The organism is Streptomyces sp. NPDC019531, assembly GCF_044903305.1.
Lineage (GTDB): Bacteria > Actinomycetota > Actinomycetes > Streptomycetales > Streptomycetaceae > Streptomyces.
Window position 1 is genome coordinate 1 of the sequence record NZ_JBJDQL010000046.1, and the last position, 40866, is coordinate 40866.

Sequence of the window (40866 nt, forward strand, 5' to 3'; positions counted from 1 at the left end):
CGGAACCGGAACAGGATCGTGGTCCGCTTGGCCAGCGAGGACCGGCCCCAGGTCACGAAGGCGTCCTTGGCGGCCTGGACCGCCGCGTCCACCTCGTCGACCGACGCGAAGGGGACCTTCGTGGTGACCGCGCCGGTCGCCGGGTCGGTGACCGGCCCGTAGTTGCCTGACGCGCCTTCGACGGTCTTGCCGCCGATCCAGTGGTTGACGATCTTCGTCATGACCGAGTGCTCCTTCACAGATGGCGGCGTCGGGTAGAGACGTGCCGTTCGTACAGCTCACGTGCCTTCACCGCGGACGGTCGGGTCGCGGTTTCGGCCACAGGTACATCCCACCAGGCCTGCGCGGGCGGCGGGCCCGACACAGTGTCGGCCGTTTCGGTCTCGACGTAGACACATGTGGGGATGTCGGCGGCACGGGCCTCGGCGAGCGCGGCCCGCAGATCCCGTACGGTCTTCGCGCGCAGCACGCGCATGCCCAGGCTGGCCGCGTTCGCGGCGAGGTCCACGGGCAGCGGCGCCCCCGTGTATGAACCGTCGGCAGGGGCACGGTGGCGGTACGCCGTGCCGAACCGCTCGCCGCCGACCGACTCGGACAGGCCGCCGATGGAGGCGTAGCCGTGGTTCTGCACAAGGAGCATCTTGATCGCGACGCCCTCCTGCACGGCCGTGACGATCTCCGTCGGCATCATCAGGTAGGTGCCGTCGCCGACCAGCGCCCATACGTTGCGGTCGGGGGCGGCCAGCTTCACGCCGATCGCGGCCGGTATCTCGTAGCCCATGCAGGAGTAGCCGTACTCCAGGTGGTACTGGTCCCGGGAGCGCGCCCGCCACAGCTTGTGCAGGTCGCCGGGGAGAGAGCCGGCCGCGTTGATGATCACGTCGGACTCGTCGACGAGGGCGTCAAGGGCGCCGAGGACCTGCGGCTGCGTCGGGCGTACGTCGATCTCGTCGGCCTCGTAGCAGGCGTCGACGCGCTGCTCCCAGCGCTCCTTGTCGAGCGTGTACTCGCTGACGTAGGAGTCCGCGACCCGGTGCTCATGCACGGCCAGGGCCTCGGTCAGCTCCGTCAGGCCGCTGCGGGCGTCCGCGACGAGCGGCATCCCGGCGAGCTTGTGGCCGTCGTACGGGGCGATGTTGAGGTTGAGGAAGCGGACGTTCTCTCCGGTGAAGAGCGTCCCGGAAGCCGTGGTGAAGTCGGTGTAGCGGGTGCCCACGCCGATCACCAGGTCGGCCAGGCGGGCGAGTTCGTCCGCGGTGGCGGTGCCGGTGTGGCCGATGCCTCCGACGTCCTGGGGGTGGTCGTAACGCAGGGAACCCTTGCCGGCCTGGGTGGAGGCGACCGGGATGCCGGTGGCCGCGGCGAACTCGGCGAGGGCCTCCTCGGCGCGGCTGTGGTGGACACCGCCGCCCGCGACGATCAGCGGGCGCTCGGCCGCCCTGATCGCCCTCACCGCGTCGGCGAGTTCGGTCGGGTCGGCACCAGGCCGCCGTACGACCCAGGTGCGCTCGGCGAAGAACTCCTCGGGCCAGTCGTAGGCCTCGGCCTGGACGTCCTGTGGGAGAGCGAGGGTTACGGCGCCGGTCTCGACCGGGTCCGTCAGCACGCGCATCGCCTGCAGGGCCGCCGGGATCAGCGCCTCGGGGCGCATGACGCGGTCGAAGTACCTGGACACCGGGCGCAGGCAGTCGTTGACGCTGATGTCTCCGGCGTACGGCACCTCGAGCTGCTGGAGGACCGGGTCGGCGACGCGGGTGGCGAAGGTGTCGCCCGGGAGGAGCAGGACCGGGAGGTGGTTGACCGTGGCGAGCGCGGCACCCGTGACCAGGTTGGTCGCGCCCGGGCCGATCGACGTCGTCACGGCGTGCGTGGACAGACGGTTGGACTGCCGGGCGTAGCCGACGGCCGCGTGCACCATGGACTGCTCGTTGCGGCCCTGGTGGTACGGCATGTCGTCGGCGTACTCGATCAGCGCCTGGCCGAGGCCGGCGACGTTGCCGTGACCGAAGATGCCCCAGGTCGCGCCGATCAGCCGCTGCCGTACGCCGTCGCGCTCCGTGTACTGGGCGGACAGGAAGCGGACGAGCGCCTGCGCGACCGTGAGCCTCGTCGTCGAGGTCTGCGGAGTCATCGGTAACCCCCTGCGCCTTCCACATGGTCCGGATGGAAGCAGATCCGCCACTCCCGGCCCTCACCCGGGCCCGCCATGACGTTCAGGTAGTACATGGCGTGGCCGGGCTGGGCGACGGACGGGCCGTGCCATCCGTCGGGGACGAGGACGATGTCGCCGGAGCGGACCTCGGCGAGGACGTCGGATCCGCCCTCACGGGAGGGGGATACGCGCTGATAGCCGAATCCGTTCGGGCCGTCGATCTCGTAGTAGTAGATCTCCTCCAGCTCCGACTCCTCGCCGGGCCGGGTCTCGTCGTGCTTGTGCGGCGGATACGAGGACCAGTTGCCGCCGGGCGTGATCACCTCGACCGCGATGAGCTTGTCGCAGTCGAAGGCGTCGGCCGAGGCGAAGTTGCGGATGTGGCGCAGCCGGTTGCCGCTGCCACGCTCCTCGATGGGGACCTCCGGCGCGGGGCCGTAGCGGGCGGGGAGTCGTCGCTCGCACTTCGCTCCTGCCAGGGCGAAGCGGCCTCCCGCACCGGAGGCGATCTTTGCCTGGGCGTCCCGGGGCACGTACGCGAAGTCGGTGGCTGACGCGAACACGCTTTCCCGGCCCAGGAGTTGGAACTCTTCGGTTCCTATTTGTACGGTACATCCGCCTTGCAGCGGGAGCACGATCCACTCGCTGTCACCGGCGGTGAAGGTGTGCGTACCGCCCGGCTCCAACTCGACGATCCGCAGGGCGCTGTAGTCCCAGCCGGCTCCCTTGGGGTCGATGTCGACGGTGTACTGGGCGTTGGACGCCGTCCCCTTCGGGAGATACAACTCGGTGCCCCTGGGGGCGTGCGGCTCGATGTTCGTCATGCGACGGCCCTCACAGCAGTCCTACGGCGGTGTCCACGGCGGCGGACACATCGCCGTCCGCCGGGTACAGCAGCGAACGGCCGACCACCAGGCCGCGCACGGTGGGCAGTTGAAGGGCACCCCGCCATTTCTCGTACGCACCGTCCTGGTCATCCCCGACCTCGCCGCCGAGCAGTACGGCGGGCAGCGTGGAGGTCTCCATGACCTCCGCCATGTCGTCGGGGTTGTCGGTGACCGGGACCTTCAGCCAGGTGTAGGCCGAAGTCCCGCCGAGTCCGGACGCGATGGCGATGGACTTGGTGACCGCCTCGGCGGACAGGTCGTTCCTGACCTTGCCCTCGGTGGTGCGGCTGCTGATGAACGGCTCGACGAAGACGGGGAGTCGGCGGGCCGCCATGTCGTCGACGGCACGGGCCGTGGACTCCATCGTGGTGAGGGAGCCCGGGTCGTCGTAGTCGATACGCAGGAGCAGCTTGCCGGCGTCGAAGCCGAGGCGCTCGATGTCCTCGGGGCGGTGGCCGGTGAAGCGGTCGTCGAGTTCGAAGCTGGCGCCCTGCAGGCCGCCGCGGTTCATCGAGCCCATGACGACCTTGCCGTCGAGAGCCCCGAGGAGGAGCAGGTCGTCCAGGATGTCGGCGGTGGCGAGGACACCGTCGACGCCGGGGCGGGACAGCGCAAGGCAGAGGCGTTCGAGCAGGTCCGCGCGGTTGGCCATGGCGAACTTGCGGTTGCCGACACCGAGGGCACCGCGGGCCGGGTGGTCCGCGGCGACGATCATCAGTCGGCCGCTGTCGCCGAGCAGGGGCCGGCGGGGGCGGCGGGCAGCCGCCTCCGCGATGGCCTCGGGGCGCTGGGTGCGCAGCCGGACGAGTTCGGACACGTCGACGGTCACAGGACGGCTCCCGCGGTGAGGGCGGCGGCCACTTCGTCGGGTGTGGGCATGGCGGACGAGCACTCCAGTCGGGAGGCGACGATGGCACCGGCCGCGTTGGCGTGCCGCATGATCTTCTCCAGGTCCCAGCCCTCGAGCAGGCCGTGGCAGAGGGAGCCGCCGAAGGCGTCACCGGCGCCGAGGCCGTTGAGGACGTTGACAGGGAGGGGCGGAACCTCGGCGGAGTTTCCGTGTCGGTCGACCGCCAGGACTCCCTTGGGGCCCTGCTTCACCACGGCGATCTCGACGCCGACGTCCAGGAGGGCCTGGGCGGCTTTCCGGGGCTCGCGTACGCCCGTCGCGACCTCCACCTCGTCGAGGTTGCCGACGGCGACGGTGGTGTGGCGGAGGGCTTCCTGGTAGAAGGGGCGGGCTTCGGCCGGGTCCTTCCAGAACATGGGGCGCCAGTCGAGGTCGAACACCGTCGTGCCGGATTTGGCCCGGTGGGCGAGGGCCGCCAGCGTCGCCGTACGGCTCGGCTCCTCGCTCAGGCCGGTGCCGGTGACCCAGAAGATGCGGGTCTCGCGGATGGCGTCGAGGTCGAGCTCGTGGGCGTCGAGCTCCAGGTCGGGGGCCTTGGGCTGCCGGTAGAAGTAGAGCGGGAAGTCGTCCGGCGGGAAGACCTCGCAGAAGGTGACCGGAGTCGGCAGGCCGGGGACCGGGGTGACATAGCGGTCGTCGACACCGAAGCCGCGCAGGGCCTCGTGGAGGTAGGTACCGAAGGGGTCGTCGCCGGTACGGGTGATCACCGCGGTCTGCCGTCCCAGGCGGGCCGCGGCCACCGCGACGTTAGTCGCCGAGCCGCCTAGGAACTTGCCGAAGGTCTCCACCTGCGGCAGTGGGACGCCCGTCTGGAGCGGATAGAGATCCACTCCGATCCGTCCCATGGTGATCAGGTCGTACGCCATCGAGTTCCCTTCGTATCGGCTCTCCACGGCTTTCTAGTCCCGCATACCGAGTCCTGTCAATCCTTTGTCCAGACATTCGGACCATACCTTGACAGCGCTTACTGCTCGCACGGAAGCTGACCGGCATGACGTCGTTGTCACCTCAGTCCTCACTGTCCCGCATCCGCATCGGATCGGCTCCCGACTCATGGGGCGTGTGGTTCCCCGACGATCCCCAGCAGGTCTCCTGACAGCGCTTCCTCGACGAGGTCGCGGGCTCCGGGTACCAGTGGATCGAGCTGGGCCCGTACTCTGGAGAACCGGTTCCGGGAGCAGATCGGGCCAGGACCCAAGGCTGCGGCACGGGTGCTGCGGCTGCAACGCGCGCGGCGGCTGCTCGCGGCGGACACGGGCAGGCGGAGACGGCGGCGGGCTGCGGGTTCTACGACCAGGTGCATCTGAGCGGCGAGTTCAAGGCGATGAGCCTTGTCCTCGCATCCGGAGCATCCGGACGAAGTGCGGATTTCTCCGAGACCGGCGGACTCGGCTGAATGCACGACGTGCGCGCGGCCTACGGCGGCTGAACCGAGGCAGCGGGATCGGATGGGGCGGCGTATTGGGCCGGGCCCGCCGTGCGTCTCGGGCGCCCGCCTCGGGCGGCCCTGTCAACGCGCCGCGCCCTCGCGCCCGCGTGCGTCTTTGCGGCACCTCTGTCACAAACACCCCCTTCGTGTCACATCTGTCGCGTATACGCGGGCGCTGCGTCACACCCCGTGCACAGGCCCTGACCTGTGCTCACTCTGTGTCGTTGACGGGGCACAGGCTTTGTGATCGCCAGTGCAGCACCCGGTACCCCCGACGGCCGATCCCGGCCGGCGCCGCGGTGCGCGCGAGGAGGTACGCCACATGACCGACCGAAGGCTCTGGTCGTACAAGGAGATCGCGGCGCACATCCGTGTGCAGCCGGACACCGTGCGGTCGTACCGCAAACACGGACTGCTGCCGCCGCCCGACCATGTGGAGGGCGGCAGGCGCTTCTGGTACGCGGACACCGTCCGGGCGTGGGTCGCGTCCCGGCCCGGCAACCGCGGCAGAAGAGAGGACTGACCTCCGAAGAACGGGACCTCGGGTGCCTGCGCCAGCGTGCGGGCACCCTTTCTCCCGCGTCAGTGGATGCCGTCGGTGGATCGGGCGGCCCGGTGCCGGGTGGGGCGATCGTGGGGGCGGCCACGGCAGGCTCCGGTCCGGAGCGGGCATCGTCCAGCAGGCCCGGCCCACCCGGCGAAAATCCCGAGCCAGGCGGAGGCGGTCCCTGACACAGTCGCCCCATGAGCGACTTCTCCGTCAAGCCCGTCCTCACCGGCGAGAAGACCGTGCTGCGGCCGTTCAGGGAGGCGGACGCGGAGGTGATCTGGGAGATCATCCGGGATCCCGAGGTCGTCCGCTTCACCGGCGAGCCCTCCGCCGAGCTCACACCGGAGCGCGTGCGGTCCTGGTACGGCTCCCGCGCCGACCAGCCCGACCGGCTGGACCTCGCCGTCACCGACCGTGCCACCGGCGAACTGGTCGGCGAGGTCGTCCTGTACGAGTGGGATCCGGTCGCCCGCAGCTGCACCTTCCGTACCCTGATCGGCCCGCGCGGTCGCGGCCGGGGTCTCGGCACCGAGGCCACCCGGCTCATCGTCGGCCATGGCTTCGAGCGACTCGGGCTGCACCGGATCCAGTTGGAGGCCTACGCCTTCAACCACCGTGCCCTGCGGGTGTACGAGAAGGTCGGGTTCTCGGTGGAGGGGATCCGACGGGAGGTCGAGTTCAGGGACGGCGAGTGGGTGGACGAGGTACTCATGGCGATCCTCGACCATCAGTGGGGTGCCCTCAGCTCCACGGCTCGACAACCGTGACCCCCGCCCCCGGCGCCGGCCCCATCGCCGCCAGCGCGGCGGGCGTCGCGTCCAGGCCGATCCTGTTCGTCACCAGCAGATCGGGCCGCAGCACGCCCGCCCGGACGAGTTCCAGCATCGGAGGGTAGGTGTGCGCCGCCATGCCGTGGCTGCCCAGGATCTCCAGCTCCAGGCCTATCGCGCGGGCCATCGGGACGGGTGTCGTGCCGTCCGGCGAGGGCAGCAGGCCGACCTGGACATGACGACCACGGCGGCGCAGGGAGTTCACCGAGGCCGCGCAGGTGACCGGTGAGCCGAGGGCGTCCAGGGAAAGATGGGCACCGCCGCCGGTCAGGTCGCGGATCGCCGCCGCCGTGTCCCCGACCTGCGAGGCGTCCACGCAGTTCGCCGCCCCGAACTTCCGTGCCAGGTCCTGTGCCTGTGGGGACACGTCCACCGCCACCACGCGCGCTCCCGACACCGCCGCGATCATCACCGCCGACAGGCCCACTCCGCCGCAGCCGTGTACCGCCACCCACTCCCCCGCCGCGACCCGACCCTGCTGCACCACCGCCCGGAACGCCGTGGCGAACCGGCAGCCGAGAGAGGCGGCGGTGGCGAAGGACAGCTCCTCCGGGACCGCGACGAGGTTCACGTCGGCGTGGTCCAGCGCTACGTACTGGGCGAACGAGCCCCAATGCGTGAAGCCGGGTTGTGTCTGGCGCTCGCAGATCTGGTGGTCGCCCGCGGCGCAGGCTCCGCAGGTTCCGCAGGCGCAGACGAAGGGGACGGTGACTCTGTCTCCGGGGCGCCAGTCTCTTACTCCGGCGCCGACTGCTTCGACGATGCCGGCGAGTTCGTGGCCCGGTACGTGGGGCAGGGTGATGTCCGGGTCGTGGCCCTGCCAGCCGTGCCAGTCGCTTCGGCAGAGGCCGGTGGCTTCCACCCGTACGACGACTCCGCCGGTCGGGGGTTCGGGGTTGGGCACCTCGCGTACTTCAGCGGGTTCGCCGTACCTCTCGAAGATCACCGCTCGCATCCGCGCTCCCATCGCCGTTTTCGTCTGGGTCCATCGTGGCTGTCGCGTTGGGTCCATCGCGGCTGTCGCGCCCACGCGGCGGAGCCGCATATCGACACTGCCCCGCGCCCCTAGGGGGTTGCTCTCCTCCCTCACTTGGATTAATACCCCCTAGGGGTATAGTGTGGGAAGTGTGGACTCCATCGTGGGTCCCCTCAGCCCCACATGCCTCCACGAGGAGAAACGACATGAGCAGCCAGACCGACACCCAGCGTTCCGTCACCGCCGTGTACAAGGTGAGCGGGATGAGCTGCGGACACTGTGAGGGCTCCGTGTCCGCCGAGATCTCCGAGATCGCCGGTGTCAGCTCGGTGAAGGCCGTGGCCTCGACCGGCGAGATCACCGTCGTGTCGGACGCGGCGCTCGACGACGAGGCGGTGCGCTCCGCAGTGGATGAGGCCGGGTTCGAGCTCGTCGGCCGAGTCTGAGAGGAGCGCAACGGAAAATGCCAGAATAGGCCGTCTTGTGTATGCGGGCCCGCCGTGGCTTGTCGCGCCCACGCGGCGGAGCCGCATATCGATTCTGGAGTTTGGAACATGGCCGGCACCACCGCCCCGATAGCGGCCGCCTCCGAAGTCGAGTTGGTCGTCGGTGGGATGACCTGTGCCTCGTGTGCCGCTCGGGTCGAGAAGAAGCTCAACCGAATGGACGGCGTGAGCGCCACGGTGAACTACGCCACTGAGAAGGCGAAGGTCACCTACACCGAGGGCGTCCACGTCGCCGATCTGATCGCGACCGTGGTGAAGACCGGGTACACGGCCGAGGAGCGCCGGCCCGCGAAGGAAGAGACTCCCGCCCAGGATCCCGAGCTCGCCTTCCTCCGGCAGCGACTCACCGTCTCCGCCCTGCTCGCCGTCCCCGTGATCCTGCTCTCGATGATCCCGGCCCTCCAGTTCGACAACTGGCAGTGGCTCGCACTCACGCTCGCCGCGCCCGTCGTCGTCTGGGGCGGGCTCCCCTTCCACCGGGCCGCCTTCACCAACCTCCGGCACGGCGCCGCCACCATGGACACCCTGGTCTCGCTCGGCACGCTGGCCGCGTTCGGCTGGTCGCTGTGGGCGCTGTTCTTCGGTGACGCGGGCATGCCGGGCATGAAGGACCGGTTCGAGTTCACCGTCTCCCGGATGGACGGCGCCTCGACGATCTACCTCGAAGTGGCGTCCGGGGTCGTCGCGTTCATTCTCCTCGGCCGCTATCTGGAGGCCCGGGCCAAGCGACGCGCGGGGTCCTCGCTCAGGGCGCTGATGGAACTGGGCGCGAAGGACGTGTCCGTGCTGCGGGACGGGCGCGAGGTGCGGATCCCGGTGGCGCGGCTGGCCGTCGGGGACCGGTTCGTCGTACGCCCCGGGGAGAAGATCGCGACCGACGGCACGGTCGTCGAGGGCGCGTCCGCGGTGGACGCGTCCATGCTGACCGGCGAGTCGGTGCCGGTGGACGTGACCGTCGGCGATGCGGTCACCGGCGCCACCGTCAACGCCGGTGGCCGGCTCGTCGTCGAGGCCACCAGGATCGGCGCCGACACCCAGCTCGCGCGGATGGCGAGGCTCGTTCAGGACGCGCAGAACGGCAAGGCGGAGGTGCAGCGACTGGCCGACCGGATCTCAGCGGTCTTCGTCCCGGTCGTCGTCCTCATCGCGATCGGCACGTTCGGCGCCCGGCTCGGCGCCACCGGCGAGACCGTCGCCGCGTTCACCGCGGCCGTCGCCGTCCTGATCATCGCCTGCCCGTGCGCCCTGGGCCTGGCCACGCCGACCGCGCTGATGGTGGGCACCGGGCGCGGGGCGCAGCTCGGCATCCTCATCAAGGGCCCCGAGGTCCTGGAGTCCACGCGCCGCGTCGACACCGTCGTCCTCGACAAGACCGGCACGGTCACCACCGGCCGGATGACCCTCCAGAAGGTGTACGTCGCCGAGGGCGCCGACGAGAACCAGGTGCTGCGGCTCGCGGGCGCCCTGGAGCACGCCTCCGAGCACCCTGTCGCCCGGGCGGTCGCGGCGGGTGCCGAGGAGCGGGTCGGACCGCTGCCGGGGGCCGAGCGGTTCGAAAACGTCGCCGGGCGGGGCGTACGCGGGCGGGTGGAGGGCCACGAGGTGGCCGTGGGGCGGCTCTTCGACGAGCTGCCCGGGGAGCTGGCCCGCGCCAGGGAAGAGGCCGAACGGGACGGTCGTACGGCTGTCGTGGTCGGCTGGGACGGAATGGCACGCGGGGTCCTCGCCGTCGCGGACGCGGTCAAGGACACCAGCGCCGAGGCGGTGCGCGAACTGCGGGCGCTGGGACTCACGCCGGTGCTGCTGACCGGGGACAACCGGGCGGTGGCCGAGGCGGTGGCCCACCAGGTGGGCATCGACCAGGTGGTCGCCGAGGTGCTGCCCGAGGACAAGGTCGATGTCGTACGGCGACTGCAGGGCGAGGGGCGGACGGTCGCCATGGTCGGCGACGGGGTCAACGACGCGGCCGCGCTGGCCGCCGCCGATCTGGGCCTGGCGATGGGTACCGGGACCGACGCGGCGATCGAGGCGGGGGATCTGACGCTGGTGCGCGGGGATCTGCGGGTGGCCGCGGACGCGATCCGGCTGTCCCGCAGGACGCTGTCCACGATCAAGGGGAACCTCGTGTGGGCCTTCGGATACAACGTGGCGGCGCTGCCGCTGGCCGCCGCGGGACTGCTGAACCCGATGATCGCGGGGGCGGCGATGGCGTTCTCCTCGGTGTTCGTGGTGACCAACAGCCTGCGACTGCGTGCCTTCCGTTGAGGATTCCTTTGACGGACCCCCCTGGAGTCCGGGGCCACGCTCACATAAGCTCTTCACAAGACTCGCGCATCGCCCTTACGCTTGGGTCTCGTTCGCCATATCCGGGCCCTTGCGTATCTAACGGACATTTGCAAGAGACGCAGATCACAGTGATATGAACGTAACCATCGAAGGGGTTCGAAGGTCTAAGTTGGCGATGTCAGGCAACGTCTTGGGGGGCGTTGGCTGGCATCTGGGGATGTCTTGGGGGACCTCCTCAGAGCTGCGTTGCCGGGGCACGCGCATAGGGAAGCTTTGAGCGGCCCTCCCGACCGTGCGTTGTCCCGGCAGACCGCACACAGGAGTAGTACGGCGAGTTTTGCTCGTTCTGCTCAAACAGCAGTACAAGCAGTACAGGAAAGACAGCGATTCAGGCGCTGGTCTCTCAGACGCCCGGCCGGATCCCGTGGGGGGAATCCGCACCGGGACATGGGAAGGCGCCCTGGACGCCGGCCCGTGGGGGGACCGTCGCCAGGGCGCCTTTCGCTTCGCGGATTCAGCCGGGGGGTTCGGGGGCTTGCCGGTTGACTGCGGGTGCAGGCCGGTGGGGGCGGGTCGCGCAGTTCCCCGCGCCCCTGGGTCGGCTCAGTCACCCGGCACCGAGAAGCCCCCTCCCCTCAGCGCTCCTCTACCGGCACGAAGTCGCGCTCGACGACGCCCGTGTAGATCTGGCGCGGGCGGCCGATGCGGGAGCCGGGCTCCTTGATCATCTCGTGCCACTGGGCGATCCAGCCCGGGAGGCGGCCGAGGGCGAACAGAACCGTGAACATCTCGGTCGGGAAGCCCATGGCGCGGTAGATCAGGCCCGTGTAGAAGTCGACGTTCGGGTAGAGGCTGCGCGAGACGAAGTAGTCGTCGGAGAGCGCGTGCTCCTCCAGCTTGAGCGCGATGTCCAGCAGCTCGTCGGACTTGCCGAGGGCCGAGAGGACGTCGTGCGCCGCCGCCTTGATGATCTTCGCGCGCGGGTCGAAGTTCTTGTAGACCCGGTGGCCGAAGCCCATCAGACGGACGCCGTCCTCCTTGTTCTTCACCTTGCGGATGAAGGAGTCGACGTCACCGCCGGAGGCCTGGATGCCCTCCAGCATCTCCAGCACGGACTGGTTGGCACCGCCGTGCAGCGGGCCCCACAGGGCGTTGATGCCGGCGGAGATCGACGCGAACATGTTCGCCTGCGACGAGCCGACGAGGCGGACCGTGGAGGTCGAACAGTTCTGCTCGTGGTCGGCGTGCAGGATGAGCAGCTTGTCCAGGGCGGAGACCACGACCGGGTCGAGGTCGTACTCCTGCGCGGGGACCGAGAAGGTCATGCGGAGGAAGTTCTCGACGTAACCGAGGTCGTTGCGCGGGTAGACGAACGGGTGGCCGATCGACTTCTTGTACGCGTACGCCGCGATCGTCGGAAGCTTGGCGAGCAGACGGATCGTCGAGAGGTTGCGCTGCCTCTCGTCGAAGGGGTTGTGGCTGTCCTGGTAGAACGTGGACAGCGCGGAGACCACCGACGACAGCATGGCCATCGGGTGGGCGTCGCGCGGGAAGCCACGGTAGAAGTTCTTGACGTCCTCGTGCAGCAGGGTGTGCTGCGTGATCTCGTTCTTGAACGTGGCCAGTTCGTCGACGGTCGGAAGCTCGCCGTTGATCAGGAGGTAGGCGACCTCCAGGAAAGTGGAGCGCTCGGCCAGCTGCTCGATCGGGTAGCCCCGGTACCGGAGGATGCCGCCCTCGCCGTCAAGGTAGGTGACGGCGGATTTATAGGCCGCGGTGTTGCCGTAGCCGCTGTCCAGGGTGACCAGACCGGTCTGGGCGCGGAGCTTCCCGATGTCGAAGCCCTTGTCGCCGACGGTGCTGTCGATCACCGGGTAGGTGTACTCGCCATCGCCGTACCGCACTACTACAGAGTTGTCGCTCACGTCATCCCTCACCGACGTTGTGCCTCTTCTTCGAGGTTGCCCTGACTGTCTCTACCATCCCCCATTTGGCGCAGGAGAGTGCACTCGGGGTCGGCCGTTGGGCGTATCGGCGGCACTGAGTGCCGCCAACTTGCTCATCCTGCCCCTCCCCTGCCCCCTTCCGGAAGAGCTCTGTGACCCACATGACTCATTTGATCGATCATTTTTTGTGAAGGGCCCGGCATGACGCGCTTCACAGGCCGCCGAGCCGGAAGTCCAGTGCCGTGCAGCGGCGCCCCGCGGACACCGTGCGCACCGCCTGACCGATCGCCTTGCGTGAACCGACGAGCACCACCAGCTTCTTGGCCCGGGTGACCGCGGTGTAGAGCAGATTCCGCTGGAGCATCATCCACGCGCTGGTGGTGACCGGGATCACCACGGCGGGATACTCGCTCCCCTGCGAACGGTGGATGGTCACCGCGTACGCGTGAGCCAGTTCGTCCAGTTCGTCGAACTCGTACGGCACCTCCTCGTCCTCGTCCGTGAGCACGGTGAGGCGCTGGTCGACCGGATCGAGCGAGGTGACCACGCCCACGGTGCCGTTGAAGACACCGTTGGTGCCCTTCTCGTAATTGTTGCGAATCTGGGTGACCTTGTCGCCGACCCGGAAGACCCGGCCACCGAACCGCTTCTCCGCGAGGTCGGGGCGGCCCGGGGTGATGGCCTGCTGGAGCAGACCATTGAGGTTTCCGGCGCCCGCGGGACCTCTGTGCATGGGCGCGAGCACCTGGATGTCCCGGCGCGGGTCGAGCCCGAACTTGGCCGGAATCCGACGGGCCGCCACATCCACGGTGAGCCGGCCGACCTCCTCCGTGTCGTCCTCGACGAAGAGGAAGAAGTCCTTCATGCCGTCGGTGACGGGATGCTGCCCGGCGTTGATCCGGTGCGCGTTGGTGACGACACCGGACTGCTGGGCCTGCCGGAAGACTCGGGTGAGCCGCACCGCCGGGACCGGGCCGCCGACGGCGAGGAGATCGCGCAGGACCTCTCCGGCACCGACGCTGGGCAGCTGGTCGACATCGCCGACGAACAGCAGATGAGCCCCTGGAGGCACCGCCTTCACCAGCTTGTTGGCGAGCAGCAGGTCCAGCATCGAGGCCTCGTCGACCACCACCAGGTCGGCGTCGAGCGGGCGGTCCTTGTCGTAGGCCGCGTCGCCGCCGGGCTTGAGCTCCAGGAGACGGTGGACGGTGGAGGCCTCGGCGCCGGTGAGTTCGGCGAGGCGCTTGGCGGCCCGGCCGGTCGGGGCGGCGAGGACCACCTTGGCCTTCTTGGCGCGGGCCAGCTCCACGATCGAGCGGACCGTGAACGACTTTCCGCAGCCGGGGCCGCCGGTGAGCACGGCGACCTTCTTGGTCAGCGCGAGCCTGACGGCGGCCTCCTGCTCGGGGGCGAGCTCCACGCCCGTACGGGACTTCAGCCAGCCCAGCGCCTTGTCCCAGGCCACGTCATGGAACGCCGGCATCCGGTCCTGGTCGGTGCGCAGGAGCCGCAACAGCTGGGCGGACAGGGAGAGTTCGGCGCGGTGGAAGGGCACCAGGTAGACGGCGGTGACCTCGTGGCCGTCGGGCCCGGGCAGCTTCTCGCGTACGACCCCGGGCTCGCCGGAGTCCTCGTCGGGCAGGGCGAGTTCGGCGAGGCACTCGATGACAAGCCCCGTGTCGACCTGCAACAGCTTCACCGCGTCCGCGATCAGCTGCTCCTCCGGCAGGAAGCAGTGTCCTTGGTCGGTGGACTGCGAAAGGGCGTACTGGAGGCCCGCCTTGACCCGCTCCGGGCTGTCGTGCGGGATGCCGACGGACTGGGCGATCCTGTCAGCGGTGAGGAAGCCGATGCCCCAGACGTCGGAGGCGAGCCGGTAGGGCTGGTTCTTCACGACCGAGATCGAGGCGTCGCCGTACTTCTTGTAGATCCGCACGGCGATCGACGTGGACACCTCGACGCTCTGGAGGAAGAGCATGACCTCCTTGATCGCCTTCTGCTCCTCCCAGGCGTCGGCGATCTTCTTGGTGCGCTTGGGGCCGAGTCCCGGCACCTCGATGAGCCGCTTCGGCTCCTCCTCGATGATCGTCAGGGTGTCCATGCCGAAGTGCTGGGTGATGCGGTCGGCGAAGACGGGCCCGATGCCCTTGACGAGCCCCGAGCCCAGATAGCGCCGGATGCCCTGGACGGTGGCCGGCAGGACGGTCGTGTAGTTCTCCACGGTGAACTGCTTGCCGTACTGCGGATGGGAGCCCCAACGGCCCTCCATCCGCAGGGATTCGCCGACCTGGGCGCCGAGCAGCGCGCCGACGACGGTGAGCAGGTCGCCGCCGCCTCTGCCGGTGTCGACCCGGGCGACCGTGTAGCCGTTCTCCTCGTTGGCGTAGGTGATTCGCTCCAGGACGCCTTCGAGTACGGCCAGTCGTCGTTCGCCCGTGGAAGCCCCCGCCTGATTGGACATGATCCGACGGTACCGCCCGGCACCGACAGCTCGGCCGGCCTGGGGTCGCGGCGCGGAGCGCCCCGCATGGCTGCCGGGCATGCCCGGTGGACGTTCCGGCTGCGCGTGTCATCGACCGCACACGCCGCACTGAGAGCGGAGTGGAACCGGTGCCGGTGGCTGTGGAACGAGAGAGTGACCGACCTGTCGGTCGGCTCGGTGGCGGCCCTGTCGGCCACCGAGCCGACGTGGAGCGCGACGCGGCATGGGGTCCCCGGTCGCGCCAGGCGGGCACGTCGGCGGCGCGTGAGCGCGCGCAGGGTTTCGCGCGGGGTCTCAAGCCGTACCAGGGCATCCAGGTCGTCGCGCAGCAGCCCGCCGACTTCGACCGCACCAAGGGCCTCGACGTGATGTCGAACCTGCTCCAGGCCCACCAGGACGTCAAGGGTGTCGTCGCCACCAACGACGAGATGGCGCTCGGCGCGATCAAGGCGCTGGGTTCCAAGGCCGGGCAAGTCCGTCTCGGTGGTCGGCTTCGACGGCACGCCGGACGGCCTGAACGCGGTGAAAGACGACACGCTGTACGCGTCCGTCGCACAGCAGCCCGCCCAGCTGGGCAGGATCGCGGTGGACAACGCGCTGAAGGCCCTTGAGGGCAAGAAGGTCGAGGAGACGATCAAAAGTGCCGGTGAAGGTGGTCACGATGGAGAACGTGGCCGGTTTCACGGGCTGACGACGGTGCACGGGCGGGCGCTTCGACTGGCCGCCCCGCGTCACTGACCAGGGGAGCCATTACATGTACGACTACGACCTACTGGTCGTAGGGTCGGCCAACGCCGACCTGGTGATCGGCGTAGAGAGGCGGCCGGGGGCCGGCGAGACGGTGCTCGGCTCGGACCTGGCCGTGCACCCGGGGGGCAAGGGCGCCAACCAGGCGGTCGCGGCCGCCCGGTTGGGCGCGCGTACGGCGTTGCTGGCCCGCGTCGGTGACGACGGGCACGGCCGACTGCTGCTCGACTCGCAGCGGACGGCCGGGGTCGACACGGTCGGTGTGCTGGTGGGCGGGGCGCCGACGGGGGTCGCGCTGATCACCGTGGACCCGTCGGGGGACAACAGCATCGTGGTGTCGCCGGGTGCGAACGGGCGGCTGACACCGGGGGACGTACGGGCCGCGGCCGGCCTGTTCCACGCCTCCCGGGTGGTGTCGACCCAGCTGGAGATCCCGCTGGAGACGGTCGTGGAGGTCGTACGGAATCTGGCTCCCGGGAGCCGGTTCGTGCTGAACCCCTCGCCGCCGCGGCCGTTGCCCACCGAGGTGCTGGCCGCCTGCGATCCGCTGATCGTCAACGAGCACGAGGCGAAGGTGATCCTCGGGGACGCGTGTGTGAGTGACGTGCCGGAGGACTGGGCGCGGCTGCTGCTCGCGAAGGGGCCGAAGTCGGTGGTGGTGACCCTGGGCGCGGAGGGCTCGCTGGTGGCGTCCTCTTCCGCGGATGTGACCCGGGTGGCGTCGGTGAAGGTGGCCGCCGTGGACACGACGGGGGCCGGGGACGCCTTCACGGCCGCCCTGGCGTTTCGGCTGGGGGACGGCGCGTCCCTGGCGGAGGCGGCCTCGTACGCGTCCCGGGTCGGGGCGGTCGCGGTGACCCGGGAGGGCGCGCAGGACTCCTTCCCCACCGCGGAGGAGGTCGGGTCCCTTTGAAGAGGGCCGGGATCCTGAATCGGCGTCTCTCCGGCGCACTCGCCGAGTTGGGTCACGGGGACGGGGTGCTGGTGTGCGACGCCGGTCTGCCGATCCCGGACGGGCCGCGCGTGGTCGACCTGGCCTTCCGGGCCGGGGTGCCGTCCTTCGCGGAGGTACTGGAGGGGCTGCTCGCCGAGCTGGTCGTGGAGGGCACCACGGCGGCGGAGGAGGTGCGGGGCGCCAATCCAGCGGCTGCAGAGCTCCTTGACGCCCGCTTCCCCGAACTGCACCTGGTCTCCCACGAGAAGCTCAAGGAGCTGTCGGGGGACGCGCGGCTCGTCGTGCGCACGGGCGAGGCACGGCCGTATGCGAACGTCCTGCTGCGCTGCGGGGTCTTCTTCTGACACCCCGCCTGTCGCGGAGACATTTCGAGGGGCCCGGTCGACCGACCGGACCCCTCGGCTGTTCCCTCCCCATCAGGACCCCCGCGATCCCCCCAGATCCCCCTCCAAGAGTCCTGATGCCAAGTACGACCGGCGAGGTGGGGGAAGGGTTGTACGGGGTTCTGAGATTTTTTTGTCAGTGCCCGGCCCTACGGTTCCTCCATGACTCCTGAGGAGATGCGGAACAACTTACGGCCCTTCCGGGACAAGGCGATCGCGCGTGGGATAGCCGTCGGGGACGTGGAGCGGTGGATGGACACCGCCCGGCCCTGCGCGACGTTGGCGGAAGGCGGGGACGGACCGGTCGTGGGGCGGTTCGGGGGGCCGCTGCTGCTGCCCGCCGGCATGCCACACCCCTTCCATCCCTTCGTCGCTTCCATAGACCTCGCGGCCCTGCCCGCCGACGCGACGGATCTCCCCCTGCCGCCCGACGGCCGACTGCTGCTGTTCGCCTATCCCGAGGACTTCGGCGACCTCAGCGACATGGGGAACGTGGTGCACGTCCCCCAGGGGACCGTCGTGGAGGAGCGGGACAAGGACGGGTGGGCCTGGTTCGAGGACGACGACGAGTACCAGGAGGTCTTCGCGCAGTTCCCGCAGGGGCCGCTCAGGGCGACGGTCGACGTCTCGCTGCCGTACCACTACTGGGTCGAGATCCCCGAGGATCCCTGCTCCGCACCGCTGCCCGGGCATCCGCGCTCCGAGGAACTGGCCGCGGTGTGGGAGGAGACGTACGACGACATCGCCTCCTCCGGGCCGCTCCAGCTCGGCGGATACGCCACGGAGGAGGTCGTCGAGACCGACCCGGTCGGCAAGGCCGTGCGGTGTGCGGTGAAGGAGGCCGAAGCGGGCCGGTGGGGCGGAGGCGAGCCGGTGTCGGACGACGTCGCGGACTGGGTGCTGCTCGCCGACTGGGATCCCTGGATCGACGGTCTGGAGGGCGCCACCGTCCACTGGGCCATCCAGCGGGCCGACCTGGCCGCCCGGCGCTTCGACCGCGCGTTCACCACGGTGTTCCGGAATCCGTGACCGGGGCTCCGGCTCCCGGGCCCGCGGCGGTAATTAAGAACAATCTCAGCCGCGGCCAGGGGCAGCGCTCCCACCGGATCCATAGGATTCACAGCGACAGCCCCACCCCGGCTCCAACGGGGTGGGGCTGTCTCATCCAGCTGTCAGCCGGTGGGCGTCAGCGTCACTTGACGGTGACGGAGACCGCCTTGGACACGGTGTTGCCGTCCTTGGCGCGCAGGACCTCCACGCCCTTCTTCTCCAGCTTCTCGGCGACCTTGTAGGCGCCCTTGGCGACCTTGGTGGAGGTCGGCAGCGTGACCCACTTCGCGCCTTCCTTCACCTGGATGACGACCTTGCTGCCGTTCTTGAGGCCGGTGACCTTGCCACTGAAGGTGACGGGGGTGCCGAGCTTGACGGCGGGGGCGCTCGCCTTGAGGGTGATGGTCGCCTTGGGGGCCGGGGCGGCCTGCGGGCGGCGACGGCGGCACCGGCGCCGGCCGCGACGAGCGCGGCGGACACCACGGAAACGGCGGCAATACGCACGTTCACAGAGAACTCCTTGTTTTTTACCGATTCTTTTCCGCCAGCAGTCGGAGGGGAATTCCGGAATTCCCCTCCGACCCTACGGCGGACCTGATCGTACAGACATGACCAGGCAAGACACGGTTCCCACTGCCTTCGAAAAACCTGAATGGACAGTGAAATCACAGGGAGCCCGATAAACCCACGGGCGCTGATCTTCAGTTATAAGAGCGAGCTGTGTGAAGAGACCTTCACACGGTGTGGGCCACGAAACGTTCGGCGGTTTCGGCGAGGACCTCGCGGCCGTCCCGGGCCCACAGCGCGTCGTTGAACAGCTCGACCTCGATGGCGCCCGTGTACCCGGCCGCCTCGACGTACCGCTGCCACTCCCGCATGTCGATCGAGCCGTCCCCGATCTGCCCGCGGCCGTTGAGGACGCCCTCGGGCAGCGGGGTCGTCCAGTCCGCCAGCTGGAAGGTGTGGATACGGCCGCCCGCACCCGCGCGGGCGATCTGCGCGGGCGCGTTGTCGTCCCACCAGATGTGGTACGTGTCCACCGTGACGCCGACCTGCTGGGCGGGGAAGCGCTCGGCCAGGTCGAGGGCCTGGGCGAGCGTCGAGACCACACAGCGGTCCGAGGCGTACATGGGGTGCAGCGGCTCGATGGCCAGCTTCACCCCGCGCTCCTGCGCGTACGGGCCCAGGACGGACAGGGCGTCCGCGATGCGCTCGCGGGCGCCGTGCAGGTCCTTCGAGCCGGCCGGAAGGCCGCCGGAGACCAGCACCAGGGTGTCGGTGCCGAGGGTGGCCGCCTCGTCGACCGCGCGGCGGTTGTCGTCCAGCGCCGCGGCCCGCTCCTGCGGGTCGATCGCCGTGAAGAAGCCGCCGCGGCACAGGGTGGTCACCGTCAGGCCCGCGTCGCGGACCAGCTTGGCCGTCTCCTCGACGCCGTACGACTGGACGGGCTCGCGCCACAGACCGACGTTGCCGATGCTCAGCTCGCGGCAGGCGTCGACCAGTTCCGGCATCGACAGCTGCTTGACGGTCATCTGGTTGATGGAGAAGCGGGACAGGTCGGTCACTGGGTCACCCCGTACAGGGACAGCAGGTTCTTCATGCGCTCCTCGGCCAGCTTCGGGTCCGGGAACAGGCCCAGGCCGTCGGCGAGTTCGTAGGCGCGCGCGAAGTGCGGGAGGGAGCGGGCCGACTGGAGGCCGCCGACCATCGTGAAGTGCGACTGGTGGCCGGCCAGCCAGGCCAGGAAGACCACGCCGGTCTTGTAGAAGCGGGTCGGCGCCTGGAAGAGGTGCCGGGACAACTCGACCGTGGGGTCGAGGAGTTCACGGAACCCCTTGGCGTCACCGGTGTCCAGGGCGCGGACCGCCTCGGCCGCGAGCGGGCCCAGCGGGTCGAAGATGCCGAGCAGGGCGTGGGAGAAGCCCTGGTCGTCGCCCGCGATCAGCTCGGGGTAGTTGAAGTCGTCGCCGGTGTAGCAGCGGACGCCCTGCGGGAGGCGGCGGCGGATGTCGATCTCGCGCCGGGCCTCCAGCAGGGAGACCTTGATGCCGTCGACCTTGTCGGGGTGGGCGGCGATGACCTGGAGGAACGTGTCCGTCGCCGCGTCCAGGTCGGACGAGCCCCAGTAGCCCTCGAGCGCGGGGTCGAACATCGGGCCCAGCCAGTGCAGGATGACCGGCTCGGTGGCCTGGCGCAGGAGGTGGCCGTAGACCTCCAGGTAGTCCTCGGGGCTCTTGGCGGCCGCGGCGAGGGCCCGGGAGGCCATCAGGATGGCCTGGGCGCCGGACGCCTCGACGAGGGCGAGCTGCTCCTCGTAGGCGGCCCGGACCTCGTCCAGGGTCGCGGGTCCGGTGAGCTGGTCGGTGCCGACGCCGCAGGCGATGAGACCGCCGACCGACTTGGCCTCGGCGGCGCTGCGGCGGATCAGTTCGGCCGCGCCGGCCCAGTCCAGGCCCATCCCGCGCTGGGCGGTGTCCATCGCCTCGGCGACCCCGAGCCCGTGCGACCACAAGTGGCGGCGGAAGGCGAGGGTGGCGTCCCAGTCGACGGCGGCCGGGGAGTCCGGCGTGGAGTCGGCGAACGGGTCCGCGACGACGTGCGCCGCCGAGAAGACCGTACGGGAGGTGAAGGGAGAGCCGGTGGTGACGGCGAGGGGCTCGTTGCGGGGCTCGTACGCCCTGAATCCGCCCTTGAAGTCCGGAAGTTGGATCGTCACAGCGAGATCTCCGGTACGTCGAGACGGCGGCCCTCCGCCGAGGACTTCAGGCCCAGTTCGGCGAGCTGGACACCGCGGGCGCCGGCCAGGAGGTCCCACTGGTAGGGGGCGTCGGCGTAGACGTGCTTGAGGAAGAGCTCCCACTGGGCCTTGAAGCCGTTGTCGAACTCGGCGTTGTCCGGGATCTCCTGCCACTGGTCGCGGAAGACCTCGGTGGCGGGGATGTCCGGATTCCAGACCGGCTTGGGGGTGGCGGAGCGGTGCTGGACGCGGCAGTTGCGCAGGCCCGCGACGGCGGAGCCCTCGGTGCCGTCGACCTGGAACTCGACGAGCTCGTCGCGGTTGACGCGGACGGCCCAGGACGAGTTGATCTGGGCGATCGCGCCGCCGTCCAGCTCGAAGATGCCGTAAGCGGCGTCGTCGGCGGTGGCGTCGTACGGCTTGCCGTTCTCGTCCCAGCGCTGCGGGATGTGGGTGGCGGTGAGGGCCTGGACGGACTTCACGCGGCCGAAGAGCTCGTGGAGCACGTACTCCCAGTGCGGGAACATGTCGACAACGATGCCACCGCCGTCCTCGGCCCGGTAGTTCCAGCTCGGGCGCTGGGCGGTCTGCCAGTCGCCCTCGAAGACCCAGTAGCCGAACTCGCCGCGGACCGAGAGGATGCGGCCGAAGAAGCCGCCGTCGATGAGGCGCTTCAGCTTGAGCAGGCCGGGGAGGAAGAGCTTGTCCTGGACGACGCCGTGCTTGATGCCCTTCTCCTCGGCGAGGCGGGCCAGCTCCAGGGCGCCGTCGAGGCCGGTGGCGGTGGGCTTCTCGGTGTAGATGTGCTTGCCGGCGGCGATCGCCTTCTTGATGGCCTCCTCGCGCGCGGAGGTCACCTGGGCGTCGAAGTAGATCTCGACGGTCGGGTCGGCGAGGACCGCGTCCACGTCGGTCGAGATGTTGTCCAGACGCAGGCCGTGCTGCTCGGCCAGCGCCTTGAGCGCGTGATCGCGGCGGCCGACGAGGATCGGCTCGGGCCACAGCACCGTGCCGTCGCCCAGGTCGAGACCGCCCTGCTCGCGGATCGCGAGGATCGAGCGGACCAGGTGCTGGCGGTAGCCCATGCGCCCCGTCACACCGTTCATGGCGATACGCACCGTCTTGCGTGTCACGTCATTCCCTTCATAGGAGTCGTACGCGGTTGTGCGCGCCGCGCACGCTCCACTGATGAGCGTTACAGCAAGCGCTTTCTATCTGAGAAGAAGCTAGCCTCTGACCAGCGGTCTGGACAAGAGCGCAGACCGGGTGAGTTGTTCGAGGGGGCGAACAGCAGGGTCGAGGGGGCTTAGGGTCTGCTCGGAACCGGGCTCTGGGGGCCCGCGTGTACGACGGAGTACGACTGAGATGCGCCGAGGCACGCTGAGACACGCCGAGGCGCGCGACCGGAGGACGACGAGATGACGGTGACCCTGGCGGACGTGGCGGCCCGCGCCCAGGTCTCCCCCGCGACGGTGTCGCGCGTACTGAACGGGAACTATCCCGTGGCCGCGACCACCCGTGAGCGGGTGCTGCGGGCCGTGGACGAGCTGGACTACGTGCTGAACGGTCCGGCGAGCGCGCTCGCCGCCGCCACGTCGGATCTCGTCGGGATCCTCGTGAACGACATCGCCGACCCCTTCTTCGGCATCATGGCCGGCGCGATCCAGTCCGAGATCGGCGGGCCCGGCGGGCGCGCGGGCGGTGAGCGGCTCGGGGTCGTGTGCAACACGGGGGGCTCTCCGGAGCGGGAGCTGACGTATCTCACCCTGTTGCAGCGGCAGCGGGCGGCGGCGGTCGTGCTGACCGGTGGGGCGATGGAGGACGCGCCGCACCGGGCGGCGATGTCGGCGAAGCTGCGCAAGCTGGCGGACGCGGGGACGCGGATCGTGCTGTGCGGGCGGCCGCCCGCGCCGGAGACCGGGGCGGTCGCGCTGACCTTCGACAACCGGGGTGGGGGCAAGGAGCTGACCGAGCACCTCATCGGGCTCGGCCACCGGAAGCTCGGGTACATCGCGGGGCCGGAGGAACGGACGACCACCCGGCACCGGCTTGAGGGGCACCGGGCGGCCCTGGAGGCGCACGGGATCACGGAGGATCCCCGGTGGACGGTGCATGGGCGCTACGACCGGCGGTCCGGGTACGAGGCCACGCTGGAGCTGCTGCGGCGGGATCCGTCCTTGACGGCTGTCGTCGCCGCGAACGACTCCGTCGCGCTGGGGGCGTGCGCGGCGCTGCGGGACTCCGGGCGGCGGATTCCGGACGACGTGTCCGTCGCCGGGTTCGATGATCTGCCGTTCAGCATCGATGCGGTACCCGCGCTGACGACGGTTCGGTTGCCGTTGGCGGAGGCGGGGGCTCGGGCGGGGCGGATCGCGATGGGGCGGGAGGAGCCGCCGCCGGGAGGGATCGCCACGGTTCGGGGGGAGTTGATGGTTCGGGGGTCTTCGGGGGTGCCGCGGGCGTGACGGTGCCGGGGCCGTCTTGAGGCGGGCCGCGACGGGGTGACGGGAAGTGGCGGGCCGGGGACCGGTGGGGGCGGTCGGCTCCGGACCCGGCGCGGTCGAGCGGCGCCAGGAAGTCCGCTCGCGCACGCGGCTCGGCGTGTTCCCGGCTGTTGCGCTCCACGATCCGGCAGTCGGCGTCGGCAGCAGGTTGCCGAGTACGAGGCCGGCAGGTCCGGCAGGTCCGGCAGGTCCGGCGCCGATGATCAGCCTGCTTCATCCGGTCGAGGGGATCGGGCGGTCGTCGGCCGAGCTGCCCGGGCCGCACGCTCCACCCGCTCGCGGTGCCCGGCCCACCAGTCCCCGTCCTCCGACGGCAGGTTGTCGTCCGGCCCCCGCAGGCCCACCGCCCCGTCGATCAGTTCACGGACGATGTCGGCGTGGCCCGCGTGGCGATGAGTCTCGCCGATCATGTGGACGATCAGACGGTGAAGAGGGATCTCCGGGTACGGCTCGAAGGGGACCCGGCCCACCGCGTCCAGCGGCAGTGCCGCGATGGTCTCGTCGGCATGCGCGCACGCACGGCGGTAGGTGCCCACGATCCACTCCTGGGACTCCTCGGGGGTCGCCCACAGATCCGCGTTCGGTTCCTTCGTCGCACCCGTCACCCACAGGGGCGGCGCGTCCGGGAAGGGTCTGCCGAAGGTCTCGCCGAAGTACATCGCCTCCGCGCCCGTGAGGTGTTTGACCAGGCCCAGGAGGTTGGTACCGGTCGGGGTCAGGGGGCGGCGGACGTCGTACTCCGACAGGCCCTCCAGCTTCAGGAGTACGGCGTCGCGGGCGTCCTTGAGGTAGAAGCGCAGGTCGGCGCCGGGATCGGTTCCAGTCATGGGATCAGTCTGTCGGCGGCGTGATCGCTGTCCACCGAATTCCGGGGCGGCCTGATCCTCGGGCCGTCCGTTGATGTCAGTGGTCCCCTCTATCGTCCGGGCATGGTGTTTTCCCTGCCCGGCGGGCTGCCCCCGGGGCGGTTCGAGCAGCGCGGTCCGACGGAGATCTGGCTCTGCGACGAACTGCCGGACGATGGCGAGGAGTTGTGGGCGGATCTGTTGAGGCAGGCCGCCGTCACCGGGCTGCACACGCACCTCTGCCGACCCGACGACGCCGGGCGGCCCGCGGATCCGGCCGCCGCCGACGCCGTACGGCTCGACGAGGTCCTCGCGGCCGATTTCGCCGAGTACCGGCGCGAGCGGCTGCCCTTCTGGTCCGACCCCGGCTCCGCCGAACCGCCGGACGACGACATCCCGGACGACGTCGAGCCCTGGCCGCACGATCCGGGGCCGCCGTTCGAGAGCTGGCCGGGTCTCGCGCCCGCCGGTCCGAGCGCGGCGACGGTCCTGGCCCCGAGGAGGAGGCGGCCCGTGCGGTCGCCGATCTGCTGCACACCGAGCCATTCGCTGCGTCCTTCGCGCTCGCCCTGGTCCCGGCCCGCCGCTCCGCCGATGTCCCGGCGGTGATGGGCTGGTCCCACGGTGGCCCGTTGCCGCTGCTGGGCGCCCTGCTGCGGAGCTGGGAGGACCGGTTCGGGGCCCGGGTCGTGGCCGCGTACGGCGGTGAGCTGCATGTCTCCGTCGCACGGCCGCCCCTCGATCCGGCGGACGCGGAGCGGCTCGCGCTGGAGCATGTGCTGTCCACGGCCGACAACATCGTGGACGACCCGCCGACGCCCTTCCCGGAGTACGCGCGCGAGCTCGTGGGGCGGACGGAGTGGCGGTTCTGGTGGGACTGAGGCGGGGGTGGTGCGGTGGTGCGGCTCGGTGTCGTCCGGCCTTCACGACCGTTCCTGGGTCCGCCTCCTCACCATAGGGTCGACGCATCGGTGAGACCCGGGCCGGGGAAGCCCGGATCCGTGATCGTCGTACCGATGAGTTCCGTGCCCCACCCCGGTCTGTCCTGCCGTAACCGACCAACAACTGGAGTGAGTCCCATGCGCATCGTGGTCAGTGAGTTCATCAGTCTGGACGGGGTCGTGCAGGCGCCCGGCGGGCCCCAGGAGGACACCGACGGGGGGTTCGCGCACGGTGGCTGGTCGCACCCGTACTTCGACGAGGAGGTGCTCGGGCCGGCGTTCATGGAGGGTATGGAGCGGGCCGAGGCGCTGCTGTACGGACGGCGGACGTATCTGTCGATGGCGGGGGCGTGGCCGCAGCAGGCCGGGGACCCTTTCGCCGACCGGCTGAACTCCCTCAAGAAGTACGTCGTCACCGACACCCTCGGCGATGACGAGCTGACCTGGAACAACAGCGAGCGGATCCCGGGTTCCGAGGCCGTCGCGCGGATCCGTGCGCTGCGGGAGACCGAGGGCGGCGAGCTGGCGATGATGGGTAGCCCCACCCTCGTCCGCACGCTCATCAGCGAGGGGCTCGTCGACGAACTCCAGCTCATCGTGATGCCGGTGCTGCTCGGCGGCGGCAAGTCGATCTTCCCGGAGGACGGCTCGAAGCGGCCCTTCGAGCTGGTGTCCACGGTCGCCGGGAAGACCGGCGTGCAGGTGTGCGTGTACCGGCCCGCTACCGAGGGGTAGCCGCGGCGGGCGCGGACGTCCTACGCTCAGTCCAGCAATACCTCTGACTGAGTCAAGCATCCGGGGGTCGACCGACCATGACCGTTCAGGACATCCGCGCCTTCAACCGCTTCTACACGAACGTCATCGGCGCCCTCGACTACAGCCGCCGGCTGTACGCCCCGTACACCCTCACCGAGTCCCGCGTCCTGTACGAGCTCGCGCACTCGCCGCGCACCGACGCGGCCGATCTGCGGACCGAACTCTCGCTGGACGCGGGGTACTTGAGCCGGATCCTGAACAAGTTCGAGCAGGACGGGCTGATCGAGCGCACGGCCTCGCGGCAGGATCCGCGCCGGCGCCGGGTCACGCTCACCTCGCGGGGCCGGGAGACGGCCGCGCTGCTCGCCGAGCGCGCCGACGAATCGGTGGGCGTACTCCTCGCCACCGTGCCGCCCGCCGAACGGCCCCGGCTCTCCGAGGCGATGCACACCGTCCGTACGCTGCTGTCCGACGGCCGCCCGCCGCGCCGCGAGGACGTCCTGCTGCGCGAGCCGGGCCCCGGCGACCTCGGCTGGATCGTGGCGCGCAACGCGGCTCTGTACGCGGCCGAGTACGGCTTCAACGCCGACTACGAGGGCCTGGTCGCACGGATCGTCGCCGACTTCGCGGAGGACCATGATCCGCATCTGGAGCGGGTGTGGATCGCCGAGCTGGACGGGCGGCCGGTGGGGTGCGTGATGTGCGTACGGGACGACACACCCGCCACGGCCCGGCTGCGACTGCTGCTCGTCGAGCCGGACGCGCGCGGACTCGGCATCGGGGACCGTCTGGTCTCGGCCGTCGTCGACTTCGCGCGCGGCGTCGGCTACCGCGACCTGGTCCTGTGGACCAACGACGTGCTCGCCGCCGCCCGCCGCGTCTACCAGCGTCACGGCTTCGTCCTGACCGCCGAGAAACCCCACCGCTCCTTCGGCCAGGACCTGAACGGCCAGGACTGGCGACTGGACCTGACCAGGACAGGCGAGTGAGTGAGCGGATGGAGAGGTGGACAGAGGGATGGACGGGCGGGCGGGCCGGCCGGGCTGGACCTCACCGGCTCGACCGGGTGAGAGTAGGGCCATGAAACTGGCGTTCTCCACCCTCGGCGTCCCCGGCCTCCCCCTCACCGACGTGCTGCGGCTCGCGACCACGCACGGCTATCACGGCGTAGAACTGCGCGCGCACCCGGAGGAACCGGTGCATCCCGGTATCGGGCTCGCCGAACGGGCCGACGCGGTGGCCGAGTTCAAGGCGGCGGGCGTGGAGGTGCTCGGACTCGCCGGGTACGCGCGCGTGGCCGCGCCCGGTGACGACGAACCCGTGGTCGAGGAGATCCACCGACTCCTCGACCTGGCCCGCGACCTGGGCGCCGGTCACGTCCGCGTCTTCCCTGGCGCCGCCTCCGACCAGTCCCGCGAGGACGCCGACGCCACGGCCGCCCGACGGCTCGGTACGGCCGCGGAGTACGCCGGCGACCTCGACGTACGCATCCTCCTCGAAACCCATGACTCGCACCGCACGGGCGCCGACGCGATCCGGATCCTCGGCCCGGTCGGCCACCGCCAGGTCGGCTCGCTCTGGGACGTCATGCACACCTGGCTCGGCGGCGAGCAGCCCTCCGAGACCTACGCGGCCCTCGCCCCGCACCTCGGATACGTCCAGGTCAAGGACATCGCCTCGGCCGAGGACACCACGCCGATCGCGCTCGGCGCCGGTGTCCTGCCGCTCGCGGAGTGCGTGGAGGTCCTCTCCCGGCACGGCTGGGACGGCTGGCTGTGCTGGGAGTACGAGAAGCGCTGGTACGAGGCGGCGGCGCCGCTGGAGGACCTGCTGGCCGAGGGTCGCGAGCACCTGGCCCGGCTCCTCAACGACTCGGCGTAAGCGGCCGAGGGCACGCCCGCCGCAGCCAATGCCGTACCGACCGTTCTGTCCGGGAGTCGTCGGCGACGACCGGTGCGTCCGGCAGCGCGGACAGGACCCCGGCCTTCGCCTGCCAGTCGCTGAACACCCCTTGGAACAGGGGGTGAGCGGTCCGGGTGGTCGGTGAACTCCTCGGTACGGCCATCACTTGCTCCTCCGTGTGTCGCTCCAAGCTCACTGTCGAAGTTAGGGAGAAACGGCCCGCTGCTACCGTCCAATGGCATGTCGGTATCACGGACCAATCTGGCGGGCGATCTCCTGATCGACCTGGGCCGCCAGGGCGACGGGCCCCTGCACGAGCGGGTGAAGCGGGCGCTGCGCTCGGCGATCCGCAGCGGCCGGGTCGAGGTCGGCACCGCCCTGCCGCCGAGCCGGCAGCTCGCCGGTGACCTCGGGTGTTCGCGCTGGGCGGTGACGGAGGCGTACGGCCAGCTCGTGGCCGAGGGATATCTGGAGGCCCGCAGGGGCTCCGCGACCCGGGTGCGCTGGTCCGGCGACCGGGACGGCGGCGCCGAGCGGCCGGTGGCCCGCAGGGTTTCCGAGGCCCGTTTCGATCTCGCGCCGGGTCTGCCGGACTTGCGGGCCTTCCCTCGCCGCCGGTGGGCCGACGCCGTCCGCGCCCAGGTGACGAACACGGCGTTCACGGAGCTCGGCTATCCGCCGCCCGGCGGTCACCCGCGGCTCAGAGGACTGCTCGCCGAGTACCTGGGCCGTTCCCGCGGTGTCTCGACGACCGCTCAGGACGTGACGGTGTGCCTGAGCGTGACCGACGGGGTGCGGCGCGTCTGCCGTGCCCTGCGCGGCCAGGGCGTCACCGCGGTCGGCTGCGAGGAACCGGGCTGGACACGGCTGCGCCAGGTGATCCGTGCCGCAGGCCTGGAGCCGGTGCCCGTGCGCACGGACGACGGCGGCCTGCGCGTCGACGATCTCGCCGGGCACACCGGGCTGCGGGCGGTGCTGGCCGCTCCGGCGCACCAGTTCCCGCTGGGCACCGTGCTCGTGCCCGAGCGGCGGGCCGCGCTGCTGGACTGGGCCCGCCGGGTGGACGGGGTCGTACTGGAGGACGACTACGACGCGGAGTTCCGCTACGACCGCCGCCCGGTCGCGGCCCTTCAGGGCATGGACCCGTCCCGGGTGGTCCTGCTGAAGTCACTGAGCAAGACCCTGTCCCCGGCGCTCGGCATCGGCTGGCTGGTGGCGCCCCCGCGCTGGACCGACACCCTGCACCGGACCGACCAGGCGGCGATCCAGCCTCCGGTCCTCGACCAGCTCGCGTTCGCCGCCCTGCTGGAGTCGGGCGGCTACGACCGCCATCTGCGGGCCTGCCGGCAGCGTTACCGCGACCGGCGCGACCGGCTCGTGCGGGCCCTCGCCGCACAGCTGCCCGACGCCCCGGTCTCCGGCATCGCGGCCGGGCTCCATCTCATCCTGCGGCTGCCCGCCGCCGTGGACACCGCGGCCGTGGTCAGGTCGGCGGCCGCCCGGTCGCTGTCCGTCGCCGACCTCGCCGCCTATCACGCCACCGAGGACCGCGCCGACCACGGCCTGGTCCTCGGCTACGGCAACCTCGCCGACGGCATGGTGGAGCAGGCGGTGGGCCACCTCCGGGCCGCGATCGAGGAGGGCCGCCAGAGCCGGGCCGGCGGATGATTCCGACGCCGCGGGGTCTCGGTCCGGCGGATCATGCCGACCTCGCGGAGCCTGCCCGGCGGCGTAGCACTGTGCCCCGCGGCCGACGCTCCGCCGGACCGGCCCTAATTCGGTGGCCGGGCCGGACGCGGCCGGATAGCGTCCCCGGGTGCATCAGCCCGCCCCGCCCCCGGCCCCCCTGTCATGAGCCTCAGCCGTACGTTCCTCGATGTGCGGCCCCTGAGCACTTCCCCGGTCTTCCGGCGGCTGCTGTTCGGGCGCACGGTGTCCACACTCGGCACCTTCATGACCATGGTCACGGTCATGTACCAGGTGTGGGACACGACCCACAGCACGGTCTGGAGCGGCGCGGTCGGTGTCGCGCAGGCGGTGCCGATGGTCGCGGTCAGTCTGTTCGCGGGCGCCTGGGTCGACCGGGCCGACCGGCGCCGGGTGTACCTCACGGGCACCGTCGGCTCGGCGGTCTGCTCCCTGCTGCTTGCCGTGCAGGGCTTCGCCGGGCATGCGCCGGTGCCGGTCGTGCTGCTGTTGGTCGCGGCGCAGACGTCGTTCGCCGCGCTCGGCGCGCCCGCCGCGGGGGTGTTCGTGCCGCGGCTGCTGCCCCGGGAGCAGGTGGCCGCGGGGCTCGCGCTCCAGCAGGTCACAGGGCAGGCGATGATGCTGGTCGGCCCGGCCGTCGCCGGGGTCGTGCTCGGCTGGTGGGGCATCGGCGTCTGCTATCTCCTGGACACCCTGAGCTTCGCCGTGTCCTTCTACGGCGCCTACGGTCTGCCCACGCTGCCGCCCGAGGGCGAGAAGTCCCGGCCCGGGGTCCACGGAGTCCTTGACGGGCTGCGCTTCCTGACCGGTCACCGGGTGGTGCGCGGCGCGCTGCTGACCGATCTGGCCGCCACCGTCCTGTCCATGCCGGTGAGTCTGTTCCCGCTGGTCAACGAGGAGCGCTTCGGCGGCGACCCGCGCTCGCTCGGCCTGTTCCTGTCCGCGCTCGCGGTGGGCGGTGTCGCCGCGACGGTGTTCTCGGGACCGGTCACCCGGCTGGCCCGCCCGGGTCCGGTGATGCTGTGCGCGTCGGCGACCTGGGGCGCGGCGCTGGCGTTGTTCGGCCTGACGACGAACGCCTGGGCGGGTCTCGCCGCTCTTTGCCTGGCCGGCGCGGCGGACGCCCTCGCCGTCCTCTCCCGCACCACCCTCGTCCAGACCCGCACCCCGGACGCCCTGCTCGGCCGCGTCACGGCCGCCGAGACGATCGTCGGCCAGGCGGGCCCGCACCTCGGCAACCTGCGCGGTGGCCTGGTCGCGGGCTGGAGCTCGGGGGTGACGGCCCTGGTCACGGGCGGCCTGCTGTGTGTGGCGGCGGTGGGGTATGTGGGCGCGAGCACACCGGAGTTGCGGGCCGCGCGCGTCAGGGACGAGGTGTGATCTCCGCGTCCGGGTCCAGACACCACTCCAGTACGGCGGGCCAGTCGCCGTAGCCGGCGTCGAGGTCGAGGTGGGCGGCGCCGGGGAGGATGTCGGCGGGGATGCCCAGCGGTTCGGCGAAGGTCTCGCGTGCGCCCTCCGGGCAGTACGGGTCGTCGTCGCCCGCGACCAGGCGGGTCGGCCCGGGGAGGGCGAAGTCGAGGGCGAGCGGGGCGAATTCGGCGATCTCCGGGTGCCGTACGACGACGGAGGCGGACGGCGGCGAGACGAGCAGCACTCGGTCGACCCCGTCCAGACCGGGAAGCCCGCGGGCGACGGCGTGCAGCCACAGCAGGGCGGAGGCGCTGTGGGCGAGGACGACGCGTTCGCCCGGCGGCAGTTCGTCCAGATGCCGGGCGAGCTCGCTGAGCCAGCTGTCGAGACCGGGGTCGTCCGGGTCGGGCAGCTGGGGGTACGTCACGTGGTGGCCGAGGCCGGTGAGACGGTCGGCGAGCCAGTGCTGCCAGTGCTGTTCGGGGCGGTGGTTCTGCCAGCCGTGGAGGATGAGACAGGCGGTCATGGCGTCGATGTTTTCCGATCACCGTCCCACACGTCCAGTTGATCCGGGCGCGGAGTTGGCGGGACTCGGTTCAAGTGACCTGTGAGCCTGACCGCGGTGTGATCGTCCAGTGGTTGCTGCGCAGGACACGGTCCGCGAACGGCATGTCGAGTTCGCCGAGCAGGCGGAAGCCCAGGGAGCGGCAGATGCCGTTCGAGGGGCCGTTGGTCGTCGCCGGGAAGGCGTGTATGTCGCCCCAGCGGTTCTCGCGCCACGCCTGTCCGAGCAGCGCGCGCACCGCGCGCTTGCCCAGGCCCTGGCCCTGGAACTCCGGAAGCACCATCCAGCCGATCTCCGAGAGGGGGCCGTCCCCGGGGTCCTGGGACCAGATGGTGAGAGCCCCCGCGACCACCTCGGGCCGTTCCGGATCGGGGACGATCATCTTCACCCAGGCCCGGTCGGCCGCCGCGTCCTCCGCGTCCCGGCGCACCTTGTCCGCCATGCCCTCCCGCGGCAACGATCCGCCGAGCTCGGCCATCATGACGGGATCGCACCGCATCCGGACGTAGGCCTCGATGTCGGCCTGGTCCGCCGTGACATCGCGCAGCAACACGTGCTCCTCCAGCGGTTCGAAAGCCCTGCGAGGCCCGGGTGGTCCGGGCCACGCAGGGGATTGTTCAGGCAGCGTCAGCGTTTCCGGTGATCAGGTCGATCAGGGTCTGGGCCGTGTTGTCGGCGGAGTCGGGGTCCACCATCTCCATTCCCTCGAAGGTGGCGAACTGGGCGCTGCGCGGGAACAAGGCCTCCTCGTACGCGGTGAGCGCGGCCTCGACGTCGTCGGGGTGCGCGGCGAGCGCCTGACCGAGTTCGGCGCCGTCGAGCATGGCCAGGTTGGCGCCCTCGCCGTTCGGGGCCGCGAGGTGGGCGGCGTCACCGAGCAGGGTCACCCCGGGCACCCGTTCCCACCGGTGCCCGGTAGGCAGCGAGTACCAGGGGCGCAGGACCGGCGCGGTGTCGCCCTCGGTGATCAGCGCGGTGAGCTCCGGGGCCCAGCCGTCGAACTCCGCGGCGATCCGCGCGGTGGCCGCCGCAGGGTCGGTGAAGTCGATGGCGTCGAACCAGTCCAGCGGCCTGGACAGGCCCACATAGGCGTGCAGGGTGTCGCCGCTCTCCCGGTGGGCGAAGATGTCCGCGCCCGGCGAGGGCGCGATCAGCATTCCGCCGCCGACCGCCTCCGCGGCGGCCCGGTGCCGGGTGTCGGCGTCGAACAGGTAGATCTCGACGGCCGAGGTCCCGGTGTACTCGGGTGTGGCGGTGGAGAGCAGCGGCCGGACCCGTGACCAGGCGCCGTCCGCGCCGACGAGCAGACCGGTGACGACGCTGGTGCCGTCGGCGAACGTCACCTCGTGGCGGCCCTCGCCGAGGGAGCGCGCGCCGCTGACCTTGTGACCCCAGCGGACGGTGTCGGCCGGGAGGGAGTCGAGCAGGATCTGCCGCAGGTCGGCCCGCTGTACCTCGGGACGCCCGCCGGTGCCGTCGTCCGGCTTGTCGAGCAGGACCGTTCCGTTCGGGTCGAGGACACGGGTCGCCTGGCGGCCCTCCAGGATGATGGCGTGGAACTCGTCCATCAGGCCGGCCGCCTTGAGGGCGAGCTGGCCGTTGTAGTCGTGGATGTCGAGCAGCCCGCCCTGCGCGCGCTCCGTCGGGGAGGCCTCCGCCTCGTAGACCGTGGCCGGTATGCCGTGGACGTGCAGGACGCGGGCGAGGGTGAGGCCGCCGAGCCCGGCGCCGATGATCGTGACGGTGCTGTTCATGATGGGCTCCTTCGGTATCGGGGCGGCCGGTGGACTCCGGCCGTCCGTCACCGGAAAGGTGTCAACGCCCGCCGACGGATCACCGACAACGGACCTGCGGCCACCGGCATTCGACCGACAGCCGGCCTACAGCCGCCGACATCCGACCGACACCGCGGATCAGTCCCGGCGTGCCGCGAACCCCGCCACCCGCTCCTCCAGCCGCTTCCGGCATCGGGGCCATTCCTCGGCCGTGACGGAGAAGCTCGCCGAGTCCCGCAGCCGCCCGTCCTCGCCCGGCGCCCAGGAGCGGGACCAGTTCCGCAGCACGCCCTCGAAGCGGGCCCCGACGCTCTCGATCGCGGCCCGGGACCGTTCGTTGCGCGCGTCCGTCTTCAGGTCGACCCGTGAGACGCCCCACGCCTCGAAGGCGTGTCGGAAGAGCAGGAGTTTGGCCTCGGCGTTCACACCCGTGCCCTGCGCCGAGGCGCCCAGCCAGGTGAACCCGACCTCGACCGCGTCGAGTTGCTCCTCCGAGCGCCAGCACCGCGGCTCCAGGAACGACGTCGCCCCCACCGCCCGCCCGGTCGCGAGCGACACCTGCGCATACGGCGCGAGCCGCCCGGTCGCCGCCCGCTGCGACTGCGCGTCGATGTAGTCATGGACCTCCGCGCCCCTGGGCACCCAGGTGAAGGCGTATGTCCCCCGCTGCTCCTCCGCCGCCACCGCCAGATCGGCGGCATGCCGATGCGCCAACGGCTCCAGCCGCACGAACTCGCCCTCCAGAACGGGCCCTTCCAACCGGAAACCCATACCGCACCTTCCCCTCGGAACGGCAGCAGTATGTGCGGCCACCCCACCCACCGGAAAACGAATTTCCCTCACCCGGCGGGAGGTGTCAGGTGACGAGAGGAACGACGTCCCCCGTCGGGGGCCGAACGATCAGAACCCGTCCGCCAGTTCGGCGAAGGCTTCGTGAAAACCGGGAAAGGTCTTTCGCACGCATCCCGGGTCGTCGAACGAGACACCCGGGACCCGCAGCCCGGTGACCGCGAAGGACATCACGATGCGGTGGTCGCCGTACGTCCTGATCTCCGTCCCGGCGGAAGGGGCGAGCCCCGGCTGGATCTCGATCCAGTCCGGGCCCGTCGACACCTCCGCGCCCAGGCGCCGCAGGTTCTCCGCGCAGGCGTCCAGGCGGTCGCACTCCTTCACCCTCGTGTTCGCCACGTCCTCGATGCGGACCGGGCCGGACGCGAAGGGCGCGATCGCCGCCAGGGTGGGCATGGTGTCCGAGATGTCCCGCATGTTGACCGTGAGGCCGTGGAGCGATCCCGTGCCCCGGACCGTGGTGCCGTCCGCGCCGACGGACACCTCGGCGCCCATCCGCCGCAGTACGTCCACGAAGCCGAGGTCGCCCTGGAGCGCGCCACTGCCGAGGCCGGGGACCGTCACCTCGGCGCCCGGGGTGATCGCCGCCGCGGCGAAGAAGTAGCTCGCCGTGGACGCGTCCGGCTCGATCCCGTAGGTCGTCGCGCGGTAGCCGCCCGACGGGACCACGAAGACGTCGCCGTCCCGTACGACCTCCACCCCGAACGCCCGCATCATCGCGATCGTGATCTCCACGTACGGCACCGAGACCAGGTCCGTGACACGGATCCGCAGGCCCCGGCGGGTCAGGGGGCCGAGCAGCAGCAGCGCGGTGAGGTACTGGGAGGACTGGCCCGCGTCCAGCACGACCTCTCCGCCGTCGACGCCCGCCGCCCGCACGGTCAGCGGATGGTGTCCCTCCGCCTCCTCGTGCCGCAGGTCGACACCCAGGTCGCGCAGCGCACGCGACAACGGCAACAGGGGGCGTTTGCGCATCTGCGGCGAGGCGTCGAAGCGGTACGTGCCGTGGCCGACCGCGGCCAGCGTGGGCAGGAAGCGGGCCGTCGTCGCGCCGTCACGGCAGTACACGTCCGCCTCGGCGACCGCCGGTCCCTGCGGACGGCCGTCCACCTGCCAGGTGTCCGGGGTACGGCCCACCCGGTAGCCGAGTCGCACCAGGCCCTCGGCGAAGCCCTCCGTGTCGTCCGAGCGGAGCGGACGTACGAGGGTGGTCACCCCGTCCGCCGCGGCGGCCAGGAAGAGCGCGCGGGCGGTGATGGACTTCGAGCCGGGGAGGGAGAGGGAGCGCGGGGCGGGCGTACCAGCGGGCGTATCAGCGGGCATGTCGACGGGCATGCCCCTCATGATCTCCCGGCGGTCGACTTCGGCGCGAGGACGTCCACGGGATGGACCCCGTTCAGGGTTCAGGCCCCAGGCCCGGAACGTGGCCCCCGCTTCCACCGGTCGTCCGGCAGTGGCGCCTTCCGGTCCTTCTGCTCCTGGATCTCGTGGTACGAGTCCGCCGCGGTCCCGTGAAAGGCCTCGTCGTATGCCGCCAGCACCCCGGCCAGACCGCCACCGGCCGTGCCCCGTCGGCGGACGTGTGCGGCCAGGGCGATGAAGAGGCCGAGCACGACGACGAGAGCACCGACGACGATCAGGAGCGGCATCAACTGACCCATACAGCGACCCTACGCCGTACAACTCGGCGGCCCATCGGTCCCGTTGGCCCCGCCCTCACCAACTTCGGTAAATCCGGCCGGAGCCGGGAACCCCGCCCCGGCCCCGCTCGTCCAACCCGCAAGTTGCCGGAGAGTCACCGTGGTGCGGCGTCGGCCTCGCTGCTGGCTGCGAACGCTGACCAACCCTCTCCTCCGTACTGCGGCCGGCAGCATGCCGTCATCGGCGCGCCCCCCTCCAACAGCGCCGATGACGGCCCCTCATTCCCAGGCCGGGTCGCCTCCCCGCGTTAATGTGCACTCCCTTGACTGGCAGAAACTTCCCGGTTATTGGTGACTTCTCGGAAGTTTCCTTCAGTGGATCACCTCCGGAAGGAGCGCACGTGCCCTCCAGACGTACCGTCCTCGCCGCGACGGCAGGCGTCGCCGCCACCCTCGCCGTGAGCGGGACCGCCTACGCGGACGACAACAAGCTCCGCTCCCTCATCTCCCGTATGACGCTTGAGGAGAAGGTCGGCCAGCTCTTCGTGATGCGGGTCTACGGCCACTCCGCCACCGCCCCCGACCCGGCCGACATCGACGCCAACCTCAAGGAGATCGGCGTCCGTACGGCCGCCGAGATGATCGCCAGGTACCGGGTGGGCGGGATCATCTACTTCACCTGGGCGCACAACACCCGCGATCCGCACCAGATCGCCGACCTCTCCAACGGCATCCAGAAGGCGTCCCTGGACCAGCCGCGCGGGCTGCCCGTCGTCATCTCCACCGACCAGGAGCACGGGATCGTCTGCCGGGTCGGCGCGCCCGCCACCCTGTTCCCCGGTGCGATGGCCGTCGGCGCGGGCGGTTCCCGGGGGGACGCCCGCACCCTCGGCCGGATCGCCGGGCAGGAGCTCGGGGCCCTCGGCATCCGGCAGAACTACTCCCCCGTCGCCGACGTCAACGTCAACCCGGCCAACCCGGTCATCGGCGTCCGCTCCTTCGGGGCCGACCCGCAGGCCGTCGCCGGACTCGTCGCCGCCGAGGTCACCGGGTACCAGAGCGCCCGGGTGGCCGCGACCGCCAAGCACTTCCCGGGCCACGGGGACACCGCCGTCGACAGCCACTACGGCTTCCCGGTCATCACCCACAGCCGGGCACTCTGGGAGAAGCTGGACGCCGTCCCCTTCCGGGCCGCGATCCGCGCCGGCATCGACTCGATCATGACCGCGCACATCCAGTTCCCGGCGCTCGACGTCCCCCACTCTCGGCTTCGCTCGAGCGGGGGGACCCCCATCGGTGACCCGGCCACCCTCTCCCACCCGATCCTCACCGGCATCCTGCGCGGCGAGCTCGGCTACGACGGGGTCGTGGTCACGGACTCCCTCGGCATGGAGGGCGTACGGACCAAGTACGGCGACGACCGCGTCCCCGTCCTCGCCCTCAAGGCCGGCGTCGACCAGCTCCTCAACCCGCCCTCCCTGGACGTGGCGTGGAACGCGGTCCTGAAGGCCGTACAGGACGGAGAGCTGACCGAGGCACGGCTCGACGAGTCGGTCCTGCGCATCCTGCGACTGAAGGCCCGGCTGCGGCTGTTCGAGCAGCCGTACGTCAGTCAGGGCGGTGTCACACGGGCCGTCGGCACCCCGGCCCACCTGGCCGCGGCCGACCGGATCGCCCAGCGGACGACGACCCTGCTGGTCAACGAGAAGCGGCTGCTGCCCCTCTCCCGGCGCACCCACCGCAAGCTGCTCGTGGTGGGCGCCGACCCCGCCTCGCCGTCCGGTACGACGGGCCCGCCCACCGGGGTCCTCGCCGCCGCCCTCACCGGACTCGGCTTCACCGCCACCGCCCTGTCGACCGGTACGGCGCCCTCGACGACCACCATCGAACAGGCCGTCACCGCCGCTCAGCAGGCGGACGCGGTGATCGTGGGGACGTACAACATCACCACCACCCAGAAGACCCTGGTCGAGCAACTCGTGGCGACCGGGAAGCCGGTGGTGGCCGTCGCGATCCGCAATCCCTACGACGTGGCCCAACTGCCCACCGTCGCGGCCTGCTTGGCGACCTACTCCTGGACCGACGTCGAACTGCGGGCGGCCGCACGCGTGATCGCCGGGAAGGCGGCACCGCGCGGGAGGCTGCCGGTGCCGGTGCAGCGGGCCGACGATCCGGCGAAGGTGCTGTACCCGGTCGGGTACGGGCTGTCGTACGGCCGATAGCGCGCGGGGCGTAGTCGCCGTACGCCTCGCAACCCGCTCACCACCCCCGAAAGGCGCAAAGCACCCCACACGCCTGGCGTGGCCACGCCGCGACGGTCACGCTGGGCGGTGGGGGTAGTCCGGGGGGATCGCGATGCGCGAGAAGTGTTCCACGGGGGTCGTGTGCGTACTGCTGGCGCTGCTCGCCGCCCTGTTGACGGGGTGTACGCAAGCGGCCGGCAGCGACGGCGGTGAGCAGAAGGGGGAATCCGGCGCCGCGGTCTCCGTCTCGCCGTCCGTGACCCGGGCCTCCGGTTTCGGCGCGGTGTTCCTCGCGGTCGACGAGTGCAGTTCCTTCGGCAAGGCCAGCTTCACCGAGGTGCCCTGCACCAGTGAGCGGGCTGCGGCGCGGGTCGTGGCCCGGCACGACGGCACCCCGGCCGACGGTCCGCCGTGCCCGGCGACCACCGACTTCGTGCTGCACATCAGTGAGCAGAGCCAGATCTCCGACGAGGACGGCGACGGGGCGGTGCCCCAGGGGTACGCCTGTATGCGCAACCTGGAGGCGCCGCATCCCGGTGACCCGGGCGGCGGGGGCGGGCCGCGCACGATCGTCGGCGACTGTGTGTACAACTCGGGCAGCGGACAGGTCCGGGAGACCGCGTGCGACGGCAAGGGCGAGCGGAAACCGCAGTACCAGGTGGCGAAGGCCGTCGCGCAGCGCGCTCTGTGCCCGCTGTCGACGGCCCTGTACGTCCAGCTCGGCGGCGCCCAGCCGGTGGGCTGCGCCCGGCCGCTGTGAGCGACGGCCGGGCGCGGTGAGCGGGTTACGGACGCAGCGTGGGCTCGCGCTCCACGTCCCGTACGTCCAGCTTCTTGTCGAACTTCGCGAGCGGCTTCGCCTCGGCGACGGCCGTGGCCGGGACATCCGCCCAGTCCAGGATCCGAGCGGTGGCGAAGGCCTTCTGGTCGGCCACCAGACCGGCGACGTTGGCCCCGTGGTTCATGCCGGGCGCGGTGAGGACGTACGAGTCCTTCGCGCCCTTGTCGACCCGGAACCGCTCCGAGCCCCACGGGTCGTTCTGGCCGTAGACGTAGAGCATGTGCCGGGCGTTGTGGCGGACCCAGTTGTCCACGTCCCGCATGGCGTACGGCTGGAACTTGGTCGGGATCTCCCTCGGGACGAAGTTCCGCGGCGGCTGGTAGCCGTAGCGGATGTACTTCTTCTCGATGTGCGGGAAGTGGATCGTCGGAGCGCCGAGCTGGGTGGCCGCCTGGTAGAAGTACGGCGTGTACGGCGCGAGGCCCTGGTCCGTGTAGAAGGAGAACCCGGAGATCGTGTCGATCGAGTTCCAGATCTGGTCGTCGGTCGCGGTCTTCGCGTCCGGCGGGATCAGCTCGTCCTCGGCGCAGTCGGCGGCCTGGGCGTACTGCCAGAAGCCCCAGACGTAGTCGAGTACGACCGCCTCGTACGCCTTGTCGAGGCTGCCGACGGTGTCGAAGGTGAAGCCTTCCGCCGCCGCGTACTCGGCGTACTTCTTCTCCAGCGGCTCGCGGCGGACGAGGGCCTCGCGCTGCACCGCGTTCAGCCGGTCCCGGCACTCCTTGGTGCCGACGGTCGCGAAGAAGCGGTCGTAGGCCGAGTCCTCGTTGTTCACCACGTCGTTGGGGGCGACGTAGGCGACGACGCCGTCCATGTCACGCGGGTAGAAGCGCTCGTAGTAGGTGGCGGTCATGCCGCCCTTGGAGCCGCCCGTGGCGAGCCAGTTCTCGGTGTAGATCTTCTTCAGCGCCTTGAAGATGCGGTGCTGGTCGCTGGCGGCCTGCCAGATGTCCAGCTTGGTCCAGTCGGCCGGGTCGGGCCGGGACGGTGTGAAGAAGCGGTACTCCATGGAGACCTGGTTGCCGTCGACGATCCGGGTGGGCTCGCTGCGGCTGGGTGTCGTGGAGACGTTGTAGCCGCCGGTGTAGAAGACGGTCGGGCGGCTGACGTCCTTGTGCAGCAGGGTGATCCGCTGCTGGAACGTGCCCTTGGACGGGTGCCGGTGGTCGACCGGCTGGGTGTAGTCGAGGACGAAGTAGCGGTACCCGGTGTACGGCTTCTCCTCGATCAGGCTCATCCCCGGGATGGACAGCAGCCGGTCCTTGATGTCGGTCGGCCCCGGCTCGGCGGCGGTCGCCGCCCCCGCCGTGCTGACGGTGCCTATGAGCACCACCAACGTGAGAAGCCATCTGAGCGCCTTGCGCATGCACCCTCCCCTGTGAGTACAGATGTGCGCCGGACGCTAGTGGCGCAAGTCCGGTCAGCACCAGGGGAGATGGCGCCTCGATGGGGAAAACCCTGTGCGAGATCTGTGCCTCAGAGCCGGATCCAGCCCTCGGAGTCGTACTTCCCCCGCCCCACCGCACCCTTGATCCACACCTTGCGCTGCCCCGCGTGCACGGTGACGGGGCCGGCGTGGAACCTGTACCGCCCGGCGTCCTCGACCGGCCGGAGCCCGTACGCCCGCAGACTCACCACCATGTGCTGCCGCACCCCCGGGCGCTTGGACACGGTGATCGCACACACGTAACCGCTCCGCTTGTACACCTCCACGGTCCCGGTGGAGAAGGGGAAGGACCTGACCTTCCGCCCCTCGCACGACGAGGCCGCCGCCTGCGCCTGCCCAGGCACGGCCACTCCGAGCACCCCGGACACGGTCACCACGGCCAGCCCCACAGCCAGCCGCCGTATCGCTCCACTCTTCACTGCCGTCCCTCCCGCACCGCTTGGGCGTACAGGTGTACGGACGCACAACGTATGTCGGACGGTTGCGCGACCCTCAGCGAGACACCTCGACGGGCTCCCCCACGAACGTCCGCCACAGCCCGGCATACCGCCCGCCCAGGGCGAGCAGTCCATCGTGGGTGCCGTCCTCCACCACCCGCCCGCGGGCAGAACC

At 70.8% G+C, this 40866-nt stretch carries 38 protein-coding genes and 3 pseudogenes; 20 read left to right on the top strand and 21 right to left on the bottom strand.

Annotation, left to right across the window (positions count from 1 at the left end; translation table 11 throughout):
* The 5 genes from ACI2L1_RS36520 to iolC form a co-directional block, all read right to left on the bottom strand.
* Nucleotides 1-221, bottom strand: a 221-nt coding sequence (locus ACI2L1_RS36520; protein ID WP_404743729.1) for an aldehyde dehydrogenase family protein, incomplete at its 3' end; no start/stop codon positions are given.
* 14 nt (nt 222-235) lie between these two features.
* Nucleotides 236-2131, bottom strand: coding sequence for a 3D-(3,5/4)-trihydroxycyclohexane-1,2-dione acylhydrolase (decyclizing) (iolD, locus tag ACI2L1_RS36525; RefSeq protein ID WP_404743730.1), 1896 nt, complete (start codon nt 2129-2131; stop codon nt 236-238).
* On the bottom strand, nt 2128-2976 hold the full coding sequence (gene iolB / locus ACI2L1_RS36530) for a 5-deoxy-glucuronate isomerase (RefSeq protein WP_404743731.1): 849 nt from the start codon (nt 2974-2976) through the stop codon (nt 2128-2130). The genes iolD and iolB overlap by 4 nt, the downstream gene beginning before the upstream one ends.
* A gap of 10 nt (nt 2977-2986) precedes the next feature.
* Complete coding sequence (locus ACI2L1_RS36535) at nt 2987-3868, bottom strand: deoxyribose-phosphate aldolase (RefSeq protein WP_404743732.1); 882 nt, start codon at nt 3866-3868, stop codon at nt 2987-2989.
* On the bottom strand, nt 3865-4815 hold the full coding sequence (iolC, locus tag ACI2L1_RS36540) for a 5-dehydro-2-deoxygluconokinase (RefSeq protein WP_404743733.1): 951 nt from the start codon (nt 4813-4815) through the stop codon (nt 3865-3867). Before iolC ends, ACI2L1_RS36535 begins: the two co-directional genes overlap by 4 nt.
* A gap of 125 nt (nt 4816-4940) precedes the next feature.
* On the opposite strand from iolC, the pseudogene ACI2L1_RS36545 reads away from it, so the two are divergent.
* From ACI2L1_RS36545 to ACI2L1_RS36560, 4 genes and pseudogenes are all read left to right on the top strand, one after another.
* Nucleotides 4941-5129: pseudogene (locus ACI2L1_RS36545) on the top strand (2-keto-myo-inositol dehydratase); the annotation flags it as partial.
* Nucleotides 5101-5279: pseudogene (locus ACI2L1_RS36550) on the top strand (helix-turn-helix domain-containing protein); the annotation flags it as partial. The pseudogenes ACI2L1_RS36545 and ACI2L1_RS36550, both read left to right, overlap by 29 nt.
* Nucleotides 5280-5700: 421 nt before the next feature.
* Complete coding sequence (locus ACI2L1_RS36555; RefSeq protein ID WP_404743734.1) at nt 5701-5901, top strand: helix-turn-helix transcriptional regulator; 201 nt, start codon at nt 5701-5703, stop codon at nt 5899-5901.
* A gap of 221 nt (nt 5902-6122) precedes the next feature.
* Entirely contained in the window at nt 6123-6695 is a 573-nt protein-coding gene (locus ACI2L1_RS36560) for a GNAT family N-acetyltransferase (protein WP_404743735.1), read from the top strand.
* On the opposite strand, the gene ACI2L1_RS36565 is transcribed toward ACI2L1_RS36560, so the two are convergent.
* The gene (locus tag ACI2L1_RS36565; RefSeq protein ID WP_404743736.1) at nt 6670-7713 is read right to left on the bottom strand and encodes a zinc-dependent alcohol dehydrogenase family protein; all 1044 of its coding nucleotides are present in this window, start codon (nt 7711-7713) and stop codon (nt 6670-6672) included. The two genes, ACI2L1_RS36560 and ACI2L1_RS36565, sit on opposite strands and share 26 nt — an antisense overlap.
* Nucleotides 7714-7940: 227 nt before the next feature.
* Here ACI2L1_RS36565 and ACI2L1_RS36570 point away from each other — a divergent pair, with 227 nt between their 5' ends.
* Both ACI2L1_RS36570 and ACI2L1_RS36575 read left to right on the top strand, forming a co-directional pair.
* Nucleotides 7941-8180 carry a heavy-metal-associated domain-containing protein gene (locus ACI2L1_RS36570; RefSeq protein ID WP_404743737.1) on the top strand — a complete coding sequence of 80 codons (240 nt, stop codon included), beginning with the start codon at nt 7941-7943 and terminating at the stop codon, nt 8178-8180.
* A 108-nt stretch (nt 8181-8288) separates the two neighbouring features.
* Complete coding sequence (locus ACI2L1_RS36575; protein WP_404743738.1) at nt 8289-10505, top strand: heavy metal translocating P-type ATPase; 2217 nt, start codon at nt 8289-8291, stop codon at nt 10503-10505.
* A 656-nt stretch (nt 10506-11161) separates the two neighbouring features.
* On the opposite strand, the gene ACI2L1_RS36580 is transcribed toward ACI2L1_RS36575, so the two are convergent.
* Nucleotides 11162-12451, bottom strand: coding sequence for a citrate synthase (locus tag ACI2L1_RS36580; RefSeq protein WP_404743739.1), 1290 nt, complete (start codon nt 12449-12451; stop codon nt 11162-11164).
* Nucleotides 12452-12683: 232 nt separating this feature from the next.
* Nucleotides 12684-14933, bottom strand: a complete 2250-nt coding sequence (locus ACI2L1_RS36585) for an ATP-dependent RecD-like DNA helicase (protein ID WP_404743740.1) — start codon at nt 14931-14933, stop codon at nt 12684-12686.
* 263 nt (nt 14934-15196) lie between these two features.
* Between ACI2L1_RS36585 and ACI2L1_RS36590 the strand changes: the two are divergent.
* From ACI2L1_RS36590 to ACI2L1_RS36605, 4 genes and pseudogenes are all read left to right on the top strand, one after another.
* Nucleotides 15197-15645 (top strand): annotated as a pseudogene (locus ACI2L1_RS36590) (substrate-binding domain-containing protein); the annotation flags it as partial.
* A gap of 63 nt (nt 15646-15708) precedes the next feature.
* Nucleotides 15709-16614, top strand: coding sequence for a ribokinase (locus tag ACI2L1_RS36595; protein WP_404743741.1), 906 nt, complete (start codon nt 15709-15711; stop codon nt 16612-16614).
* The gene (gene rbsD, locus ACI2L1_RS36600) at nt 16611-17000 is read left to right on the top strand and encodes a D-ribose pyranase (protein WP_404743742.1); all 390 of its coding nucleotides are present in this window, start codon (nt 16611-16613) and stop codon (nt 16998-17000) included. Before ACI2L1_RS36595 ends, rbsD begins: the two co-directional genes overlap by 4 nt.
* A 201-nt stretch (nt 17001-17201) precedes the next feature.
* Nucleotides 17202-18068, top strand: a complete 867-nt coding sequence (locus ACI2L1_RS36605; protein ID WP_404743743.1) for a DUF1963 domain-containing protein — start codon at nt 17202-17204, stop codon at nt 18066-18068.
* A 163-nt stretch (nt 18069-18231) separates the two neighbouring features.
* Here ACI2L1_RS36605 and ACI2L1_RS36610 read toward each other — a convergent pair whose 3' ends face one another.
* The 4 genes from ACI2L1_RS36610 to ACI2L1_RS36625 all read right to left on the bottom strand — a co-directional run bounded on the left by ACI2L1_RS36610 (nt 18232) and on the right by ACI2L1_RS36625 (nt 21959).
* Complete coding sequence (locus ACI2L1_RS36610) at nt 18232-18390, bottom strand: hypothetical protein (protein ID WP_404743744.1); 159 nt, start codon at nt 18388-18390, stop codon at nt 18232-18234.
* 433 nt (nt 18391-18823) lie between these two features.
* On the bottom strand, nt 18824-19654 hold the full coding sequence (locus tag ACI2L1_RS36615) for a sugar phosphate isomerase/epimerase family protein (protein WP_404743745.1): 831 nt from the start codon (nt 19652-19654) through the stop codon (nt 18824-18826).
* Complete coding sequence (locus tag ACI2L1_RS36620) at nt 19651-20805, bottom strand: dihydrodipicolinate synthase family protein (protein ID WP_404743746.1); 1155 nt, start codon at nt 20803-20805, stop codon at nt 19651-19653. Before ACI2L1_RS36620 ends, ACI2L1_RS36615 begins: the two co-directional genes overlap by 4 nt.
* Nucleotides 20802-21959 carry a Gfo/Idh/MocA family protein gene (locus ACI2L1_RS36625; protein WP_404743747.1) on the bottom strand — a complete coding sequence of 386 codons (1158 nt, stop codon included), beginning with the start codon at nt 21957-21959 and terminating at the stop codon, nt 20802-20804. Before ACI2L1_RS36625 ends, ACI2L1_RS36620 begins: the two co-directional genes overlap by 4 nt.
* A 285-nt stretch (nt 21960-22244) precedes the next feature.
* On the opposite strand from ACI2L1_RS36625, the gene ACI2L1_RS36630 reads away from it, so the two are divergent.
* Entirely contained in the window at nt 22245-23291 is a 1047-nt protein-coding gene (locus ACI2L1_RS36630; protein ID WP_404743748.1) for a LacI family DNA-binding transcriptional regulator, read from the top strand.
* Nucleotides 23292-23533: 242 nt separating this feature from the next.
* Here ACI2L1_RS36630 and ACI2L1_RS36635 read toward each other — a convergent pair whose 3' ends face one another.
* Nucleotides 23534-24157 (bottom strand): DinB family protein, encoded by a 624-nt coding sequence (locus ACI2L1_RS36635; protein WP_404743749.1) that lies wholly within the window; start codon nt 24155-24157, stop codon nt 23534-23536.
* A gap of 102 nt (nt 24158-24259) precedes the next feature.
* Here ACI2L1_RS36635 and ACI2L1_RS36640 point away from each other — a divergent pair, with 102 nt between their 5' ends.
* From ACI2L1_RS36640 to ACI2L1_RS36670, 7 genes are all read left to right on the top strand, one after another.
* Nucleotides 24260-24784 (top strand): hypothetical protein, encoded by a 525-nt coding sequence (locus tag ACI2L1_RS36640; protein WP_404743750.1) that lies wholly within the window; start codon nt 24260-24262, stop codon nt 24782-24784.
* Nucleotides 24784-25056 (top strand): DUF4253 domain-containing protein, encoded by a 273-nt coding sequence (locus ACI2L1_RS36645; protein WP_404743751.1) that lies wholly within the window; start codon nt 24784-24786, stop codon nt 25054-25056. Before ACI2L1_RS36640 ends, ACI2L1_RS36645 begins: the two co-directional genes overlap by 1 nt.
* Before the next feature lie 198 nt (nt 25057-25254).
* Nucleotides 25255-25851 (top strand): dihydrofolate reductase family protein, encoded by a 597-nt coding sequence (locus tag ACI2L1_RS36650; protein ID WP_404743752.1) that lies wholly within the window; start codon nt 25255-25257, stop codon nt 25849-25851.
* Between the two features lie 77 nt (nt 25852-25928).
* Nucleotides 25929-26861, top strand: a complete 933-nt coding sequence (locus tag ACI2L1_RS36655) for a GNAT family N-acetyltransferase (protein WP_404743753.1) — start codon at nt 25929-25931, stop codon at nt 26859-26861.
* A 91-nt stretch (nt 26862-26952) separates the two neighbouring features.
* Nucleotides 26953-27753, top strand: coding sequence for a sugar phosphate isomerase/epimerase family protein (locus ACI2L1_RS36660; RefSeq protein ID WP_404743754.1), 801 nt, complete (start codon nt 26953-26955; stop codon nt 27751-27753).
* 261 nt (nt 27754-28014) lie between these two features.
* A complete protein-coding gene (locus ACI2L1_RS36665; protein WP_404743755.1) occupies nt 28015-29442 on the top strand; it encodes a PLP-dependent aminotransferase family protein in 1428 nt (475 codons plus the stop codon).
* A gap of 183 nt (nt 29443-29625) precedes the next feature.
* Entirely contained in the window at nt 29626-30861 is a 1236-nt protein-coding gene (locus tag ACI2L1_RS36670) for an MFS transporter (RefSeq protein WP_404743756.1), read from the top strand.
* Here ACI2L1_RS36670 and ACI2L1_RS36675 read toward each other — a convergent pair.
* The 6 genes from ACI2L1_RS36675 to ACI2L1_RS36700 form a co-directional block, all read right to left on the bottom strand.
* Complete coding sequence (locus ACI2L1_RS36675; RefSeq protein WP_404743757.1) at nt 30845-31420, bottom strand: RBBP9/YdeN family alpha/beta hydrolase; 576 nt, start codon at nt 31418-31420, stop codon at nt 30845-30847. The genes ACI2L1_RS36670 and ACI2L1_RS36675 overlap by 17 nt on opposite strands.
* 70 nt (nt 31421-31490) lie before the next feature.
* Nucleotides 31491-32012: a GNAT family N-acetyltransferase gene (locus tag ACI2L1_RS36680; protein WP_404743758.1), complete on the bottom strand. Its 522-nt coding sequence runs from the start codon at nt 32010-32012 to the stop codon at nt 31491-31493.
* 64 nt (nt 32013-32076) lie between these two features.
* Nucleotides 32077-33213 (bottom strand): FAD-dependent oxidoreductase, encoded by a 1137-nt coding sequence (locus ACI2L1_RS36685; RefSeq protein ID WP_404743759.1) that lies wholly within the window; start codon nt 33211-33213, stop codon nt 32077-32079.
* 159 nt (nt 33214-33372) lie between these two features.
* A complete protein-coding gene (locus ACI2L1_RS36690; protein WP_404743760.1) occupies nt 33373-34005 on the bottom strand; it encodes a GNAT family N-acetyltransferase in 633 nt (210 codons plus the stop codon).
* A gap of 129 nt (nt 34006-34134) precedes the next feature.
* The gene (aroA, locus tag ACI2L1_RS36695) at nt 34135-35418 is read right to left on the bottom strand and encodes a 3-phosphoshikimate 1-carboxyvinyltransferase (protein ID WP_404743761.1); all 1284 of its coding nucleotides are present in this window, start codon (nt 35416-35418) and stop codon (nt 34135-34137) included.
* Nucleotides 35419-35486: 68 nt separating this feature from the next.
* A complete protein-coding gene (locus tag ACI2L1_RS36700) occupies nt 35487-35744 on the bottom strand; it encodes a hypothetical protein (protein ID WP_404743762.1) in 258 nt (85 codons plus the stop codon).
* 380 nt (nt 35745-36124) lie between these two features.
* Here ACI2L1_RS36700 and ACI2L1_RS36705 point away from each other — a divergent pair, with 380 nt between their 5' ends.
* Together ACI2L1_RS36705 and ACI2L1_RS36710 are read left to right on the top strand one after the other, a co-directional pair.
* Nucleotides 36125-37945 carry a glycoside hydrolase family 3 protein gene (locus ACI2L1_RS36705; protein ID WP_404743763.1) on the top strand — a complete coding sequence of 607 codons (1821 nt, stop codon included), beginning with the start codon at nt 36125-36127 and terminating at the stop codon, nt 37943-37945.
* Nucleotides 37946-38078: 133 nt separating this feature from the next.
* A complete protein-coding gene (locus tag ACI2L1_RS36710; RefSeq protein ID WP_404743764.1) occupies nt 38079-38726 on the top strand; it encodes a hypothetical protein in 648 nt (215 codons plus the stop codon).
* A gap of 25 nt (nt 38727-38751) precedes the next feature.
* On the opposite strand, the gene ACI2L1_RS36715 is transcribed toward ACI2L1_RS36710, so the two are convergent.
* Nucleotides 38752-40173, bottom strand: coding sequence for a S28 family serine protease (locus tag ACI2L1_RS36715; RefSeq protein ID WP_404743765.1), 1422 nt, complete (start codon nt 40171-40173; stop codon nt 38752-38754).
* 110 nt (nt 40174-40283) lie between these two features.
* Entirely contained in the window at nt 40284-40673 is a 390-nt protein-coding gene (locus ACI2L1_RS36720) for a hypothetical protein (RefSeq protein ID WP_404743766.1), read from the bottom strand.
* Between the last annotated feature and the right edge of the window lie 193 nt (nt 40674-40866).

Bases quoted from the DNA above. Each gene is read 5' to 3' on its own strand.
- ACI2L1_RS36690 (WP_404743760.1), bottom strand. From the start codon at position 34,005: ATGGGTTTCCGGTTGGAAGGGCCCGTTCTGGAGGGCGAGTTCGTGCGG.
- ACI2L1_RS36570 (WP_404743737.1), top strand. From the start codon at position 7,941: ATGAGCAGCCAGACCGACACCCAGCGTTCCGTCACCGCCGTGTACAAG.
- iolD (WP_404743730.1), bottom strand. From the start codon at position 2,131: ATGACTCCGCAGACCTCGACGACGAGGCTCACGGTCGCGCAGGCGCTC.
- ACI2L1_RS36670 (WP_404743756.1), top strand. From the start codon at position 29,626: ATGAGCCTCAGCCGTACGTTCCTCGATGTGCGGCCCCTGAGCACTTCC.
- ACI2L1_RS36665 (WP_404743755.1), top strand. From the start codon at position 28,015: ATGTCGGTATCACGGACCAATCTGGCGGGCGATCTCCTGATCGACCTG.
- ACI2L1_RS36685 (WP_404743759.1), bottom strand. From the start codon at position 33,213: ATGAACAGCACCGTCACGATCATCGGCGCCGGGCTCGGCGGCCTCACC.
- ACI2L1_RS36595 (WP_404743741.1), top strand. From the start codon at position 15,709: ATGTACGACTACGACCTACTGGTCGTAGGGTCGGCCAACGCCGACCTG.
- ACI2L1_RS36650 (WP_404743752.1), top strand. From the start codon at position 25,255: ATGCGCATCGTGGTCAGTGAGTTCATCAGTCTGGACGGGGTCGTGCAG.
- ACI2L1_RS36710 (WP_404743764.1), top strand. From the start codon at position 38,079: ATGCGCGAGAAGTGTTCCACGGGGGTCGTGTGCGTACTGCTGGCGCTG.
- ACI2L1_RS36645 (WP_404743751.1), top strand. From the start codon at position 24,784: ATGGGCTGGTCCCACGGTGGCCCGTTGCCGCTGCTGGGCGCCCTGCTG.
- ACI2L1_RS36700 (WP_404743762.1), bottom strand. From the start codon at position 35,744: ATGGGTCAGTTGATGCCGCTCCTGATCGTCGTCGGTGCTCTCGTCGTC.
- iolC (WP_404743733.1), bottom strand. From the start codon at position 4,815: ATGGCGTACGACCTGATCACCATGGGACGGATCGGAGTGGATCTCTAT.
- iolB (WP_404743731.1), bottom strand. From the start codon at position 2,976: ATGACGAACATCGAGCCGCACGCCCCCAGGGGCACCGAGTTGTATCTC.
- ACI2L1_RS36555 (WP_404743734.1), top strand. From the start codon at position 5,701: ATGACCGACCGAAGGCTCTGGTCGTACAAGGAGATCGCGGCGCACATC.
- ACI2L1_RS36675 (WP_404743757.1), bottom strand. From the start codon at position 31,420: ATGACCGCCTGTCTCATCCTCCACGGCTGGCAGAACCACCGCCCCGAA.
- ACI2L1_RS36635 (WP_404743749.1), bottom strand. From the start codon at position 24,157: ATGACTGGAACCGATCCCGGCGCCGACCTGCGCTTCTACCTCAAGGAC.
- aroA (WP_404743761.1), bottom strand. From the start codon at position 35,418: ATGCCCGTCGACATGCCCGCTGATACGCCCGCTGGTACGCCCGCCCCG.
- ACI2L1_RS36575 (WP_404743738.1), top strand. From the start codon at position 8,289: ATGGCCGGCACCACCGCCCCGATAGCGGCCGCCTCCGAAGTCGAGTTG.
- ACI2L1_RS36640 (WP_404743750.1), top strand. From the start codon at position 24,260: ATGGTGTTTTCCCTGCCCGGCGGGCTGCCCCCGGGGCGGTTCGAGCAG.
- ACI2L1_RS36585 (WP_404743740.1), bottom strand. From the start codon at position 14,933: ATGTCCAATCAGGCGGGGGCTTCCACGGGCGAACGACGACTGGCCGTA.
- ACI2L1_RS36715 (WP_404743765.1), bottom strand. From the start codon at position 40,173: ATGCGCAAGGCGCTCAGATGGCTTCTCACGTTGGTGGTGCTCATAGGC.
- ACI2L1_RS36660 (WP_404743754.1), top strand. From the start codon at position 26,953: ATGAAACTGGCGTTCTCCACCCTCGGCGTCCCCGGCCTCCCCCTCACC.
- ACI2L1_RS36560 (WP_404743735.1), top strand. From the start codon at position 6,123: ATGAGCGACTTCTCCGTCAAGCCCGTCCTCACCGGCGAGAAGACCGTG.
- ACI2L1_RS36630 (WP_404743748.1), top strand. From the start codon at position 22,245: ATGACGGTGACCCTGGCGGACGTGGCGGCCCGCGCCCAGGTCTCCCCC.
- ACI2L1_RS36605 (WP_404743743.1), top strand. From the start codon at position 17,202: ATGACTCCTGAGGAGATGCGGAACAACTTACGGCCCTTCCGGGACAAG.
- ACI2L1_RS36565 (WP_404743736.1), bottom strand. From the start codon at position 7,713: ATGCGAGCGGTGATCTTCGAGAGGTACGGCGAACCCGCTGAAGTACGC.
- ACI2L1_RS36655 (WP_404743753.1), top strand. From the start codon at position 25,929: ATGACCGTTCAGGACATCCGCGCCTTCAACCGCTTCTACACGAACGTC.